Annotated in this window: 49 protein-coding genes and 1 tRNA gene (2 of these 50 cut by a window edge); 30 read left to right on the forward strand and 20 right to left on the reverse strand. The window is 72.4% G+C overall.

Annotated features, from left to right (window positions below):
• Positions 1–1,365, forward strand: partial view of an MFS transporter gene (locus ACH4E8_RS08460; protein WP_398445627.1) — the 3' portion only. 282 nt of this gene lie to the left of the window's left edge; the window shows 1,365 of its 1,647 coding nt (coding positions 283–1,647); the start codon falls outside the window, past its left edge; the stop codon is at positions 1,363–1,365.
• Between the two features lie 121 nt (positions 1,366–1,486).
• Here the strand turns inward: ACH4E8_RS08460 and ACH4E8_RS08465 are convergent, their stop codons facing one another.
• The 3 genes from ACH4E8_RS08465 to ACH4E8_RS08475 all read right to left on the reverse strand — a co-directional run bounded on the left by ACH4E8_RS08465 (position 1,487) and on the right by ACH4E8_RS08475 (position 5,009).
• Positions 1,487–2,488: a DUF6227 family protein gene (locus ACH4E8_RS08465; RefSeq protein WP_398445629.1), complete on the reverse strand. Its 1,002-nt coding sequence runs from the start codon at positions 2,486–2,488 to the stop codon at positions 1,487–1,489.
• A gap of 143 nt (positions 2,489–2,631) precedes the next feature.
• Entirely contained in the window at positions 2,632–3,771 is a 1,140-nt protein-coding gene (locus tag ACH4E8_RS08470) for a P1 family peptidase (protein ID WP_398445631.1), read from the reverse strand.
• Positions 3,768–5,009 (reverse strand): low temperature requirement protein A, encoded by a 1,242-nt coding sequence (locus ACH4E8_RS08475; protein WP_398445633.1) that lies wholly within the window; start codon positions 5,007–5,009, stop codon positions 3,768–3,770. Before ACH4E8_RS08475 ends, ACH4E8_RS08470 begins: the two co-directional genes overlap by 4 nt.
• 338 nt (positions 5,010–5,347) lie before the next feature.
• On the opposite strand from ACH4E8_RS08475, the gene ACH4E8_RS08480 reads away from it, so the two are divergent.
• The 6 genes from ACH4E8_RS08480 (at position 5,348) to ACH4E8_RS08505 (ending at position 10,919) form a co-directional block, all read left to right on the forward strand.
• Positions 5,348–6,403 (forward strand): MFS transporter, encoded by a 1,056-nt coding sequence (locus ACH4E8_RS08480; protein ID WP_398445635.1) that lies wholly within the window; start codon positions 5,348–5,350, stop codon positions 6,401–6,403.
• Between the two features lie 56 nt (positions 6,404–6,459).
• Positions 6,460–8,751, forward strand: coding sequence for a molybdopterin oxidoreductase family protein (locus tag ACH4E8_RS08485; RefSeq protein WP_398445637.1), 2,292 nt, complete (start codon positions 6,460–6,462; stop codon positions 8,749–8,751).
• A 9-nt stretch (positions 8,752–8,760) separates the two neighbouring features.
• Positions 8,761–9,429: a 4Fe-4S dicluster domain-containing protein gene (locus ACH4E8_RS08490; RefSeq protein ID WP_398445639.1), complete on the forward strand. Its 669-nt coding sequence runs from the start codon at positions 8,761–8,763 to the stop codon at positions 9,427–9,429.
• Positions 9,426–10,163, forward strand: a complete 738-nt coding sequence (locus tag ACH4E8_RS08495; RefSeq protein ID WP_398445641.1) for a ubiquinol-cytochrome c reductase iron-sulfur subunit — start codon at positions 9,426–9,428, stop codon at positions 10,161–10,163. The genes ACH4E8_RS08490 and ACH4E8_RS08495 overlap by 4 nt, the downstream gene beginning before the upstream one ends.
• Positions 10,160–10,606 carry a hypothetical protein gene (locus ACH4E8_RS08500; RefSeq protein WP_398445643.1) on the forward strand — a complete coding sequence of 149 codons (447 nt, stop codon included), beginning with the start codon at positions 10,160–10,162 and terminating at the stop codon, positions 10,604–10,606. The genes ACH4E8_RS08495 and ACH4E8_RS08500 overlap by 4 nt, the downstream gene beginning before the upstream one ends.
• 106 nt (positions 10,607–10,712) lie before the next feature.
• Positions 10,713–10,919, forward strand: coding sequence for a hypothetical protein (locus tag ACH4E8_RS08505; protein WP_398445645.1), 207 nt, complete (start codon positions 10,713–10,715; stop codon positions 10,917–10,919).
• Between the two features lie 40 nt (positions 10,920–10,959).
• Here the strand turns inward: ACH4E8_RS08505 and mscL are convergent, their stop codons facing one another.
• The 6 genes from mscL to ACH4E8_RS08535 form a co-directional block, all read right to left on the reverse strand.
• Positions 10,960–11,460, reverse strand: coding sequence for a large conductance mechanosensitive channel protein MscL (gene mscL, locus ACH4E8_RS08510; protein WP_398445647.1), 501 nt, complete (start codon positions 11,458–11,460; stop codon positions 10,960–10,962).
• A 141-nt stretch (positions 11,461–11,601) separates the two neighbouring features.
• Positions 11,602–12,273 (reverse strand): RcpC/CpaB family pilus assembly protein, encoded by a 672-nt coding sequence (locus ACH4E8_RS08515; protein ID WP_398445649.1) that lies wholly within the window; start codon positions 12,271–12,273, stop codon positions 11,602–11,604.
• A 368-nt stretch (positions 12,274–12,641) separates the two neighbouring features.
• Positions 12,642–13,481 carry an S-methyl-5'-thioadenosine phosphorylase gene (locus ACH4E8_RS08520; protein WP_398445651.1) on the reverse strand — a complete coding sequence of 280 codons (840 nt, stop codon included), beginning with the start codon at positions 13,479–13,481 and terminating at the stop codon, positions 12,642–12,644.
• A 260-nt stretch (positions 13,482–13,741) separates the two neighbouring features.
• Entirely contained in the window at positions 13,742–14,131 is a 390-nt protein-coding gene (locus ACH4E8_RS08525) for an FmdB family zinc ribbon protein (RefSeq protein WP_398445653.1), read from the reverse strand.
• A 68-nt stretch (positions 14,132–14,199) separates the two neighbouring features.
• The gene (locus ACH4E8_RS08530) at positions 14,200–15,480 is read right to left on the reverse strand and encodes an MFS transporter (RefSeq protein ID WP_398446096.1); all 1,281 of its coding nucleotides are present in this window, start codon (positions 15,478–15,480) and stop codon (positions 14,200–14,202) included.
• A gap of 422 nt (positions 15,481–15,902) precedes the next feature.
• Entirely contained in the window at positions 15,903–17,345 is a 1,443-nt protein-coding gene (locus ACH4E8_RS08535) for a potassium/proton antiporter (protein ID WP_398445655.1), read from the reverse strand.
• Positions 17,346–17,645: 300 nt separating this feature from the next.
• On the opposite strand from ACH4E8_RS08535, the gene ACH4E8_RS08540 reads away from it, so the two are divergent.
• Positions 17,646–20,546: a penicillin acylase family protein gene (locus ACH4E8_RS08540; protein ID WP_398445656.1), complete on the forward strand. Its 2,901-nt coding sequence runs from the start codon at positions 17,646–17,648 to the stop codon at positions 20,544–20,546.
• 48 nt (positions 20,547–20,594) lie between these two features.
• Here the strand turns inward: ACH4E8_RS08540 and ACH4E8_RS08545 are convergent, their stop codons facing one another.
• On the reverse strand, positions 20,595–21,353 hold the full coding sequence (locus tag ACH4E8_RS08545; protein ID WP_398445658.1) for a 5-formyltetrahydrofolate cyclo-ligase: 759 nt from the start codon (positions 21,351–21,353) through the stop codon (positions 20,595–20,597).
• A gap of 128 nt (positions 21,354–21,481) precedes the next feature.
• On the opposite strand from ACH4E8_RS08545, the gene galU reads away from it, so the two are divergent.
• The 7 genes from galU to ACH4E8_RS08580 all read left to right on the forward strand — a co-directional run bounded on the left by galU (position 21,482) and on the right by ACH4E8_RS08580 (position 27,134).
• A complete protein-coding gene (gene galU / locus ACH4E8_RS08550) occupies positions 21,482–22,390 on the forward strand; it encodes a UTP--glucose-1-phosphate uridylyltransferase GalU (protein ID WP_398445660.1) in 909 nt (302 codons plus the stop codon).
• Positions 22,387–23,706 (forward strand): gephyrin-like molybdotransferase Glp, encoded by a 1,320-nt coding sequence (gene glp, locus ACH4E8_RS08555; protein ID WP_398445662.1) that lies wholly within the window; start codon positions 22,387–22,389, stop codon positions 23,704–23,706. Before galU ends, glp begins: the two co-directional genes overlap by 4 nt.
• Positions 23,707–23,977: 271 nt before the next feature.
• The gene (gene moaC, locus ACH4E8_RS08560; RefSeq protein ID WP_398445664.1) at positions 23,978–24,463 is read left to right on the forward strand and encodes a cyclic pyranopterin monophosphate synthase MoaC; all 486 of its coding nucleotides are present in this window, start codon (positions 23,978–23,980) and stop codon (positions 24,461–24,463) included.
• Between the two features lie 92 nt (positions 24,464–24,555).
• Positions 24,556–25,074, forward strand: coding sequence for a molybdenum cofactor biosynthesis protein B (locus ACH4E8_RS08565; RefSeq protein WP_398446098.1), 519 nt, complete (start codon positions 24,556–24,558; stop codon positions 25,072–25,074).
• The gene (locus tag ACH4E8_RS08570; RefSeq protein WP_398446100.1) at positions 25,071–25,709 is read left to right on the forward strand and encodes a GNAT family N-acetyltransferase; all 639 of its coding nucleotides are present in this window, start codon (positions 25,071–25,073) and stop codon (positions 25,707–25,709) included. Before ACH4E8_RS08565 ends, ACH4E8_RS08570 begins: the two co-directional genes overlap by 4 nt.
• A 144-nt stretch (positions 25,710–25,853) precedes the next feature.
• A complete protein-coding gene (glpR, locus tag ACH4E8_RS08575) occupies positions 25,854–26,960 on the forward strand; it encodes a gephyrin-like molybdotransferase receptor GlpR (RefSeq protein WP_398445666.1) in 1,107 nt (368 codons plus the stop codon).
• Between the two features lie 100 nt (positions 26,961–27,060).
• A tRNA-Ala gene (locus ACH4E8_RS08580) sits at positions 27,061–27,134 on the forward strand.
• 250 nt (positions 27,135–27,384) lie between these two features.
• Here the strand turns inward: ACH4E8_RS08580 and ACH4E8_RS08585 are convergent.
• Positions 27,385–27,864 (reverse strand): hypothetical protein, encoded by a 480-nt coding sequence (locus tag ACH4E8_RS08585; protein WP_398445668.1) that lies wholly within the window; start codon positions 27,862–27,864, stop codon positions 27,385–27,387.
• A 9-nt stretch (positions 27,865–27,873) separates the two neighbouring features.
• Here ACH4E8_RS08585 and ACH4E8_RS08590 point away from each other — a divergent pair, with 9 nt between their 5' ends.
• Entirely contained in the window at positions 27,874–28,548 is a 675-nt protein-coding gene (locus tag ACH4E8_RS08590) for a hypothetical protein (protein WP_398445670.1), read from the forward strand.
• Between the two features lie 239 nt (positions 28,549–28,787).
• Positions 28,788–29,132 (forward strand): hypothetical protein, encoded by a 345-nt coding sequence (locus tag ACH4E8_RS08595; RefSeq protein WP_398445671.1) that lies wholly within the window; start codon positions 28,788–28,790, stop codon positions 29,130–29,132.
• Between the two features lie 537 nt (positions 29,133–29,669).
• On the opposite strand, the gene ACH4E8_RS08600 is transcribed toward ACH4E8_RS08595, so the two are convergent.
• Positions 29,670–30,137: an Lrp/AsnC family transcriptional regulator gene (locus ACH4E8_RS08600; protein ID WP_398445673.1), complete on the reverse strand. Its 468-nt coding sequence runs from the start codon at positions 30,135–30,137 to the stop codon at positions 29,670–29,672.
• A 111-nt stretch (positions 30,138–30,248) separates the two neighbouring features.
• On the opposite strand from ACH4E8_RS08600, the gene ACH4E8_RS08605 reads away from it, so the two are divergent.
• From ACH4E8_RS08605 to ACH4E8_RS08625, 5 genes are all read left to right on the forward strand, one after another.
• Positions 30,249–31,613, forward strand: coding sequence for an APC family permease (locus ACH4E8_RS08605; protein WP_398445675.1), 1,365 nt, complete (start codon positions 30,249–30,251; stop codon positions 31,611–31,613).
• A gap of 12 nt (positions 31,614–31,625) precedes the next feature.
• Positions 31,626–32,432 (forward strand): phytanoyl-CoA dioxygenase family protein, encoded by an 807-nt coding sequence (locus ACH4E8_RS08610; RefSeq protein WP_398445677.1) that lies wholly within the window; start codon positions 31,626–31,628, stop codon positions 32,430–32,432.
• Positions 32,433–32,607: 175 nt separating this feature from the next.
• Positions 32,608–34,851 (forward strand): MMPL family transporter, encoded by a 2,244-nt coding sequence (locus tag ACH4E8_RS08615; protein WP_398445679.1) that lies wholly within the window; start codon positions 32,608–32,610, stop codon positions 34,849–34,851.
• Between the two features lie 6 nt (positions 34,852–34,857).
• Positions 34,858–36,192: a sensor histidine kinase gene (locus ACH4E8_RS08620; RefSeq protein ID WP_398445681.1), complete on the forward strand. Its 1,335-nt coding sequence runs from the start codon at positions 34,858–34,860 to the stop codon at positions 36,190–36,192.
• On the forward strand, positions 36,189–36,884 hold the full coding sequence (locus tag ACH4E8_RS08625; RefSeq protein ID WP_398445683.1) for a response regulator: 696 nt from the start codon (positions 36,189–36,191) through the stop codon (positions 36,882–36,884). The genes ACH4E8_RS08620 and ACH4E8_RS08625 overlap by 4 nt, the downstream gene beginning before the upstream one ends.
• Positions 36,885–36,919: 35 nt before the next feature.
• On the opposite strand, the gene ACH4E8_RS08630 is transcribed toward ACH4E8_RS08625, so the two are convergent.
• From ACH4E8_RS08630 to ACH4E8_RS08640, 3 genes are all read right to left on the reverse strand, one after another.
• The gene (locus ACH4E8_RS08630; protein ID WP_398445685.1) at positions 36,920–38,119 is read right to left on the reverse strand and encodes an FAD-dependent monooxygenase; all 1,200 of its coding nucleotides are present in this window, start codon (positions 38,117–38,119) and stop codon (positions 36,920–36,922) included.
• Positions 38,116–39,510, reverse strand: coding sequence for an MFS transporter (locus ACH4E8_RS08635; protein ID WP_398445687.1), 1,395 nt, complete (start codon positions 39,508–39,510; stop codon positions 38,116–38,118). Before ACH4E8_RS08635 ends, ACH4E8_RS08630 begins: the two co-directional genes overlap by 4 nt.
• Positions 39,511–39,824: 314 nt before the next feature.
• Entirely contained in the window at positions 39,825–40,436 is a 612-nt protein-coding gene (locus ACH4E8_RS08640; protein ID WP_398445689.1) for a nucleotidyltransferase family protein, read from the reverse strand.
• Positions 40,437–40,452: 16 nt separating this feature from the next.
• Between ACH4E8_RS08640 and ACH4E8_RS08645 the strand changes: the two genes are divergently transcribed.
• Positions 40,453–40,650 (forward strand): hypothetical protein, encoded by a 198-nt coding sequence (locus ACH4E8_RS08645; RefSeq protein ID WP_398445691.1) that lies wholly within the window; start codon positions 40,453–40,455, stop codon positions 40,648–40,650.
• Between the two features lie 217 nt (positions 40,651–40,867).
• Here ACH4E8_RS08645 and ACH4E8_RS08650 read toward each other — a convergent pair whose 3' ends face one another.
• Positions 40,868–41,692, reverse strand: coding sequence for an aminotransferase class IV family protein (locus ACH4E8_RS08650; protein WP_398445693.1), 825 nt, complete (start codon positions 41,690–41,692; stop codon positions 40,868–40,870).
• 68 nt (positions 41,693–41,760) lie between these two features.
• Here ACH4E8_RS08650 and ACH4E8_RS08655 point away from each other — a divergent pair, with 68 nt between their 5' ends.
• Positions 41,761–42,099, forward strand: a complete 339-nt coding sequence (locus ACH4E8_RS08655; RefSeq protein WP_398445695.1) for a MerR family transcriptional regulator — start codon at positions 41,761–41,763, stop codon at positions 42,097–42,099.
• 264 nt (positions 42,100–42,363) lie between these two features.
• Positions 42,364–42,819: a phospholipase gene (locus ACH4E8_RS08660; RefSeq protein ID WP_398445696.1), complete on the forward strand. Its 456-nt coding sequence runs from the start codon at positions 42,364–42,366 to the stop codon at positions 42,817–42,819.
• Between the two features lie 213 nt (positions 42,820–43,032).
• Here the strand turns inward: ACH4E8_RS08660 and ACH4E8_RS08665 are convergent, their stop codons facing one another.
• Positions 43,033–43,542 carry a GNAT family N-acetyltransferase gene (locus ACH4E8_RS08665; RefSeq protein WP_398445698.1) on the reverse strand — a complete coding sequence of 170 codons (510 nt, stop codon included), beginning with the start codon at positions 43,540–43,542 and terminating at the stop codon, positions 43,033–43,035.
• 75 nt (positions 43,543–43,617) lie between these two features.
• Here ACH4E8_RS08665 and ACH4E8_RS08670 point away from each other — a divergent pair, with 75 nt between their 5' ends.
• Positions 43,618–44,415 carry an exodeoxyribonuclease III gene (locus ACH4E8_RS08670; protein ID WP_398445700.1) on the forward strand — a complete coding sequence of 266 codons (798 nt, stop codon included), beginning with the start codon at positions 43,618–43,620 and terminating at the stop codon, positions 44,413–44,415.
• Positions 44,416–44,461: 46 nt separating this feature from the next.
• On the opposite strand, the gene ACH4E8_RS08675 is transcribed toward ACH4E8_RS08670, so the two are convergent.
• Positions 44,462–45,097, reverse strand: a complete 636-nt coding sequence (locus tag ACH4E8_RS08675) for a MerR family transcriptional regulator (protein WP_398446102.1) — start codon at positions 45,095–45,097, stop codon at positions 44,462–44,464.
• 285 nt (positions 45,098–45,382) lie between these two features.
• Between ACH4E8_RS08675 and ACH4E8_RS08680 the strand changes: the two genes are divergently transcribed.
• From ACH4E8_RS08680 to ACH4E8_RS08695, 4 genes are all read left to right on the forward strand, one after another.
• Positions 45,383–47,065 carry a flavin-containing monooxygenase gene (locus ACH4E8_RS08680; protein WP_398445702.1) on the forward strand — a complete coding sequence of 561 codons (1,683 nt, stop codon included), beginning with the start codon at positions 45,383–45,385 and terminating at the stop codon, positions 47,063–47,065.
• A complete protein-coding gene (locus tag ACH4E8_RS08685) occupies positions 47,062–48,009 on the forward strand; it encodes an alpha/beta fold hydrolase (protein WP_398445704.1) in 948 nt (315 codons plus the stop codon). Before ACH4E8_RS08680 ends, ACH4E8_RS08685 begins: the two co-directional genes overlap by 4 nt.
• Positions 48,006–48,908: an SDR family oxidoreductase gene (locus ACH4E8_RS08690; RefSeq protein ID WP_398445705.1), complete on the forward strand. Its 903-nt coding sequence runs from the start codon at positions 48,006–48,008 to the stop codon at positions 48,906–48,908. The genes ACH4E8_RS08685 and ACH4E8_RS08690 overlap by 4 nt, the downstream gene beginning before the upstream one ends.
• Before the next feature lie 870 nt (positions 48,909–49,778).
• Complete coding sequence (locus tag ACH4E8_RS08695) at positions 49,779–53,504, forward strand: hypothetical protein (protein WP_398445707.1); 3,726 nt, start codon at positions 49,779–49,781, stop codon at positions 53,502–53,504.
• Here the strand turns inward: ACH4E8_RS08695 and ACH4E8_RS08700 are convergent.
• Positions 53,490–54,374, reverse strand: a complete 885-nt coding sequence (locus tag ACH4E8_RS08700) for an LLM class F420-dependent oxidoreductase (protein WP_398445709.1) — start codon at positions 54,372–54,374, stop codon at positions 53,490–53,492. The two genes, ACH4E8_RS08695 and ACH4E8_RS08700, sit on opposite strands and share 15 nt — an antisense overlap.
• A gap of 28 nt (positions 54,375–54,402) precedes the next feature.
• Positions 54,403–57,671: the 3' portion of a S41 family peptidase gene (locus tag ACH4E8_RS08705; protein WP_398445711.1), read on the reverse strand. It continues 127 nt past the right edge of the window; 3,269 of the gene's 3,396 nt are visible here — the last part of the coding sequence; the start codon falls outside the window, past its right edge; its stop codon occupies positions 54,403–54,405.

Here is a 57,671-nt window from a genome sequence, read left to right on the forward strand (position 1 = left end):
CTGATCACCGGCGGCAGGCTCGGTGACATCTACGGCCGCAAGCGACTCTTCCTCGTCGGCATCGCCGGCTTCACGGTCGCCTCCGCGCTGTGCGGCTTCGCCGCAGGTCCGGAGATGCTGGTCGCCTCGCGCCTGCTCCAGGGCGCCACGGCCGCGCTGATGGTGCCCCAGGTGCTGTCGATCGTGCACACCACCTTCCCGGCGCACGAACGCGGCAAGGTCTTCGGCCTCTTCGGCGCCGTCGTCGGACTCGGCGCGGTCTCCGGGCCCCTGGTGGGGGCGCTGCTGACGGAGTGGAACCTCTTCGGGCTCGAATGGCGGCCGATCTTCCTGATCAACCTGCCGGTGGGCATCGCGGCGCTGGTGCTGGGCCGCAAGTACATCACCGAGTCCCGCGCCCCCAAGGCGCTCCGGCTCGACCTGGTCGGCGTCGTCCTCGTCACCGGCGCGATGCTGATGCTGGTCTATCCGCTGACGCGCGGCCGGGAACTGGGCTGGCCGGTGTGGGGCTACGCATGCATGGCCGGCAGCGTCGTCGTGTTCGGCGCGCTCGTCGCGTACGAGCGGTACAAGTCCCGCAAGGACGGCTCCCCGCTGATCGAGCTGTCCCTGTTCTCGGTGAAGTCCTTCGCGGCGGGCATCGCGGTCCAGTTGGTCTTCGGGATCGTGCTGGGCGTCTTCTTCCTGGTCTGGACGCTCTACATGCAGATGGGCCTCGGTTGGGGCCCGCTGCGGGCCGGGCTGACGGGAGTGCCGTTCTCGATCGCCGTCTCGTTCGCGGCCGCCGTCTCCGTGCAGAAGCTGGTGCCGCGGTTCGGCCGCAAGGTGCTCCAGGCCGGTGCGCTGGGCATGATCGCCGGGCTGCTGCTCTACATCTGGGCGGCGGGGCACTACGGCACGGGGATCGAACCCTGGCAGATGGCGGCGCCGCTGGTCGTGATGGGCGTGGGCATGGGGCTGATCGTGGCGCCGCTGACGGACGCGGTGCTCTCCGGCGTGCCGCGCGAGCACGCGGGGTCGGCGTCCGGACTGATCACCACGGTGCAGCAGATGGGCACGGCGCTGGGCCTGGCGCTGGTGTCCGTGGTCTTCTTCGGCACGATGGACGAGGAACGGCTCGCTCCGAGCGAGGCCGGCCCGGCCTTCGCCGACGCCTTCCGCAACTCCCTCTGGTACGCCGTCGCGGTCCTCGCCGTCATCTTCTTGCTGATGTTCGCCCTGCCGGCCCGGTCGCAGCAGCACCTGGAGGGCGCGCCGGAGGGCGACGCCCCCGGGTCCGGCACCGCGCAGACAGTGGAACAGGCGCAGGAAGCGGAGCGCGAGGGCGAGAGCGAGCGGTCGCGGGAAGTCACGTTGGCGCGCTGAGGCTCGTGCCAGGGCCCGTCTGACGTCGCTGTGCGGTGCTGCGTGGGTCCCGGGGGCAACCCCGGGACCCACGCACGTGCATCAGCTACCTCACAGGCCGGCCCGCGGTACGGAGCGGCCGTTAGAGGCCGGCCCGCGGTACCGAACCGCCCCGGCTGCGCGCCTCCATCGCCTCCCGGGCGGCGCTCTCCGACTCGTACACCTCGCACATGTGGCGGCCGTCGGGCGTCGCGGTGTGCTCGACCTCCCACAGGGAGGTCTCCGCCCCGTCGAGCAGCAGGAACGCGTGCTCGTAGAGGGTGAAGCCGGCTTCGCGCTCGCCGACGCGGCAGTGGCGGCCGAAGACCTGGGTGATGTGGTGGGCGAAGGCGGTGCGCAGCAGATCGGCGGTGCGGGGGCCGGGGCGGTCGCCGTTCTCCGCGCGGCGCAGGACGCGGCGGGCGTGGTCCGCGGAATTGTCCGGGACGTACATCCGGGGGAGCGGGGCCGGCGGCGCGGCGATCAACCGGGCCAACAACTCGGCGTCCGCCTCCATCTGGGAGGCGGGGGACGCGGGGTAATCCGACGGGGCCGCCGGCGCGGCGGGGGAGCGTGCTCCCACGTCGGGGCCGAGGGTGCCCCGGTCCGCCGGGTCCGTACGGCCGTCGGTGCCGCCGGCGCCGTCCCCTGCACCTTCGGTCCGGGGGCGGCCCGGTGTCGTGTCGGTCGGGGACGTGGGGCGCTGCCGACCCCACGGGCCGTCCGCCGTGGGGTGGCCGCTCGCGTCGCCGAAGCCGGGGAAGCCCGCGGGCAGTCGGGACGCGGCCAGCCGGACCTCGGACTCGTCCGCGTACACCTCGTGCTGCTCGGCGCCGCCAGGGCCGTCTGGGGCGTCGGCGCCGTCGGGGCCGGAGTTGTGGACGAGCTCCCACAGGACGACGGAGCTGCCGTCGCTCAGCAGATACGCATGGCGGTACGTGGCGCGGTCGAGCTGCGCACTGTGGTGCGAGGAGTGCAGCGAACTCGCGTGCGCCAACGCCGAGTCCAGTCTCTCGACGGTGGCGTCGGGCAGGTCGAAGGAGTTGAGCGCCCGACCCAAGAGTCGCGAGAGATGTGTCTCGGTGGTCTCATACGGATCGTTCAAGATGGGTCTCCTGGCCGTCGCCACAAGTGACTCGTTGATTGCTAAAAGTAGCCCCTGGGTCCGACACCGTGTCCGGCGTTAAGAAAAACGCAAGAAGTCTTTGCGGAGTTCCCCACCGATTCCCAAGCCGGGCGCCCGATGCATCACTTGATGTCGTACAGCTCTCGGTACGCCGGGTAATCCCCGCCTGGGCCGGATACGGACGCCGCTGCGAGCACCGCCTTGACGATGGCGCGCGACACCACGTCCGCGCCGGCGGCCAGCACGTCGTTCAGGGCGAAGGGCTGCGCGGCGGGCAGCGGCACCGCGCCGGTGGCGAGGGTGAAGACGGTGTCGCCGTCGTTGAGCAGGTGGACGGGGCGGACGGCGCGCGCGATGCCGTCGTGTGCCGTGCCCGCGAGCTTCTGCGCCTGCGCCTTGGTGAGTTCGGCGTCGGTCGCCACCACGGCCAGGGTGGTGTTCAACGGGGGCGGGCCGCTCGCCTCGCGCGCCCGCTCCAGCCGCTGCTGCGCCCGCGCGTGCACGGCCGGGTCGGGGTGGCGGACCCGGCCGGGAACGCCGGAGTGCGCCGGCCGGCCTTCGTCGGGGTGGAACAGATGCCCGTACAGCACGCCGGTCGTCGGATCGAGCACCGAACCCGCGGCGTTGGCGACGACGAGCGCGGCGACGGTGACGTCCCCGCCGTCCGCGCCGATCCCCTCCAGGACGGTGCTCGCCGTGCCGACGCCGCCCTTCAGTGCGCCCACCACCGCGCCCGCGCCGGCGCCAACGTCACCCTGCGGGACCGGGGCGCCGTATGCCGAAGCGGCGGCGTCGACCACCGCGGCCCGGCCCGTGGCGGCGTCCGGCCGCGCGCCCCAGTCGCCGCCGCGGCCGAGGTCGAACACGCAGGCCGCGGGGACCACGGGCACCACTCGGCCCGGTGCCACGGGCACCCCGCGGCCCTGCTCCTCCAGCCAGGCCATCACGCCGCCGGCCGCGTCCAGCCCGTACGCGCTGCCGCCGGTCAACACGATCGCCTCGACGCGCTGCACCAGGTTCCGCGGGTCGAGCGCATCGGTCTCCCGGGTGCCGGGCCCGCCGCCCCGCACGTCCACCGCGGCCACCGCACCGCCCTCGGGGGCGAGCACCACGGTCGTTCCGCTCAGCGCCCGCTCGCCCGGCACGCGCGCGTGCCCCACCCGTAGCCCCGCCACGTCCGTCAGGGCGTCGTTCCCGCCCCTGGTCGCCTCCGTCCGCGCACTCGTCGAGTTCGCCGTGTCTGCTGTGCCCTCGTGCGTCATGGCTCCTGAGTACCACGCGGCCCCCCGGCCGCCGCCCGGGCGGCGCGGCGGGCCTCCCGCTCCGCGAGCACCACCCCGGTCGCGACCGTCGCCGCCGAGACCAGCCCGCTGGCCAGCACCGCCCAACCCGCGGCGAACGTGCAGCCGATGACGGCCGCCCCCGCCACCGGCAGGGTCAGTTGCTGTGCCAGGCCCCGCTTGAAGTGGCGGGAGTGCAGGAACCACACGGTCAGCAGGAAGACGGCCGTGGGCACGGTGACCGCGGCGGACGCCGCGAGCGTCGAGATGTGCGCCACGCCCACCGCGTGCTCGACCGCGACCTCCATGCCCGCGCCGATGGCCGCCGCCGAACCGAAGACCAGGACGTGCCCGTAACCCCACGGCAGGGCACGCCGGTTGGACGTCAGCCGTTCGTGCGCGGGGACGGCGAAGTAGATCCACCACGCCGAGAAGATGATCAGCAGCCCGCCGGCGGCGATGGGCAGCAGCTCGCTGACGGCCTCGTGCTCGTCGAGGGCGGACTGGACGGCGATGGTGCTGGCCGACATCGTCTCGCCGAGCACGATCAGTGTGAACAGGCCGTACCGCTCCACGATGTGGTGTGGGTGCCACGCCGTCTGGTGGCGCCGCTCGGCGATCGGCGGGACGGCCAACTCGGCGGCGATGACCACCAGGAACAGCCACCGCTTGTCCTCCTGCGGCGCGAACAGCAGCGCCACCCAGGCCAACTGGCAGAGCACGATCCCCACCGTGTACGTCAGCGCCGTGCGCCGCCCCTCGCCCGTCTCCGACGCGGCGGCCCGCAACCACTGGGTGGTCAGCGCCAGCCGCATGATCAGGTACCCGGCGACGGCGATGCCCCAGTCGTTCGCCTCGAACGCCCGCGGCACCCCCGCCGCGTACACCAGCACCCCCGCGATCTGCACCAGCGTCGCAATCCGGTACGGAACGTCATCACAGTCATATGCAGAGGCGAACCAGGTGAAATTCATCCAAGCCCACCACACCCCGAAGAAGACAAATGCGTAGCCCGTCACCCCCTCTCCCGGGTGCCCCTCGGCAACCGCGTGGACGAGTTGCACCCCGGCCTGGGCGACCGCGACGACGAAGCACAGGTCGAAGAAGAGCTCCAGCGGGGTGGCCGCCCGGTGCTCCTCGTCGGCGCGGCGCGGCAGCATGCGGCGCACCGGCCGGGAGCCGCCGCCGGTGGTGGCTGAGGTCGTCATACGGCTCGTCATACGCCGGCCCGTCGCCCTGCGACCCGTCCCGACGGCGTGCCGCGGGCCGACTGGGCTAAGCCGTCACCCCACCGCCTGACGCCCCGCCGCCACGAAAGGCGCACGTGGCACGGCCTGCCTACGGTGGCCGCGTGACCGAGCCACCGCCGCGCCCGGACGGGCCGCCACCACCCGAGCCGACCCGGGACGGGCCCGCCGCTCCCGGTCCTCCGCCTCCTGCGGCGAGCGGGACCACGGCGTACGGAACGGGCGCGACGACCGTCCCACCGGTCCCGACCGTCCCACCGGGGCCACCGGGGCCACCGGGGCCACCGGGCGGGGCGGGCGCGGTGCCGCTCGTGCCGGAACCGAAGGGCGGGGCGCGCTCCCCGGGCTCGGTGCAGGCCCGCGCCTCACTGGTCGCCACCGCGGTCTCCGCGCTGCTGGTGCTGGCGATCGTGTTCGGCAGCCGGATGCTGCGCGACTTCGACTCCGCCCTCCTCCCCTACGCGGTCGCCACCGTCTTCCTCGCCTTCGGCGTCGCCTACCGCTACACCGTCTGGGTCTCCTCGCCGGGCGCCCGCAGGCTGCTGCGGAAGGGCTGGCGCAGCTTCTTCTCGCTCCGCAACGCCCGCCGCGCCCCCACCGCGCTGCCGCGGATGGCCGCCACCTACCTGGGCTTCCAGAAGTTCCTCGGCGCCCGCTCCCGGGCCCGCTGGGCGGCACACCAACTGATCTTCTGGGGGTGCGTACTGGCGGCGCTGATCACCTTCCCGCTGACCTGGGGTTGGTTCACCTTCACCGCCGGCACCGGCTCGGGCCCCGGCTACGAGATGCGGATCTGGGGGATCAAGGTCCTCGGCTTCGACGCCCTGGACGCCGTCGGCTGGGTGATGTTCCACGGCCTCGACCTCGCCGCGGTGCTGGTCATCCCGGGCGCCTCGTACTTCCTGTGGCGCCGGCTCAAGGACCGCGCCGCCACAACCGGCCAGCGCTTCGCCTACGACCTGATCCCGCTGATCGCCCTGATCGTGATCTCCGTGACGGGCCTCCTGCTCACCTTCTCGTCGCTGTTCCTGCACGGCGGGGGCTACGAGTTCCTGGCGGTCCTGCACATGGTGGCCGTGGTCTTCACGCTCATCTACCTCCCCTTCGGCAAGTTCTTCCACATCGTCCAGCGGCCCGCCGCCGTGGGCACCCAACTCTTCACCTACACCGCGCGCCAGGACGGGCCGGTCCTCGACTGCCGCCGCTGCGGCGAGACCATCGGCACCGCCCCGTACGTCGACAACCTCCGGGGCACCATGCGGGACCTGGACCTCGGCTTCGACGAGTGGGCGGAGTACTGCCCGCGGTGCAAGCGGGCCCTGCGGGGCGCCGCGTACCTCTCCCACGTCAAGAAGGGCTTCCAGTGACGACCGCGCCGCGCCAGCCCGGCCCCGGAGGCGAACCCGGACCGGGACCCGGCCCCGTGCCCGTGCCGTTCGACAACGCGATCGCCCCGCCCGGCACCCGCAGCTTCCGGGATGCCGGCGGCATCCCCGCCGACCGGTGGCACGCCGACCAGCACGGCGAGACGCTCGTCCCCACCCACTGCTGCTTCTGCGGGGTCCAGTGCGGCATGTACCTCCGGGTCGACCGCGCCGGCAAGGTCTTCGGCGTCGAGCCCCGCAACCACGACATCAACCGGATGAGGCTCTGCCCCAAGGGCATCAACGCGTATCAGCAGGTCAACCACCCGGACCGGTTGACCGCCCCGCTGCTGCGGCACTCGCGCGACGCCCCCTTCAGGGAAGCCACCTGGGACGAGGCACTGGACTTCACCGCCGCCGAGATCCGCCGCATCCAGGGTGCCCACGGCAAGGACGCCTTCGGCCTCCTCGGCGGCGCGAGCCTGTTCACCGAGAAGACGTACCTGGTGGGGAAGTTCGCCAGGGTGGCCCTCGGCACCCGGCACGTCGACTACAACGGCCGCCTGTGCATGGTCTCCGCCGCGGGGGCGAACAAGCTCGCCTTCGGCATCGACCGCGCCGGCAACCCCTTCTCCGACATCCTCCGCACCGACTGCCTGCTGCTGGCCGGCGCCAACGTGGGGGAGTGCTTCCCCGTGCTCACCCAGTACGTGTGGGGGGCCAGGGACCGGGGCGCGAGCCTCATCGTCGTCGACCCGCGCGAGACGGCCGTGGCCCGCACCGCCGACATCCACGTCGCCCTCAAGCCCGGCACGGACGCCGCCTTCTTCAACGCCGTCCTCAACGTCATCGTCGACGAAGGGCTCACCGACGAGGCGTACCTCGCCGCGCACACCACCGGCTGGCCCGAAGTCAGGGCACAGGCCGCCGAGTTCCCGCCCGGGCGGGCCGCCGAGATCTGCGGTGTGCCCGTCGAACAGATCGTGCAGGTCGCCAGGGTCTTCGGCACCGCGGACAACGCCATGGCCTGGCACGCCCGCGGCATCGAGCACCACTCCCAGGGCGTGGAGAACTGCCTCTCCGTCATCAACCTCTGCGTCGCCACCGGCAACCTCGGCCGCCCCGGCGCCGGCTACGGCACCCTCACCGGCCAGGGCAACGGCCAGGGCGGCCGGGAGCACGGTCAGAAGTCCGACCTGCTGCCCGGCGGCCGCTCCATCAACGACGAGGAGCACCGCCGTCAGGTCTGCGAGATCTGGGGCATCGACCCCGCCGAACTGCCGCGCGCCGGGACTTCCATGATGGAGATGGTCTGGCAGATGCAGCGCGCCGAGATCCGCGGGCTGATCGGCGTCTGCAACAACCCCTTCGTCTCCCTCCCCAACTACGAGGTCGTCAAGGACGGCTACGACGCCCTCGAATTCCACGCCCAGTTCGACTTCTTCCTCTCCGAGACCGCGGCCAACGCCCACGTCGTCTTCCCCGTCACCACCTGGGCCGAGGACGAGGGCGTGATGGCCAATGCCGAAGCCCGCGTCGTCAAGCACAACAAGGCCCAGGAGCCACCTGAAGGCGTGCGCACCGACACCTGGGTCCTGTGCCGACTCGCCGAACGCCTCGGCGCGGGTGACAAGTTCCCCTACCGGGGATCGCGCGACGTCTTCGAGGAACTGCGCATCGCCTCCGCCGGGACCGTCAACGACTACTACGGCATCACCTACGAACGGCTGGAGGAGACGGGCGGCATCGTCTGGCCCTGCCCGTCGACCGACCACCCGGGCACCCCACGGCTCTTCGAGGACGGGCGCACCCACCACGCGGACGGGCTGATCCACCTCCAGGCCGTCGGCTGGCACCCGCCCGCCGACCCGTACGACGACGACCACCCGCTGTCGCTGACCACCGGCCGGACCGTCGCCCACTTCCTCTCCGGCAATCAGACCCGCAGACTCGGCGCGCTGGTCGAGCAGACCCCGCGGCCCTGGGTGGAGGTCCACCCCGCGCACGGCTTCCGCTCCGGCGACCCCGTGCGGGTGGTCACCCGGCGCGGCAGCGAGGTCTTCCCCGCCCTGGTCACCGAGGCGATCCGCCCCGACACCGTCTTCATCCCCTACCACTGGCCGGTGCCCACGGCCGCCAACGCGCTCACCATCGACGCCCTCGACCCCCGCTCCAAGATCCCCGAGTACAAGGTCTGCGCCTGCCGCATCGAACGGGCCGAGCACGTCGACGACGTCCCCGAACCACCCACGGCCCCCGGCCACCGCGCGTACCCGGAAGTCCAGGCCGCCCTGGCCGACCCCCTGCCGCCCTCGGCACCCCAGGGGCGGGGCACCGGCGAGAGGAGCTGAAGCCCGACCATGATGGGCAGAACGATCTTCATCGACCCCGGCCGCTGCATCGGCTGCCAGGCGTGCGTCTCCGCCTGCCGCGAGTGCGACTCCCACCGCGGCCAGTCCATGATCCATCTCGACTACCCCGACGAGGGCCATTCCGTCGCCTCCCTTCCCACTGTCTGCATGCACTGCGAGGACCCCGTCGCGCCCTGCGCCGAGGTGTGCCCGGCCGACGCGATCCTGGTGACCGCCGACGGCGTGGTGCAACAGGCCGACACCACCCGCTGCATCGGCTGCGCCAACTGCGTCAACGCCTGCCCCTTCGGCGTACCGAAGATCGACCTCGCGGCGAAGCTCCAGATGAAGTGCAACCTCTGTTACGACCGCACCTCGGCCGGCCTCGCCCCGATGTGTGCGACGGTCTGCCCCACCGGGGCCCTCTTCTACGGCACCGTCGACGAACTGCGGGCCGAGCGCCCCGGAGTGCAGGTCGCCGACTCCTTCACCTTCGGCCGGACCACGGTCAGGACCGGCGTCGCGATGGTCGTCCCGGCGGACAAGGTGCAGTGGCCCGTCCCCGGCGGGCTGCCCGTCATCTCCGTCAACGGCGTGGACGTCGCCGGCGCCGGACGGGACGCGGCACGTCCCGACGCCACCGGGCCGCAGGCGACGGGGGAGGCGGATCCACGGTGAGCCTCACCGCACCCCCGCCGGCCGACCCCTCGGACCCGCACGACCCCGCGAACCCGCCCGGCTCCGAGGGCCCGTCCGGGCCGTCCGGGCCGACTGACCCACCAGGCCCGTCCGGAGCTGCGCAGCCGCCGTCGGGCGACGGTTCGCGAGAGGCCCTGAACGACCGGATCTCCGCGGACTCCCTCACCACCCGGCGCGACTACCTGCGCATCGTCACCACCGTCTCCGGCGGCCTCGCCATCGGCGGCCTCGGCGTCGCCGCCGGCATCCTGCACCGCCACAACGACTCCGAGGGGGTGCCCGAGCCCAAGAAGATCGCCGACCAACTGGGCCCCGGTGAGTCGATCGCCTTCCGCTACCCCGGCGACGAGGACCGCGCCCTGGCCGTACGGCTCGTGGACGGCAGCCTCGTCGGCTACTCCGCGGTCTGCACCCACCTCGCCTGCGCCGTGCTCTACCGCGCCGACCGAGGGCAGCTCGGCGAACTGCTCTGCCCCTGCCACGAAGGCGTCTTCGACGTCCGCACCGGCGAAGTCACCGCCGGACCGCCACCGCGCCCCCTGCCGCGGGTGATCGTCACCGAGGACCTCGACGGCAGCATCTGGGCCCTGGCGACCACTCGCTCCGGGGAGAGCGACAAGGACGCCTGGTGTCGACAGTTCGCCGACGTCGCGCCAGAGCAGGCCATCGAACTCGGCTGTCCCGGCGCGGAGCTTCCGAAAGGCCAGGCATGACCGACTCACCGCAGCCGCAGCCGCAGCCGCCGTCCTCGAACCCTGGGCCCGGACGCATCGGGCCCCCGGACACGAGCCATCCGCCGCCCTATCCGCCCCCGCCGTCCTATCGGCCGGGAAGCGCCGACCCCAGGCTGAACCGGCCCGTCCGCGAACGCTATCCCCAGATCAGGCCGACCAGCGGCTGGGGAGATCCGCGGATCAGCCGCACCGGCCCGGGGCCGGGCGCCGGGGGCGAGCAGCAGCCGGAGCGGTCGGCCGCCCTCACGGCCCGGCTGGTGCTGGCCATGACCGTGGTCGTCGGCCAGCTCTGGGGACTGACCGTGATCGTCAACGCTTGGATGCAGGGCAACACCGGCACGGCCTGGTGGGGTGCGGGCTTCCTCTGCCTGTCGTTCCTCGTCGTCCTCGTGCTCTGGCTGCTCGATCCCAAGGACCGCTGACCCCCGCGGCGGTTCGACTGCGGCGGGTACGGCTGGCGGGACAAGCGGTGGAACGGGCAGCGGGACGGGCGGCGTCGCCGGCTCCGATGCGCCGTACCCTGGTGGTATGAGCACCGCCCCCGCCCCCGGACCGCGCGATGCGAAGCGACCCCGGCAGCAGCGCCCCAAGCCGGGCCTGGTCTTCGACGATCCGCTGGACCAGCAGTCCTCGGACGATACGGACCGCGGGTGGGGTGAGCGGACTCCTGCGAGCACGAGCAGCGCGGACGATCTCGCGCGCTTCCTCGACGAGAAGCCGCCCCACCACCTCTGAGCATCGACCGCCGTCAGACGGACACTGCTCGGGACACCACCTAGGGTCGGTCCGAGGGCTGGCCGCCCGCGGTACCGCCCGGCGCCCCGCCGCTGCGCGACTGGGCCACCAGGGCGTCCCGGATCTCCTTGAGGACCTCCAGCTCCGACAGCTCGACGACCTCCTTCGTCCCTTCCTTCGCCGCATCCCGCTCCGCCTTGCGGGCCAGGTACTTCGCCATGGGCAGCACCATCAGGAAGTAGACGACGGCGGCGGTGATGATGAAGCTCAGCGTCGCCCCGAGGACGGAGCCCCAGAGGATCTTGATGCCCTGGACCTCTCCGTTCACCACCTTGCAGGTGCCCTTGATGCAGGTGCTGTAGGCGTCGAGGTCCTGGGTGCCGAACGCGCCGACGACCGGGTTGATGATGCCCTTCACGACGGAGTTCACGACTTGGGTGAACGCCGCGCCGATGACGACGGCCACCGCCAGGTCGATCACGTTCCCGCGCATCAGGAACGCCTTGAAGCCCTCCAGAAGGCTGACTTTCTTCTCGGTCACCGCTGAGCCCTTCTTCGTAAACGTGGAATGCGGAGTCAAACGCTCCGCAACCTACGGCACGCGGTGGAGGCGCTGTCCAATCAAGGGCGGGGACGAGGCGCAACGGCGGCACGCCAGTACGAGTGAGGGCGGGGCGGGAGCTCAGCACACCGCCACCACCAAACGGGAACCGGCCGCGGCCCCGGCCAACTCGACAGCCGTGTCCCGGGGCACGGACAGCACCACCAGCGCCCCGCCGGCCGAACCGTCGCCGGCCGGATCGCCCGCGGCCGCTTCGACCCCAGCATCCGCACCGTCCGGCGCCGGCCCACCGGGAATCCGCCCGCCCCGCTCCGGCACGGACTCCACCCGCACCCCGGCCGCCACCACCCGGGCCTCCGGAACGGCATCCGCGGATGCACCCGTACCCGCGGGCTCGGGCGCGGCGATCACATCGACCCGATCGCCCGGCCGCAACAACCGCACCGTCGCCGCGTCCGCGATCCGCACCGGAGCGGACACCAGGCGCATCGAGGGTCGGGGCTCCTCCACGGCCCTGGACGCACCCCGCGCCGCCGCCGTCGTCGAAGCGTCGTCCGCAGCCGTCGACCCACGGGCTCCGGAAGCGGCGACGGCTGCCGCCACCACCGCGAGCCCGGCCGCCAGCGCGCGCCGTCGCCTCCTCAGCGCCCTTCGCAGCCGGTGCGCACCGCCCCGTACCCGTAGCGGCGGAAAAGGAGGAACGCTGCGGGGCTCGGGCACGGGAGAGGGCGGCAGCCCCGGAGCAGTGGAGAAGGGTGGGCTCGCACCAGCAGGGCCCGCGCCCGCACCCAAGCAAGCGCCAGGAACCGCTTTCGCGCCCGGTGAATCCGTCCGCAGCGAAGCCGCAGCGCCAGAGCGGCCGGAGCCGGCGGGGTGGCCAGAGCCGGCGAGGCGGCCGGAGCCGCCCGGGTGGCCCGAGTCGGAGGCACCCGCAGAAGGAGGGAAGGTCGTCATCGTCATGCACCGCCTGCCGTGTGGATCGTGAGAGCCATTGCGTCGCGGCCGTCTTCGACCGCGTGCCTTCACGATCCACCCGTCGTCGGAATCCCGCTGACGGCTGTGGACAACTACTCAGCTGTGGATAACTTCCTCACCCACACGAGCACCCACGCCCGTTCCGACCCCTCACTCACACGGGCCCGAACCCTCCCCGGTCAAGCTCAGGGAAGCTCGATCCCCAGGTTCCACCCCTCGTGCGCCTGCGTGCACAGGCAGTCCCGCTCCCCGATCGCCGGCAACGCGCCCACCGCGTCGAAGAGGACCGTCCGCAGCCGGTCCACGTTCTCGCCGAAGACCCGCATCACCTCGGTGTGCGAGACGCCGTCACCCGTCTCCGCACCCGCGTCCAAGTCCGTGACCAGAGCCAACGCCGTGTAGCACAGCTCCAGTTCACGGGCGAGCACCGCCTCCGGGTGCCCGGTCATCCCCACGATCGCCCCGCCCGCCGCCGCGTACCACCGCGACTCCGCCCGGGTGGAGAACCGCGGTCCCGCTATGACGACCAGCGTCCCCCCGTCGACCGGCTCCCACTCCCGCCCCCGCGCCGCCTTTACCGCCACGGCGCGCCCCGCGGGGCAGTAGGGGTCGGCGAAGCCGGTGTGGACGACGTTCGGAACGGCTCCGTCCGCACGGGCCACCCCGTCGAAGTAGGTCTCGGCCCGCCCCTTCGTGCGGTCCACGAGTTGGTCCGGCACGACCAGCGTCCCCGGCCCGTAGTCCGGCCGGAGGCCGCCCACCGCGCACGGCGCCAGCACCTGTCGCACGCCCACCGAGCGCAGCGCCCACAGGTTGGCGCGGTAGTTGATCCCGTGCGGGGGAATGCGGTGGTTGCGTCCGTGCCGAGGGAGGAAGGCGACCTTCCGGCCCGAGACCTCACCGAGGAAGAGGGAGTCACTGGGGCTGCCGTAGGGCGTGTCCACCTGCACCTCGGTGACGTCCTCAAGGAAGGAGTACAGACCCGAGCCGCCGATCACGCCGATCTCTGCGTTCGCATTCGCCATGGCGGTCACACTATCGAGGGCCGCCGGACCGGAGGAGACCCCCGGAAGGGACCCCGGAGGACCCACCTGCCACGACTCGACTGACCGACCCCCGGGCACGACCCGAGCGACCGCCCCCGCTGCCACCCGGACGCCCGACCCCGGACCCGCCAACGGCCCCGCCGTACGAGACGGACGGGGACGTGTGGACGAGACCGTTGAAGAGTCGAAGGAGTCGGGCCGAACGTCGTAGCGCCCGCTACGGCCGACGAGCAGGTCGCTCAGGCAGCGGAGCTGCTGGCGCTCGACGTCGACGAGGACGTCCCCGCCGAAGCCTTGTCGGAACCGGAACCGGAACCGGAACCGGAACCGGAACCAGACGCGGATCCCGACCCCGACCCCGAACCGGAGTCGGAAGACGAGCCCGAAGCGGCCTTGTCGGAGCCCTTCGCACCGGAAGCGGAAGACGAAGCCGGCGAGCTGCTGGACGACGAGCCGCGGCTGTCGTTCCGGTAGAAGCCCGAGCCCTTGAAGACGATGCCGACCGCGGAGAACACCTTCTTCAGGCGTCCGTCGCAGCTGGGGCACACGGTCAGGGCGTCGTCCGTGAACTTCTGCACCGCCTCAAGGCCCTCGCCGCATTCGGTGCACTGGTACTGGTAGGTCGGCACGTGTCTTCCTCCTGGCACTCTCACTCGATGAGTGCTAACGACGGTCTATAGTGACCTATTCCAACGGATCAGTCCACCGGCACCTGTGGGCGGTGATTCTTCCCACCCGCACCACGCGCTTCCTGCACACCACGCGCCGCTATCCGCCCCTCGGCCGACGGCACCAGCCGCGACCGCAACGAGACCAGCGTGACCAGCGCCAACGCGGTCCCCACCAGCGGCACCAGGAATCCGGCGCTCGCCCCGCGCGCATCCGCGAGCTGCCCGGCCGCGGTCACCGCGAGCGCCTGCCCCAGTGCGACGGCGCCCGTCAGCCAGGTGAACGCCTCCGTCCGCGCCGACGCCGGCACCAGCGCCTCCACCAGGGTGTAGCCGCCGATCAGCGCGGGCGCGATGCACAGTCCGACCAGCAGACCGAGCGCGCCGAGCAGCACCACGGAGTGCGCGGTCCACAACAGCGAAGCCGTCAGGGTCAGCCCGACGTACCCGACGACCACCCGCCGCAGCGGCCCGTTCTTCCAGGCGATGGCGCCGCACGCGATGCCGGCCAGCATGTTGCCGGCTGCGAAGGTCCCGTACAGCACTCCGTTGACGCCCGGATTGCCGATCTCCTCGCTGAACGCCGTCACGGAGACCTGCATGCCGCCGAAGACGGAGCCGATGCCCAAGAAGGCCACCGCGAGCACCCGCACACCCGGTACGGAGAGCGCGGACGCACGCTTGTGACCTGCGGCGGAGCCGTTGCCGTAACCCATTGTTCCGGCGCCGCTCCTGAGAACCGGCGGCTGGGTGCGATACTGCGCGGCGAAGAGCAGGCCGCCGACGAGCGTCAGCGCGCCCTCGGCGATCAGACCGGCCGCCGGGTGCAGGCCCGTGCTCAGCGCGGTCGCGAGCACCGGGCCCACCACGAACGTGAACTCGTCCGTCACGGACTCGAAGGCCGCGGCCGTCGACATCAGGGGCGAGCCGTCCAGCTTCGCCGCCCACCGGGCCCGCACCATCGGACCTATCTGCGGTACGGACGCACCCGTCGGCACGGCCGCGGCGAACAGCGCCCACAGCGGCGCCCCGCCCAGCGCGAGCGCGGTCAGACCGGCCACCGACGCCGTGTGCACCACGACGCCCGGCAGCAGCACCGCGCGCTGCCCGAAACGGTCGGCGAGCTTGCCGCTCTGCGGCGCGAAGAGCGCCATCGAGACGCCGGTGACGGCCGCGACGGCGCCCGCGCTGCCGTACGAACCGGTGGTGTGCTCGACCAGCAGCACGATGCCGATGGTCAGCATCGCGAACGGCTGCCGGGCGGCGAAGCCGGGGAGCAGGAAGTTCCACGCGCCGGGGGTGCGTAGCAGTTGCCCGTATCCCGGGCGGGCCGGCTGCGCCGACTTCTCTGGTCCCTCGGGTCGCTCGGGACGTCCCTGCGGGGCCTTGGGGGCACCGTCGGGGTTCGGGGTGACCGCGGAGTCCACGGTCCGTGCCTTTCTGCCGCCTGGTAGCGGGTCCCTCGTGCGGGACCCGGCCGAGAGCTGTCCACTCGCGCGGAACTGCGGTAGATACCGGGGCCCACTGCGAGGACTCCTCGGCCGCCATGCGGTCGCGCCAGCTCTGCGTCAGGCAGAGGTGGTCGATCAGGTGTGGCCATGGTAACCGGCCAAACCAGGACGCACAGGCCGGCGGACCAGCCGCGCCGCGCGCCGACCTGCCCGTACGCCGACCAGCGCGCCCCCGACCCGCACCCCGTACCCCCGCACCCCGTACCCCCGGGACCCCGGCCTCAGCTCGCCGTGCCCAGCCACCCCGCCAGCTTGCCGCCCTGCGCCACGGCCCTCAGTCGGCGCTCGGTCGTGTCCCGCACCGGATCGGTCGCCACGACCAGTAGTTCGTCCCCGCGCCTCAGCACCGTCGACGGCAGCGGTACGAAGCTCTTCCCGTCCCGTACGACCAGCGTCACCGCCGCCCCGGCCGGCAGCCGCAGCTCCGCGACCTCCACCCCGTGCATCTTGGACTCCTCCGGGATGGAGACGGAGAGCAGATGGCCGCGCAGCCGCTCCAGCGGAGCCGACTCGATGCCGAGGTCGGACGGTGCGCCCGGCCCCAGCTTCAGGGCCCTGGCCAGCCACGGCAGCGTCGGCCCCTGCACCAGGGTGTAGACCACGACCAGCACGAAGACGATGTTGAAGATCCGGGTGCTGTCGGCCACCCCCGACACCATGGGGATGGTGGCCAGGATGATGGGCACCGCGCCGCGCAGCCCCGCCCACGACAGCAGGGTCTGTTCCCTCAGCGAGACCGAGAACGGCATCAGGCTCACCAGCACCGAGAGCGGACGCGCGACCACGGTCAGCACCAGTCCGATGAGCAGCGCCGGCACCAGGTCGTCGCCCAGTTCGTGCGGGGTCACCAGCAGTCCGAGCAGGACGAACATCCCGATCTGGGCGAGCCAGCCCAGCCCCTCGGCGAATCCGCGGCTGGCGGGGGCGTGCGGCAGCTTCGAGTTCCCGAGCACGACCGCGGCCAGGTAGACGGCGAGGAAGCCGCTGCCGTGGGCCATGGCGCCCGCCGCGTACGCGATCACCGCGATCGCCATCACGGCGATCGGGTACAGCCCGGAGGCCGGCAGCGCCACGTGCCGCAGCCCGAAGGCGCCCAGGAAGCCGATGGCCAGGCCGATGCCGGCGCCGATCGCCAGCTCCAGCGCTATCTTCCCGACCAGCACGTACCAGTCGTCGACCGGGCCGGCCGTCGAGAAGGCGACGACGAGGATGACGACGGGGGCGTCGTTGAAGCCGGACTCGGCCTCCAGGACGCCGGTGACCCGGGACGGCAGCGGGACCCTGCGCAGTACGGAGAAGACCGCCGCCGCGTCCGTCGACGAGACCACGGCGCCGATGATCAGCGCCTGCCGCCACTCCAGCCCGACCAAGTAGTGCGCGGCCGCGGCCGTGACGCCCACGCTGATCCCGACGCCGATCGTGGACAGCACGACCGCTATGGGCAACGCGGGTTTGATCTCCTGCCATTTGGTGCCAAGGCCACCTTCGGCCAGAATCACCACAAGAGCGGCATAACCTATCACTTGCGTCAGTTCGGCGTTGTTGAACGTGACGTTGAAGATGCCGTCCTGGCCTATGGCGACGCCGATGCCCAAGTACAGCAGCAGGCTGGGGAGCCCGCTGCGGGACGAGATGCGTACCGCGGCGACGGCGATCAACAGCACGAGCGCGCTGCTGAACAGGAGCTCATTGAGGTCGTGGACAGTCAGTGGCCGATCCTTCCCCTCGCGCCTCTACGTGCCGGACGATGATTCCGGGCGGCGACACTTCGTTACCTTACCTAATCTTTAACGTTTCCTTGACGTCGGGGCCGAACTTCGAGGTGCGAGCGCTCAACTGGCGTTAATGGGGCGCAAGGTGACGCTCTGGAGAGGGGCTTGTGGATACCGCGTCCGGGTGAGGCCGCGGCTGCGCCTATGGTTGCTCCAGCACTCCAGGACCAGCTTGCGCCTCGAAGGACAGCGATGCCCTCCAACACAACGGCCTCTTCCCCCAAGAAGAAGAAGGGGCGACGCGGTCGTCTGATCGTGATCCTCCTGGTGCTGGCTCTCCTCGGGGGCGTCGGCTACGGCGGCTACTGGGGCGTCGACGCGGTCCGCGCCTCCTTTCCGCAGACGACCGGCGAGATAAAGATCGACGGGCTCAAGGGCAAGGTCGAGGTCAAGCGGGACGACTACGGCATCCCGCAGCTGTACGCCGACAGCGACGAGGACCTCTTCCGCGCCCAGGGCTTCGTCCACGCGCAGGACCGCTTCTGGGAGATGGACGTACGCCGGCACATGACCGCGGGCCGCCTCTCCGAGATGTTCGGCAAGGACCAGGTCGAGACGGACGCCTTCCTCCGCACGCTGGGCTGGCGCAAGATCGCGCAGCAGGAGTACGACCAGAAGCTGTCGGCCGAGACGAAGAAGTACCTGGACGCGTACGCGGCGGGCGTCAACGCGTACCTCAAGGACAGGTCGGGCAAGGAGCTCTCGGTCGAGTACGCGGCCCTCGGGTTCGTGAACGGCGACTACGCGCCGGAGCCGTGGACGCCGGTGGACTCGGTGGCCTGGCTCAAGGCGATGGCGTGGGACCTGCGCGGCAACATGCAGGACGAGATCGACCGTTCGCTGATGACCAGCCGACTGTCCCAGGACCAGATCGCACAGCTGTACCCGAAGTACCCGTACGACCGGAACCGGCCGATCGTCGACCGGGGCGCGGTCGACGAGTCGGACAACCGCTTCGACCTCAAGGCCGAGCCGTCCCGTGACAACGGCAGCAACGACAATGGCAACGGCGGCAGCAATGGCAGCGGTTCCAACGGCAACGGCAACAGAAACGGTTCCAACGGAAACGGTTCCAACGGCAGCGGCAACGGGAACAACGGCAACGGGAACAACGGCGACGGCATCTCGTCCAACAGCGGCTCGAACAACGAAGGCTTCACCGGCGGCACCAACTCCTCCGACGCCATCGAGGGCCTGAACGCCCAGCTCTCCTCCCTCTCCGACAACCTGGACACGCTCCCCGCCCTGCTCGGCCCGAACGGCAGCGGCATCGGCTCCAACTCCTGGGTCGTCTCCGGCAAGCACACCACCACCGAGAAGCCCCTGCTGGCCAACGACCCGCACCTCGCGCCGCAGCTCCCCTCGCTCTGGTACCAGATGGGCCTGCACTGCCGCGAGAAGTCCGAGTCCTGCTCGTTCGACACCGCGGGATACACCTTCTCCGGCATGCCCGGCGTGATCATCGGACACAACCAGGACATCGCCTGGGGCATGACCAACATGGGCGCGGACGTCACCGACCTCTACCTGGAGAAGATCTCCGGCGACAGCTACACCTACGACGGCAAGCAGAAGCCGCTGACGGTGACCGAAGAGGTCATCAAGGTCGCCGGCGGCAAGAACAAGACGATCACGGTGCGCGCCACGGACCGGGGTCCCCTCGTCTCCGACCGCAGCACCGAGCTGGAGAAGGTCGGCCAGCAGGCCCATGTCCCGAACTCCGCCCCGGACCGCGCCACCGGTTACGGCGTCTCCCTCCAGTGGACCGCGCTGCTGCCGGGCAACAGCATGGACGCCGTCTTCGAGCTGAACCGCGCCGACGACTTCGACTCCTTCCGCAAGGCGGCCAGCAAGTTCGAGGTGCCGTCGCAGAACCTGATCTACGCGGACGCCGAGGGCAAGATCGGCTACCAGGCCCCCGGCAAGATCCCGGTCCGCGCGGAGGGCAAGGGCGACAAGCCCGCGCCCGGCTGGGACCCGGCGTACAAGTGGGACGGCTACATCCCCTTCGACGAGATGCCGTACGAGGAGGACCCCGAGCGCGGCTACATCGTCACCGCCAACCAGGCCGTGATCGACGACTCGTACAAGCACGACCTCACCGTGGACTGGGGCTACGGCGCCCGCAGCCAGCGCATCAACGACATGATCGAGCAGAAGATCAAGGACGGGGGGAAGATCTCCACCGAGGACATGCGCACGATGCAGACGGACAACAAGAGCGAGATCGCCAAGCTGCTGACGCCGACCCTCATGAAGATCAACATCTCCGACCCGAACGTCCGCGAGGCCCAGAAGCTGCTGGAGGGCTGGGACTACAGCCAGGAGCCGGACTCCGCGGCCGCCGCGTACTTCAACGCCGTGTGGCGCAACATCCTCAAGCTCGGCTTCGGCAACAAGCTCCCCAAGGAACTGCGCGTCAAGGGCGACTGCCTCTTCGTCCGCCCGGCCGGCAGCAACGCCCCGGCCGACCAGATCGAGCCGGTCGAGGAGTGCGGCACGCGCGACGCCGACTCGGCGCAGCCGGACGGCGGCGACCGCTGGTTCGAGGTGGTCCGCTCGATCGTGGACGACGAGGACAACCCCTGGTGGCAGTCGCCGCGCAGCCGCACGGACAAGGCGACCGACACCCGCGACGAGCTCTTCGCCCGCGCCATGGAGGACGCCCGCTGGGAGCTCACGGCCGAGATGGGCAAGGACATCGACAGTTGGAGCTGGGGCCGGCTGCACCAGCTCCAGCTCAAGAACCAGACCCTGGGCACCGAGGGCCCCGGAGTCGTCAAGTACCTGCTCAACCGCGGCCCGTGGAACCTCGCCGGCGGCGAGGCCACGGTGAACGCCACCGGCTGGAACGCCGCGGCGGGCTACGACGTGGTGTGGGTTCCGTCGATGCGGATGGTGGTGAACGTCGGAGACTGGGACCGGTCGCGCTGGATCAACCTCACCGGCGCCTCCGGGCACGCCTACAGCGCGCACTACACCGATCAGACGGACAAGTGGGCCAAGGGCGAGCTGCTCGACTGGTCCTTCACCCCGGAAGCGGTTCAGAAGAACACCGTCGACACGCTCACCCTCACCCCGGCGACGGGCTGAGCGCGGCCGTCAGACGCGCCCCGTGCGGGTCTGACGGCCGGCAGCCGATCAGAAGCGCCGGACGCCGTCCGGTGTGACCACCGCGTGCACGGGGTGGTCGTGCGCCTCCTCCGGGAGGTGCGCGACCACCTCGTTCGCGTACAACAGCACGACCAGCGGCGGCACCGTCGCGTACGCCCCAGGCGGCCTAGGCTTCCCGGTCGCCCCGGTCGCCCCGGTCGCCCCGGTCACCCCGGTCACCCCGGTCACCCCGGTCGTCGCGAGCCGGGCGAGCACCCGGTCGTACGAGCCGCCGCCGCGCCCCAGGCGCATCCCGCGCGCGTCCACGGCCAGCCCCGGCAGCAGTACGGCGTCCGCCTCCCGTACGGCACCGGGCCCGAGCCGCGGCCCCGCCGGCTCCAGCAGGCCGCGCCCGGCGCGCGCCAACTGTTCGGAGCCCTCGTACACCGCCCAGTCCAGGTCGTTGTCGGCCATCAAGACCGGAAGCAGTACGCGTACGCCCCGGGCGCGTAGCGCGTCGAGGAGCGCACGCGTACCGGGCTCGCGCCCCACGGAGACGTACGCGGCGAGGGTCCGGGCGCCGGTGAGTTCCGGGAGCGAGAGGGCGTGCCGGGTGATGGCTTCGGCGGCCTGCCGGACGTCGTCGGGGGACCGTCGAGCGCGGGCGTCCAGCAGGTCACGCCGGAGGGACCGCTTCGCGGCGGCCAGTCCTTCCGGATGCCGCTCGCCGTCGTCGGCCCCGTCTGACGTGCCGCCCGGGTCCTTCGCCGCGCCGTGGGAGCGTTCGTCGTCCGCCGCCACCGTCATCGCCGCCCCACCCGGGAAATCCCGAGGGAATGCACAACTTCTCCCGACTTTCTCCCCATCTTTCCCTTGCTTTCGTCCTGACTTCGCACCATCTCTCCTCCGCATATCCACCGGATATTGTGCCGAGCATGACTCAGTCGAACCTCAGGATCAGCAAGGCGGTCATCCCCGCCGCCGGCCTCGGTACGCGCTTCCTGCCTGCCACCAAAGCCACTCCCAAGGAGATGCTGCCTGTCGTCGACAAACCGGCGATCCAGTACGTCGTCGAAGAGGCGGTCGCCGCCGGCCTCTCCGACGTACTCATGATCACCGGGCGCAACAAGCGCCCCCTTGAGGACCACTTCGACCGCAACTACGAGCTGGAGGAGGCGCTGTCCCGCAAGGGCGACGAGCCGCGGCTGAAGAAGGTCCAGGAGTCCAGCGACCTCGCCACCATGCACTACGTGCGCCAGGGCGACCCCCGCGGCCTCGGCCACGCCGTCCTGTGCGCCGCCCCGCACGTCGGCGACCAGCCCTTCGCGGTCCTCCTCGGCGACGACCTGATCGACCCGCGCGACCCGCTGCTGTCGCGCATGGTCGAGATCCAGGAGCGCGAGGGCGGCAGCGTCGTCGCCCTCATGGAGGTCGAGCCCGCGCAGATCCACCAGTACGGCTGCGCCGCCGTCGTGCCGACCGGCGAGGACGACGTCGTACGGGTCGGCGAACTCGTCGAGAAGCCCGAGCCGGACGAGGCGCCGAGCAACCTCGCCGTCATCGGCCGGTACGTCCTGGACCCCGCGGTCTTCGCGATACTCCGCGAGACCGCGCCCGGCCGCGGCGGCGAGATCCAACTGACCGACGCGATCGCCAAGCTCGCCGCCGACGAGTCGATCGGCGGCCCCGTCCACGGCGTCGTGTTCCAGGGCCGGCGGTACGACACCGGCGACCGCGGGGACTATCTGCGGGCCATTGTCAGACTCGCGTGCGAACGTGAAGACCTGGGGCCGGAGTTCCGCGACTGGCTCCGCCACTACGTCACCGAGGAGATGCAGCAGTGAGCAGCAGGATCTGGTCGGTCGACGACCACCTGGAGGACGTCCTCACGGCCGTGCGACCGCTCGATCCGATCGAGCTGCAACTGCCCGACGCCCAAGGCTGCGTCCTGGTCGAGGACGTCACCGTCCCCGTCGCCCTGCCGCCCTTCGACAACAGCTCGATGGACGGGTACGCGGTGCGCACGGCGGACGTGGCCGGCGCCAGCGAGGAGTTCCCCGCCGTCCTCACCGTCGTCGGGGACGTGGCGGCCGGCGGCGCCGCGCCCCCCGCCGTCGGCCCCGGTCAGGCCGCGCGGATCATGACCGGCGCCCCGCTGCCGCCGGGCGCCGAGGCCGTCGTCCCCGTCGAGTGGACGGACGGGGGTACGGGCGGCGGCGCGGTGACGACGATGCTGCCGGCGGGGGAGGCGCCCGAGGGGGCCAGCGGCGAGGTCCGGGTGCACCGCGCGGTCGAGCCGGGGGCGCACGTGCGCCCCCGCGGCAGCGACGTCCAAGCGGGTGACCTGGCGCTCGCCCGCGGCACGGTGCTCGGCCCGCCGCAGATCGGGCTCCTCGCGGCCATCGGCCGGGGCGCGGTCCGAGTCCGCCCGCGCCCGCGCGTCGTCGTGCTGTCCACGGGCAGCGAGCTGGTCCAGCCCGGCGAAGCCCTCGGCGAGGGCCAGATCTACGACTCGAACAGCTTCGCGCTGGCCGCCGCCGCGCGGGACGCCGGAGCCCTGGCGTACCGGGTCGGCGCGGTCACCGACGACGCGGACGTGCTGCGCGCCACCATCGAGGACCAGCTCATCCGCGCCGACCTGGTGGTCACCACGGGCGGCGTCAGTGTCGGGGCGTACGACGTGGTCAAGGAGGCCCTGGCGGCGGTCGGCGAGGCGGACGCGGGGGAGGACGAGGTCACGCCCGGCAGCGGTGTGGACTTCCGCACGCTCGCCATGCAGCCCGGCAAGCCGCAGGGCTTCGGCACCGTCGGCCCCGACCACACCCCGCTGCTGGCCCTGCCCGGCAATCCCGTCTCGTCGTACGTCTCCTTCGAGCTGTTCGTACGCCCCGCGATCCGGACGCTCATGGGGATGACGGACGTCGACCGGCCCAGGGTGCGCGCCGTGCTCAAGGCCGACGCACCGCTGCGCTCGCCGGCGGACCGCCGCCAGTTCCTGCGCGGGACCCACGACGGCGACGCGGGCACGGTCACCCCGGTGGGCGGCGCCGGCTCCCACCTGATCGCGGCCCTCGCGCACGCCGACTGCCTGATCGTGGTGCCCGAAGCCGACACCGCGGTCGAGCCGGGCACGGAGCTGGAGGTGATCCTCCTCGGTTGACGCCCTTCGCCCGGCCTGGGCGCCCCTGCCCGGCGGTACGCGTCTTCGCCGGACCGTACCGGTCTCCGCCCGGCGGTACGCGTCCCCGCCCGGCGGCCGGAGTCCTCCCTGACAGTCGGAGCCCTGCCCGGCAGCCGTGGTTCTGCCTGGCAGTTGGGGTCTCCGCTTGCCGGCACGGACTCCGCTTGGCGGTACGGTGTCAGCGCACGCAGGCCCGTGGCCCGTAGGGACCTGCCAGGCCCGGGAGCGGCGACGACCGAATGAGCATCCAATGAGCACTGACGGCGGCAGCCGGCTGACGCACATCGACGCGGCCGGTGCGGCCCGCATGGTCGACGTCTCCGCGAAGGACGTCACGGCGCGCACCGCCCGCGCCACCGGCCGGGTCCTGGTCGCGCCGCGCGTCGTCGAGCTGCTGCGCGGCGACGGCGTACCGAAGGGCGACGCCATCGCGACCGCCCGGATCGCCGGGATCATGGGGGCCAAGCGCACCCCCGAGCTGATCCCGCTCTGCCACCCGCTGGCCCTTTCGGGGGTGACGGTGGACCTGACGGTCGCCGACGACGCCGTGGAACTCGCGGCCACGGTCAGGACGACCGATCGCACCGGCGTCGAGATGGAGGCGCTCACCGCCGTGACCGTGGCCGCGCTCACCGTCGTGGACATGGTGAAGGCGGTCGACAAGGCCGCGGTGATCACCGACGTGCGCGTGGAGGAGAAGACGGGCGGCAAGTCCGGCGACTGGAGCCGGTCGTGAGCCGCGGCGGCGAGGTCCACAGCCACGCCCACCCGCAGGCCAGGGCCGCCGAGGCCGCCGAGGGCCAGGGGCACCCCCGGGAGGTCCGCGCGCTGGTGATCACCGCGTCCAACCGGGCGTCCGCCGGGGTGTACGAGGACCGCGGCGGCCCCCTGCTCGTCACCGGCCTCACCGCGCTGGGCTGCACCGTCGACGGCCCGGTGGTGGTGCCGGACGGCGCCCCGGTCGGCCGCGCCCTGCGCGAGGGCGTGGCGGCCGCGTACGACGTCGTCGTCACCACCGGGGGCACCGGCCTCTCGCCCACGGACCGCACCCCCGAGGAGACCCGCGCCGTCCTGGACCACGAGGTCCCGGGCATCCCCGAGGCGATCCGCGCCTTCGGCGCCGGGAAGGTCCCGACGGCGGCGCTCTCCCGGGGACTCGCGGGCGTCGCCGGTCGTACGCTGGTCGTGAACCTGCCCGGTTCCCCCGGCGGAGTACGGGACGGTCTGGCCGTGCTGGAGCGGCTGCTGTCGCACGCGGTCGACCAGATCAGGGGCGGTGACCACCCCGCGCCCCCGCCCGGCCCCGACGACCGTCGGGAGACCAGACCTTCTGGGAGTCCGAACTGAACGCGCCCTGGCCGGTCGTACTGGTGGACGGCGACGTGGTCCTCCGCCCGATAAGGCTGCGCGACCAACGCACCTGGCGCGAGGTGAACCGGCGCAACCGCGACTGGCTGCGCCCCTGGGAGGCCACGGTCCCGCCGCCCGCGCCGGGGGCGCCGCCCGCGCAGCGTCCGACGTACCGCCAGATGGTCCGCCACCTGCGGGCCGAGGCGAACGCGGGCCGCATGCTCCCCTTCGTCATCGAGTACCAGGGGCGGCTGGTCGGCCAGTTGACGGTGGCCGGGATCACCTGGGGCTCCATGTGCTCGGGGCACGTGGGGTACTGGGTGGACCGCGGCGTCGCGGGCCGCGGAGTGATGCCGACGGCCGTCGCGCTGGTCACGGACCACTGCTTCCGCACCGTCGGACTGCACCGGATGGAAGTCTGCATTCGCCCCGAGAACGGACCGAGCCGTCGGGTGGTGGAGAAACTGGGATTCCGGGAAGAGGGGATTCGTCCACGTTATCTCCACATCGACGGCGCCTGGCGGGACCACCTCGTGTTCGCACTGACGGCCGAGGAAGTCCCCGAAGGGCTACTCCGCCGCTGGCACCGGGCCCGACCGCAGGCACCACAGGGCCCCCAAGGAACCCGGTAAATAAAATATGTGTTCGAAATCGACCGCCAATGACGATGTGATGATCCAAACAATCGCAAGAAAAGCCCGTCATATCAGCGGGATCGTGCGACACACCGGGCCAATTGGCGGATGCCCTTGCAAGAATCCCTCTACGGTGTGACCGTGAGCAGCAGCGGCCTCATCTACGCAGTCATCGTCGGGGCCTGGGCCGCCTACTTGGTGCCGATGTGGCTCCGCAGGCAGGACGAGCTAAACGAGGCTCGACCGACGGAACGCTTCTCCACCGCCATCCGGTTGCTGTCCGGACGCGGGGCGATGGAGCGCCGATACGCCAAGGAGCTGCGGGACCGCACCCCGGAGCAGCCCGATTCCGACGTCCACCCGGATGCCGCCACGGAGCCCTTGAGCACCGTGGATGTCCGGGCCTTCGCCGCGCCCCGCACCGAGGTCCGGACCACGCCTCCGGACCCGGCGCAGGCGCCGGCGCAAGAGCCCGAGCCTCCCAGGCAGCCCCGCCAGCCCCGCCGTCCCCGGCAGCGCCCCAACCGCGCGGCGGCCGAGCGCGCCCGGCGCAGCAAGGTGCTGGCCCGGCGCCGGCGGACGACGGTGCTCCTCTTCGTGGGGTTCACGGCGGGCGCGGTCGTCGCCGCGGTCGGCGGCACCGGCTTCCTCTGGGCGCCGGCCGCTCCCGCGGTGCTCCTCAGCCTGTACATCGGCTATCTGCGCACCCAGGAGCGGCGGCGCTTCGCCGTCGTCATGGACCGGCGCCGCGCGGAGGCGGCGGCGCAGCGCCTGCGTGAGACCCGGCACGCCCGGCCCGGCCGCCGCCAGCCCGCCCCGCCGGCCCCGGCGCCCGCCGCCGAGCAGGGCGAGACCCCGGAGCCCCACCCCGAGCCCGAGTCGGCACCGCTGTCGCCGCAGGAGGCGGGCCGCCGCGCCCTCGTCGAGCAGACGGACCACGCGGAGTGGGTCGACCAGCAGCGCGACCGCGGCCCGGCGACTGGCGACAGCTGGGACCCGGTCCCCGTCCCCCTGCCGACGTACGTGACGGCTCCGGTCGCCCCGCGCGCCACGAGCGGCATCGACATGAACGACCCGGAGACCTGGAGCTCGGCCCGCTCCTCCGCCGCGGACCCGCCCCGCAACGAGGCACCGCCGCCGCGCCGGCAGCCGCAGCCCCAACCCCGCCGCACGACCCGCGACCGCGGCCGCACCCCCCTCTTCGACCAGTACGCCGACGAGGACCGCCCCCGCGCCGCCAACGAGTGATCGACTCCGCTCCGCCCCACGGGGCGGAGCCGCCCCCGACCAGCACGGGAGCGGATTTCCGAGCACCCCGATCGGGATGCTAGAGTTTCACTCGTTGCAAGGGCCTGTGGCGCAGTCTGGTAGCGCACCTCGTTCGCATCGAGGGGGTCTGGGGTTCAAATCCCCACAGGTCCACAACAGCTCAGAGCCTCCGCCGGAGAAATCCGACGGAGGCTCTGTGGCGTTGTACAGCAGTGAAGTACAGTAACTACTCCGGATCTTGCGCGCCCAGGTGCCGGCCCAGCCGCAGGAGTGCCTTGCGGGTTTTTTTCGGACGGCACGTGCGTGTACACCTCCATCGTCACCGCGATCTTGCTGTGCCGGAGGATCTGCATCGTGATCCTGGGGTGCACGTCCAGCGCGGCGAGGAGCGAGCCGAAGGCGTTCATCTGGGCCTGGAGGTAGGGGAAGTCCTTCTCCAGTCCGGCCGAGACCAGGACGTCGCGGAGGGCGGCGGTCGCGTCGCGTGCCGCGTACCACGGTTCGCTCTCGACGGGGCCGCGTCATCCCCATGGCGAACCGCCTCCGCCTTGGCCGTCGCCCCGACCATCGCTGCGGAGACCGGGAACTCCTCGCCGTAGCGGTCGACGCGTTCGAGTAGGCCGGTGGCGGCGACGAGCATCACCGCCAGGGCGACGACGCGGAGCGGGGACGGCTCCGGCGCTCGGGTCGGGGCGGCGAGCCACTGGTAGCGGTCGCCGGAGAGGGGCATCGGGCCGGGGAGGACGACGAAGGAGCCGGTCGCCAAGTACCCGTACGTGGGCGTTCCGTGGCCCTCGGACTCCCTGATCACGGCCCGGTCGAAGCGGTCGCGCGAGCCCGGGGCGATGAGGAAGCCGACCTGCCTGTTGCCCAGGTCGGTCATGACGGGCCCGTGAGGCATGCCCCTCTGCTGGAGCTGACGTACCCCGACAGCCCGGAGGCGGGCGTCACCGCGATAGCGCCGTTATGGCGGGCCGACTTCGACGGTCACGAGCCGTTGCTCACCTCGGACGTCTCGGACGCCGTGTGGCATGAAGCGTCGCTCCGTTGGCTCGTCGCTCCAGAAGCCGTCGTCCCCACGGTCGCCGCAGGTGACGGGCCACGCGTCGGGCTCGCCGACGTCGCAATGATCAAGTCGACCGCGGACATGTTCGCCCAGCTCGACGACCGGTTCGGCGGTGACCACGCCCGGCAGAGCTTGATCCAGTACCTCAGTAGGGACGTGGCCCCGCTCCTGTCAGGCCAGTACACGCAGGCCGTCGGACGGGCCCTGTTCGCCGCCGTCGCCGAAGCGACGCTCCTCGCGGGGTGGATGTCGTACGACGCCTGCCACCACGGGCTCGCGCAACGGTACTTCGTCCACGCGCTCAGGCTCGCGCAGGACGGCGACGACCGACGACCACCGCGGGCCGTGCGCGCCTCTCCGGCCAGGAAGGGGGACCTTGCCGACTCCGCTGCCCTTAGTACGCATCGAGACGGTCTGGGGTTCACATCCCCACAGGTCCACAGCAGGGCCGTTCACGAGTTAGCTCGTAAGCGGTTCGCGAGTCCCGTCCGGTCACATTGATCGGGCGGGATTTCGTCGTTTCTGGGCTCGTCTGGAGGTCTGGGTGCGCAGGTTATGCCGGGCTGGCGTGTGCCTTGTGGCCTGTGGGCGTCGTGCGGGCATGACTGCGCACGACGCCCACGCGGGGGAGTTCGGCGCACGCGTGGCCGGCACCCTCGGGCGCAGGTACGGCTGGTCTCTCTACGTTCTGGAACAATCCGGGGCAGCTGGCCTCAAGCGCTCATCGCCGTCTCGGCGATGTGGCCTGCTACGGCCCGTACGACGACTCACCGGAAGGTACCGGGCTCGTCCTGTCCATCACCGATTACGACGGCTTCACCACCGCCTGCCCGCGAGCAGCCCAGATCGTTCTGGACATCGTCGCCGATCAGGCCCGCCATGCGGGGGTACTCCAGCGCCGCTTCTTCTGCCTCATCCTCAGCAACGACCCGGACATCCAGTTCGAACCCGTCGGCGCCATGCCCGTCCTGTGGAACGACGACGAATGGTTCGACGCCGACCGCCGACCGCCGACCGCCGACCGCCGACCGCCGACCGCCGACGCTGAAGCGGGCGGTCGCGGGCATGTCAGAGCCTACGGCTAGCATCCGGCCGTGAATCCTGAGCTGCTGTCGACCATTGCTGTTCCTCTCCCGCCTGGACGGCTGATCACGTCCGACGAAGGAGACGGAAGCTCCAAGCCCTGTGGCTGAGCAACGGCCCGATATCCGCAGAGCTGTGGGTGCGGATCCGTGACGAACACCCCCGCTCGGGGTATGGCCCCTGCTACTCGACTCGCGGCATCCCGAGGACAGCGACTTCCGGCCCTGGGGCGCCGGTGAGCTCTTCCCAGAACAGATGTCATCGCCTACGCAGCCGACACTCCGACGTGACCTCGCACCCCCACAAAGCCGCCGTGATGCCGCACCGCCCAGCAGCCGGTCCAAGCACCGCAATTGGGGAACGACCACCTGGAGCGCGGGTAATGATCTTCAACCGCTTCTGTTCCGCCTGGTCAGCAGCGCTCGTGAACACCCCACAGCATCGCTGTTCTTGAGTTCGCTCAGAGGTGGTTGGCGAGGTCCCGGTGATCGTGGTGATCACCGGGGCCTTTGGCGTTTGTGGGGCGTCGGATGGGGTGGCTACGGGGTGGGGGCGTCGAGAGGGCTGATGACGGGTGTGCTCACGTGTTGGTAGATCACGGAGCTGCGGAAGTTGACGATCTCGCGGCGCTGGCTGAAGCGGTCCATGAGGAACGTGTGGAGGTGGTCGACGTCGGCTACGGCGACGTGGACCAGGAAGTCGTCGCCGCCGGCCACGACGAAGACCGAGAGGACTTCGGGGAGGTCGGACACGTACGCCTTGAAGTTCTCGATGACGTCCCGGCTGAGGGGGCGCACTTGGATCGACAGCAGTGCTTGGACCGGGCGGCCCAGGGAGCGGAGGTCGACGGTTGCGTGGAAGCCCGTGATCACTCCGCGGTGGCGCAGGGCTCGGGTTCGTTCGAGGCAGGTGGACGGGGCGATGCCGAGGCGGCGGGCGAGTTCCCTGTTGGTGATCCGCGCATCGCGCTGCAAGTGGTCCAGTATCAGCGAATCAAGTTCGTCCATGGGCGCCATTGTGGCCGCCGAAGCGAATGGTGTTCGGGGTCTGGTCATTGTTGTCGTCGGGGTGCCTAGCGTTCGCCGTCACTGACCGAACGAGGTGACGGAGGACGCGCGATGGCGGAGCGACCCGTTGGGGTCGTCGCTCGGCGGCGACGGGGGCGGCAGCGGTCCGGGTTGGGAGCCGGGGCGGGAACGGCGCTGTGCGTCGGGGCGGTGTTGGGGCCGGGAGCTCTGACGCTGACGTCCACGGCAGCGGCGGCAGCGGGGCCGGGGTCGGTGTTGGCCTGGCTGGTGCTGGTCGGGGTGAGTCTGCCCGTGGCCCGGGTGTTCGCGGCGCTCGGTGCCCGGAATCCGGACGGGGGCGGTGTGGCCGCGTCCGTGGAGAGGGCGTTCGGGGCTCGGCTGGCCGGGCCCGTGGGGTGGTGGTTCTACTGGGCCGTCCCGTTGGGCGTGCCCGCCGCGGCGCTCATCGGTGGTGAGTACGCGGCTGCCGCTGCGGGGTGGGGGCGCTCCGCCGTTCCGGTGATCGCGCTGCTCGTCGTGGGTGCTGCGTATGGGGCCAATCTGGTGGGGCTGCGGCTGTCGGGGCGGCTGCAACTGCTCATGGTCGGTGCGCTGGCGTCGCTGTTGGCCGTCACGATCGCGGTGTCGGGCACCGGGGTGCGGGCCGCCCACTTCAGCCCCTTCCTGCCGCACGGTTGGTCCTCCGTCGGAGTCGCGGCAGGCATGTTGTTCTTCGCCGTCGCGGGCTGGGAGGCGATCAGCCACCTTTCGGCGGAGTTCACCGACCCGGCGCGGGACCTGCCCCGGGCCACCCTGCTGGCCTGGGCAATCGTCGCCGTGCTCTACGTGGGGCTCGCGCTCGTCACCGTCGGAGTGCTCGGGGTGCGGGCCGGAGCCACCACCACTCCGCTCACCCTGCTGCTGGAGCAGGGCTTGGGGACGTCCGCCCGGCCCGTGGCGGCGGCAGCGGCGCTCCTGTTGACGTTCGGCGCGGTCAACGCCTATCTCGCCGGGGCCGCCCGGTTGGGGGAGGCGCTGGGGCGGCGGGGCGCCATGCCCCGCAGGATCACGGTCGGGCCTGCCGAAGGGAGCGGCGTACCGCGCCGCAGCCTGACGGTGGTCACCCTCGCGTCGTCGGGGGTCGTCGCGGCCGCGGCCTACGGATTCATCGACCTGGAGACTTTGCTACGGGCGACATCGGCGTGTCTGGCCGCCGTCACCCTCGCCGGACTCGCTGCCGCGACGGTCCTGTTGGAGGGGCGACGCTCGTTGCGCGTCAGCGCTGCCGTCAGTTGCGGTGTGGTCGCCGTGGTGCTCGTCTTCTGCGGGCCGTTCCTGCTGGTGCCGGCCGTGCTGGCGATGGCTGCCACCGCCTTCGCCGCGGGAGCTTCGGCCAGAGCACTACACCGTGCTCGACGTCGGTGTCCTGACCACAGCCGGGCAGAAAGTGTCGGGCGGGCGGGATCGCCGCGCTGAGACGTTGGCGGCATGAACAAATCGACGAGCGAATCGGCCATCAGCGGCGAGGCGGTGTCCGACTTCGTGGAGAACGGATTCCTCCGGGTGGCGGGGGCCTTCCCGGGGGACGTCGCGGCGGAGTGCCGGGAGATCATGTGGCGGGACATCGACGAGGAGGCCGACGCTCCGGCGACGTGGCGCAGCCCCGTGGTGCGGCTCGGCGCGTACGGGCAGGAGCCGTTCCGGGCCGCGGCCGACTCGCCGCGGCTGCGGGCCGCGTTCGACGTACTCGCCGGGGCGGGGCGCTGGGCGCCCCTCGGAGGGCTCGGGACGTTCCCCGTACGGTTCCCCAGCGATCAGGAGCCGGGCGACGACGGGTGGCACGTCGACGCGAGCTTCCCGGGGGACGACCCCGGGGACTTCATGTCGTACCGGGTGAACGTCGCTTCGCGGGGGCGGTGGTTGCTGATGTTGTTCCTGATGTCCGACGTGGGGGAGGACGACGCGCCCACCCGGATCAGGGCGGGGTCCCACCTGGACGTCGCCGCGCTGCTCGAAGCGGAAGGAGACGACGGCCTGGCCTTCATGGACCTCGCCGGGCGGGCGGTGGACGCGACCGAGCACCGGCCGCTCGTGACGGCCACGGGACGGGCCGGGGACGTCTACCTCTGCCACCCCTTCCTCGTGCACGCGGCGCAACCGCACCGGGGGGTCGAACCGCGCTTCATGGCGCAGCCGCCGTTGCTGCCCAAGCCGGGGCGGGGGCCGGGCATCGAGCGGGCCGACGGTGCGTACTCCCCGGTGGAGGCGGCGATTCGGCGGGGCATCGGGCGCTGACGGGCGTCGGTGCGCGTGGTGCGTGGGCACCAGGAAGCGCGGGTGCCTGGTGCGGGTGCACCAGGTGGAGACGGCTGCGGGGGACGATGCACCGCGGGGCGCCGGAGGGGAGCGTTGGAGGCGTGCGGATCTCGCGCGCTTTCCCTTGCCTAATGGTGTCTGGAGTGATCGACAGGTGGCGACTTTTCTCTACCGGATGGGACGGTGGGCCTTCCGGCGACGCCGGCTCGTGAGCGGTCTGTGGTTGGGCGTCCTGGTGCTGGCCGGGATCGCGGCCGCCACCGCGCCGGCCGGGCAGGAAGAGGACCTGTCCATGCCCGGCACCGAGTCGCAGAAGGCGTTCGACCTGCTGGACGAGCGCTTCCCGCAGAGCAACGCGCAGGGTGCGGAAGCCCGGTTGGTGTTCCAGGCTCCGGACGGGCAGCGGGTGACGGCCAAGGAGCACAGAGCGGTCGTCGAGGAGACGCTCGACGCGCTGGACGGCGGCGACCAGGTCGCGTCGGCCACCGATCCCTACACGACCGGCGCCGTCAGCAAGGACGGCACCATCGCGTACTCCACGATCACCTACACCGCGGACGCCGTCGATCTGACCGGGCCGACGAAGGCCGCCCTTGAGGACGCCGCGAGCCAGGCCCGGGACGCCGGGCTGACGGTGGAGATCGGCGGTTCCGCCCTGGAAGCGGAGGTGGCGCCGGGCGGTGCGACGGAGGTCGTCGGCGTGCTGGTGGCCGCGGTGGTGCTGGTGCTCACCCTCGGGTCGCTGGTCGCGGCCGGGTTGTCGCTGATGACCGCCTTCTTGGGGGTGGCCATCGCCTTCGGCCTGGTCACCGCGCTGGCCGTGCCGCTGGGCCTGACGTCGACCGTGGCCATCTTGGCGCTGATGCTGGGCCTGGCGGTCGGCATCGACTACGCACTCTTCATCACCTCCCGCTACCGGGACGAACGAGCCCTGGGCAGTGAACCGGAGGACGCCGCCGGCCGGGCGGTGGGGACGGCCGGGTCCGCCGTCGTCTTCGCGGGCGCGACCGTGTTCATCGCCCTGGTCGGGCTGGGCGTCGTCGGGGTCCCCGAACTCACCAAGATGGGCCTGGGCGGTGCGGGGGCCGTGGCCCTCGCCGTACTCGTCGCACTGACTCTGGTGCCCGCGCTGTTCGGCTTCTTCGGCGAGCGGGTGCTGTCCCGTGCCGCGCGCAAGGCGGCCCGGCCGGGCAACGAGCACCTGCACCGGGCGACGGACGCGACGGCCCGGCCCGGGCTGGGCACCCGTTGGGCGCGGTTCGTGCTGCGTCGGCCGGCGGCCGTGCTGTTGGTCGCCGGGCTCGGACTCGGCGCCGTCGCGCTGCCGACGCTGAGCCTTGAACTCGGGCTGCCCGGCGACGAGTCCAAGCCGGTGGAGACCACCCAGCGCCGCGCCTACGACCTGCTGTCGGACGGCTTCGGACCCGGCTTCAACGGCCCGTTGACGGTGGTCGTGGACACGGCCAAGTCCGCGGACGGGCAGGCCACCACCGACCTGGTCGTGAAGGCGGTACGGGCAGTGGACGGAGTCGCGTCGGTCGGCGACCCGGTGCTCAGCGGGAGCAAGGACACGGCCGTGCTCACCGCCGTGCCGCAGACCGCGCCGAACAGCGGCGAGACCAAGGACCTGGTGCACGCGATCCGGGACGCGGTCTCCGGCGTGGAGGCCGACACGGGCGCCGACATCCTGGTGACCGGCACCACCGCGTTGAACATCGACATCTCGGAAGCCATGTCCGACGCCCTGCTCCCGTATCTGACCGTGGTCATCGGCCTGGCGGTGCTGCTGCTGACGGTGGTCTTCCGCTCGATCCTGGTCCCCGTCAAGGCCGCGCTCGGCTTCCTGCTGTCGGTGGGTGCCGCCTTCGGTGTCGTCGTCGCCGTCTTCCAGTGGGGCTGGGCCGCGGACCTGGTCGGCATCGAACAGACCGGGCCCGTCATGTCGCTGATGCCGATCCTCATCATCGGCATAGTCTTCGGCCTCGCCATGGACTACGAGGTCTTCCTCCTGACCCGGATGCGGGAGGCGTACGTCCACGGCGCGTCCCCCGACGAGGCGGTCGTCAACGGCTTCCGGCACAGCGGGCGCGTGGTGGCAGCGGCGGCCGTCATCATGATCAGCGTGTTCGCCGGATTCATCGGGATGAACAGCCCGACCATCCAGACGATGGGCGTCGGCCTGGCCGCCGCGGTCGCCTTCGACGCCTTCGTGGTGCGGATGGCCATCGCACCCGCGGTCCTCGCACTGCTCGGACACCGGGCCTGGTGGCTGCCGCCTATCCTGAACCGCGTGCTGCCGAACGTGGACATCGAGGGTGAGTCGCTGAGCGGGCGCGCCCGCCCCACGAGCACCGATCCGGACGCAGCGGTGTCGCGGCTGCCCGTCGGCGGGCGCTGAGCGGCCGTGGCGAACACCGGGGGCGGCGGCCCGCGACCGCGCGGCGCGTGGTGGCGGGAGGGCGCGATCACAGCGGTGGCGTTCCTGCTCTGTCTGCTCGGCGGGGTGGTGCAGGTCGACGACACGCTGGCGCCGCCGCCGGCCGCCGCCTACCTCATCGCCGCGGTGTCCTGTGCAGTGCTGCCGGTGCGGCACAGGGCGCCGCTGGCGGCGATGGCGGTCACGACCGCGGCCGGCGTGCTGGTGCCGGCCTTCGACCTGCTGCTGAGCCCGCTCAGCGTGGCACCCGCCGTGATCACCGCGTACTCGCTCACCGCGCGCACGGAACGGCACGCGGCGGGCGCGGTGTCGATCACCTCCCTGGCGCTGCTGGTCGCCTCCGCGCCCTTCTTCGGGGCCCTGTCGTGGCAGGACGCGAGCAGGGTCGCGGCGGTGGCGGCGTTCCCGCTGGTGGCAGGGGTCCTCGGGTACTCGGTGCAGAACCGACGGGCCTATCTGGCGGCCGTGGAGGAGCGGGCCCAGCGGGCCGAGGAGAGCCGGGAGAGCGAGGCCAGCCAGCGGGTCGCCGAGGAACGGGTGCGCATCGCCCGGGAGCTGCACGACCTCGTGGCCCATCAGATCACCCTCGCCAACGCACAGGCCACGGTCGCCGCCCACCTCTTCGACACCCGCCCGGAGCAGACCCGCAAGAGCCTGCACGAACTCGTCGAGACCACCAGCAACGCACTCGACGAACTGCGGGCCACCGTCGGTCTGCTGCGCCAGTCCGGAGACGCGCCGGTGCCCTCCGAACCGGCGCCCGGGCTGGCCCGGCTGCCCAAGCTCCTCGAATCCTTCAGCCGTGCGGGGCTGGAGGTGGAGGTGCGCCAGAACGGCACGGTCAGACCGCTGCCGCCCGGAGTGGACCTCACCGCCTACCGCATCCTCCAGGAGGCCCTGACCAACGTGACCAAGCACGCCAACACCCAGAGCGCCCAGGTGCGGCTCTTCTGGTCCGCCGAACGGTTGACCGTGAGCATCTTCGACGGCGGAGGGGACCCCCACCTGCCGTCGAGGGCGTCGACGACGACCGAGCAGGAGACCTGGTCCACGAAACCGCGGAGCCACGTGGACCGCAATGCGCTCGTGGAACCGCGCCGTTCGCCCGGCTACGGTCTGATCGGGATGCGGGAACGCGCCGCCGCAGCCGGGGGACGCCTCACCGCCGGCGAACGTCAGCAGGGCGGCTTCCTGGTCACCGCCCAACTGCCCATTCCCCCCGTCAAGGACGACGCACAGCAGACCGCGCAAACGCCGGGGGAAGAACGGAAGGCCGACGGAGGGGCAGGGGACGCACCATGACGCTACGGGTGTTGCTCGCCGACGACCAGGCCCTGCTGCGTGACGCCTTCCGGATACTCCTCGACAGCGCCGACGACATCACCGTGGTCGGCGAGGCCGCCGACGGGCGGGAGGCGGTGCGGCTCACCCGGGAGCTGCGCCCCGACGTGGTGGTCATGGACATCCGGATGCCGGACGTGGACGGCCTCGCCGCCACGTCGGAGATCTGCGCGAGCCCGGAGCTGCGCGACAGCCGCATCCTGATCCTCACCACGTACGAGACCGACGAGTACGTGGCTCAGGCGCTGCGCGCCGGGGCGAGCGGCTTCATCGGCAAGGGCATCGGGGCCGAGGCCCTGTTGGACGCGGTGCGGACGATCGCCGGCGGGGAGACCCTGCTGTCGCCGGCCGCGACGCGATCCTTAGTGGCCCGTTTCCTGGCCACACCGGGCGAAGTCCCGCAGTACCGCCCCGACCAGCTCGCCGTGCTCACCCCGCGCGAACGGGAGATGGTGGCCATGGTCGCGACCGGCCTGTCCAACCAGGAGATCGCCGAGCGGATGTTCCTCAGCCCGTTCACCGTACGGGCCCATGTGCAGCGTGCCATGACGAAGTTGGACGCCCGGGACCGGGCGCAGCTCGTCGTCATCGCCTACCGGACGGGCCTGGTGCAGGCCACGCCGGAGGGCGGCACCGACCGCACCCCGTCGTGAGGGCGACGAGCGGGGTGCGGCGGTGCCGCGGGAGGTCACGGCGTCGGGGCGAAGTCGGGCAGCGTCAGGGCCGAGTGGGCCGGTTGGGGTGGGGCGGCGGGCAGGGCGGTGAGGGCGCGCAGCCTGGTGTTGCGTTGCTCCAGGGCGTGCGCCGTGGTGGGGAAGAGGGTGGCCGCTCCGGTGTCGACCAGGTCCTGGTTCACGGTGACGAACTCGCGGGCGCCGCGTTCGTAGGCGGCGAAGGCCGCGGTGTGGTCCCGTTCGGTGGCCAGGGCGTTGGCGAGGACGTAGGCCCCGGCCAGTGCCAGGCTTGAGCCCTGTCCGGTGAGGAACGAGGGGGCGTGGGCGGCGTCACCGGCGAGGGCGACGCGGCCGTTGGACCAGCGGGGCATGCGGATCTGCCCGACCGTGTCGAAGAACAGGTCGTCGGCGTCGTGCACGGCGTCGACCAGGCGGGGGATCTCCCACCCGGCGCCGGCGAAGGTGGTGGCGAGCAGGTCCCGCTGGGCGTCGGGGTTGCGCAGCGCGTGGAGCGGCGGCTCGGGTTGGTGGAAGTTCAAGAAGGCGTGCAGTTCGTCGGTGTCCCCGACGGCGTAGAGGGCGGCGGCCTTCCCCGGGGTGTTCCACAGCACGACCTCGTGGGAGAGGCCGAGGGTGTTCGGCATGGTGAAGATGGCGAAGCAGTAGTCGAGGTAGCGGTGGAACCGTGCTTCGGGGCCGAACAGGGTCTCCCGGGTGGCGGAGTGCATGCCGTCGGCGCCGACGACCAGGTCGAAGGTGCGGTGTTGGCCGCGGTGGAAGGTGACGTCGACGCCGTGCGCGGACTGGGTGAGGGCGGCGACGGAGTTGCCGAAGAGGAACTCCACGTCGTCCCGTACCAGCTCGTACAGGGCCGTGGCCAGGTCGCCGCGGCGCACCTCCAGGTCCTGTCCTTCGACTCCGCCGGCGACGGCGTGCGGGTTGACCGATGCGATGGTGGCGCCGTCGGCGTCGAGGAAGGTGCAGCGGCGGGATTCGACGTGGGCGTCGCGTAGTTGCGGCAGTATCCCCATGCGGCGGACCACCTCCAGGGCGGTGCCGCGGATGTCGATGGGGTAGCCGCCGCTGCGCAGCGCGCCCGCCTTCTCCACCACGGTGACGGTGAATCCGGACCGGCGGAGCCAGTACGCCAGGGCGGGGCCGGCGATGCTGGCGCCGGAGATCAGGACTGTGCGGGAGGGACCTTTGGGGGTCATGTCTGGGCCTTCTTCTTCGTTTGGTGGACGACGAGGAGTGACAGTGCGGCGACGACGCCGGCGACGGTGAAGCCCAGGACGAAGGCCGATTCGCTCGGGAGGCCCGTCGTCGTGCTGGTGCCGGCGTCGAGGATCGCGGCGGCGATCTGGGCGCCCAGGGCGACGCCGATGACGCGGGTGACCACGAGCAGGCTGGTGATGATGCCGGTGTCCTTGGCTTCCACGGCGGTGGCGGTGTTCGCCATCAGCGCCGTGGTGCCGATGCCCGCGGCGAACGCGGTGAGCACCTTGGCGAGGACGAGTTGCCACTCCGCGGTGTGCAGCGACGCGAGGGCGAGCATCGTGCCCGCCGTGATGACGGCGCCGCCGACGATGACGGCGCGCGGGCCGAAGCGCCGTGCCGCGATGCCGCCGATCGAGTCGCTGAACGCTCCGGCTATGGCGCCGGGCAGCAGGAACAGCCCGATGTCGGTGGTGTCGGCGCCGAAGCCGTAACCGTCGGCCGGCAGGGCGAAGAGCTGTGGGAGCAGGAAGACGACCATGCCGAAGCTGGTGGTGATGACGAAGGTGAGCGCGCACGCGTGCCACATGACGGGCCGCGCCAGCACGCGCAGGTCGACCATGGGGGAGGGCGCGCGGCGCTCGACGACGACCCAACCGGTCGCGAGGGCGGCCACCGCCACCGCGAGGGCGACCGTCGCGAGGGGCGACAGGCTGCCGTCGGTCACCGTCACGAGCCCGAGCATGAACGCGAGCAGCGTGCCGCTCAGCAGCGCGGCGCCGAGCCAGTCGATCCTGCCGTCCGACGGGGCGGGCGGGTCGTGCGGCATCAGCCGGGCCACGACCAGCGTCATCGCGCCGACCGCGATCGTCGGCAGCGCGAACATCCACTGCCAGGACAGCTCGTCCGATATCGGCCCGGCGAGCAGCGTTCCCACGGTGCCGCCGCCCGTGAACAGCGCGATGACCACCCCTATCGCCACCTGTGACTCGCGCGTCGACAGGTGTTTGCGCACCAGGATGAACGAGAGCGGCAGTGCACCCACCATGACGCCCTGCAAGACCTGACCGAGCAGCAGCACCGGCAGGTTGGGTGCCAGGCTGGCCAGCAGGCCACCGGCCGAGACCACCGACATCAGCCAGATCAGTACCCGCTTCCCGCCGTAGCGGTCGCCGAGCTTGCCCGCGATGGGTGTGACGACGGCGCCGGTGATGAGGAGCGTGTTGCCGATCAACGCCCCTTCGCCGGAGCTGACTCCCAGCTCGCGCTGGAGCAGCGGCAGCGCGGGCTCCACCACCGACTGGAGGGTGCCGAGGGCGAGCGCCAGGATGCCGAGCGCGCCGATCGACGATCTCCCGATGCGGGGTGGGGTAACCACAGCTTGGGACATGGCCGTCCTGTTCGTGTTGGGGGCGAGGACGCGCACGGAGCCGGCGAACGGGCTCGCCGCGCTCTCTCGGCGCTCGCCTCCCACACTCCCTTTCGGTACGGCGCGGGGCATCGTTCCCGGTGCCCGTCTGGTCCTGGTGCACGGGGACCAGCCGCTCGGGTCGTCTGGTGCCTACGCACCACGGCCCGACGGGAAGGCCCTCGCCGGACGGCCGGCACGGCCTCGCGTGCGATGGGATGAGGGGCGCGCGAAGTTCTCGCGCTGCCGGGGCCGCCGTCCGTCACGCGGGGTCCGGGGGAGGCAGCCCCGTCGTCTCAGCCCGTTCCGGTGGTCGCCGGCCACGGCAGGACGGTCAGTTCGGGCCACGTTTCCTGCCAGCGCGCCGTCTTCGCCTCGTACACCTCGCGCGGGGCGAGCACCGGGTTCGGGCGGACCACCAGGTTGAACACGTCGGACAGTCCGTGCGGTGCGTACACGCGCCATCCGCCGTCGGGCTCCAGCCGCACGCCCAGGCAGCATGTGGTCGCGGCGAAGCAGTCGATGGCCGCCTCGGTCGACCGGTGCGGCGGGCAGGGCACCCCGAACTTCTCCTCGTACCAGAGGTGTACGCGCGCCTCGTTGCGGATCTCCACCTCGGCGGGCAGGCCCGCGAACGCCGTCCGCCCGGCCCGGATCGCCGAGTCCTCCGCCTCCCACGACAGGTCGGTGCCGTCGAAGTAGAAGAGGTCGTAGTCCTTGATGCCACTGGTGGCGGGTCTGCCGGTGGCGACGTTCCACACCGTCTGGAACAGGCAGCCCGCCGTCAGGTACCAGTCGGGCAGGCGCAGGGCGGCGGCCCTGGTCAACACGGAGGCCAGGACCTCGTTCTGGAGGAGCGCGGAGCGCAGGGCGTCGACCTGTTGGTCGAGGGGGAGCCGTCCGGGCATCCGTCATCCCTACCACGTGCCGCGCCCCGCCGGACGGGCGCGGAAGGCGGCCCGCAGGGCGCGGGTCCCCTTCGGCGCCGTCGTCGGCGGGGACGGCGCCACCGCCTCCGGCGGCCAGCGCCAACGCCTGCTGCTGGCGCGGGCGCTGCTCGCGGCGACCGACGAGGTGGTGCGCCTGGACGCCCCGGCCGGTGTGCCCGCGGTCAGGTACTGAGAGATCCGAAAGATGAGGACCTAGTGCCGTGACCGGCAATGTTTGCCCGTGAGGAGTGTCGTCCGGTGCGTGCGATCGCAAGGCGGCCGGAAGCTCTGGTAGCGGTGGGGGTACCTCCCGTGCCCGCAGGGCACAGGGGGCCTACCAGGGGTTTCGGCCAACGCGGCGAGGGTGCGTGCCGGACGGGACGACAGGGGAAAGCTTGCCGGGAGGGGCACTAGAGCGCGGTGAGCGGTTCGGCGGCGTGGGCGCGGTGCAGGGCGTCCAGGAAGCGGGGGGCTTCGGGGAGTTCGACGTCGCCGATGCGGTGGACGGGGACGCCCGGCGTCCAGGAGTTCAGCACCACCGCGCCGGCCAGCGCGGGCAGGTCGGCGGGGGTGACGTCCTCGACGCGCTGCGGGACGCCGATCCCGTCGAGCTGCCGGCCGACCACGGACATCATCGTGCCGCGCAACACGTCGGCCCGCGGCCACACCACCGCTTCGCCGTCCCAGAAGGCGAGGTTCCAGATCGTCGCCTCGCTCAGCCGGCCCTGCCGGTCGACGAACGCGGCGTCGTCGAAGCCGTCGGCGACGGCGCGCCGCAGGTGGTACGTCTTGGCGATCTCCCCGACGTGCTTGACGGCCGCGAGGGGACGCTCGTACGCGACGGTCGCCAGCGCCAGCGGGCCCCGCGGCCCGTCGGACGGCGGCGCGGTGCGGACCAGCAGGTCGAGTTCGAGGCCGGGGTCGTCGACGGTGAACTCGCCGGCGGGGGAGTGGACGGTGGCCATCAGCGAGGCGTCGGCCGGCCCCGCGTCGACGGCCGCACGCAGCCGGGAGCGCACCAGGTCGTCCGGGAGCGCCCGCCCGAACAGCTCCTGCGAAGCGGACCGCAGCCGAGCCAGGTGCAGATCGAGGCCGCGGACCCGGCGGTCGCGCACCTGGATCGCGGTGAAGTGGGCGTAGCCGGCGAACGCGAGCGGCGCGAGGTCGTCGGCGGTGGCCGGGCGGCCGTTGACGTGGGTGACGAAGGACTCGGTGGTGGTCGCTGCGGTGCTCATGCGAGAAACCTAGGATCTGACACCGGTGTGAGGTTCAAGCGCGATCGGGCGCGAGTGAGGGGGATCACATGAAGATCGGCGACCTGGCGCGGGCGACGGGCGTGAGCCCGCGACTGCTGCGCTACTACGAGGAGCAGGGCCTCCTCGTCTCGCACCGCCTCTCCAGCGGCCACCGCCGGTACGCGCCCGACGCCCCGGTCGTCGTCGGCCACATCAGGACCCTGCTGGCCGCCGGCCTGTCGACGAACGTCATCCGCACGGTCCTTCCGTGCGTCGAGGGCCCCGGCCTCGAACTGAACGAGTGCGTCGCGGACACCCTCAAGGAGCAACTGCGCGGCCTGGACGAGCGGATCACCGTCCTCCAGGACGCGCGCACGACGCTGGCGGGGCTGTTGCCCACGGGCTGAGCGGGCCGCGCGCCGCGGGCCGCCGGCGCGGAAGTCCCTCGGATGACGCGCGTAGTTTCGACCGGGTCGCCTACCGGGCAGTAAACAAGTGTCGCCGAACGAACGTCCGGGCGAGGGATGGTGACGCCCGGTCAGTGCGTGCCGCGGCGGGACGGGGTGTGAGCCGCGCGCCGTGCCCGCCGCGGTTCCCCCGGCGTTGAACGGTGCGTAGCCCCGCGCCACCCACGCGGGGTCCTCCCTCCACGTCCCCGCAGGAGCGTCCCCATGCGCCGCCGTACCCTCGCCACCGCCGTGACGACCGCCGCCGTCACCGTCTCCGCCGTCCTCGTCTCCACGGGCACCGCGTCCGCCGCCCCCGCCGACAAGCCCAAGGTCCTCAGCTCCTGGACCCAGACCAGCGCCGCCAGTTACGACGCCTTCTTCGCGGCCCGCGCCAAGCAGTCCTCCTGGGCCGCGTACGGCTTCGACTGGTCCACGGACCACTGCTCCAACTCGCCCGACAACCCCTTCGGCTTCCCCTTCAAGAACTCCTGCATCCGACACGACTTCGGCTACCGCAACTACAAGAAGGCGGGGAGCTTCACCGCCAACAAGGCCCGGCTGGACTCCGCCTTCCACGCCGACATGAAGCGGGTGTGCGCGCGGTACTCGGGCGCGACGAAGGGCACGTGCGACGGGACCGCGTGGACGTACTACCAGGCGGTGGTGCGCTTCGGCTGAGCCGCCGCGGCCGTCGGCACGCCGCCGCCGGAGGCCGGGCGGCCGTGTCGACCTCCCGGCTGACCGGGGTGATCCCCGTACGGTCCCGGTCCCGGTCCCGGTCCCCGTACCGGGCCGCCGTCTCGAAGCCCGCCTCCGTCCGGAAGGCGTCCTCGCGTCATGGCGGGCTGCGGCGTCCGCGGCGGAGGCTGCCGGCGGCGTTCCCGCTCCGGCTCACGCGCCGACGCCGAGGTCCTTCGCGAAGCAGCGGACGTCGTCGTAGTCGCGGTAGTGGCCGAAGGTGCGCGGTGCCGGGGCGTAGCCGCTGGAGGTGTAGAGCGCGATCGCCGCGCGTTGGGGGGCGCCCGTGGAGAGGACCATGCGGGTGCGGCCGGCTGCGCGGGCGTCGGATTCGAGGGCGGTGAGGATGCGGCGGGCCAGTCCCAGGCCGCGGGCCTCGGGGACCACGTACATGCGCTTCAGCTCGGCGTCGCCGTCCGCGTAGCCCTCGGGGTTGTCGTCCTGGCTGCGCCAGGCGCCGGTCGCGAGGGGGCGGTCGCGCTCGTCGTACGCGACCAGGTAGAGGCCCTGCGGGGGCACGAACATCGACGCGTCGAGGGGGGTGGCGTCACCGTCGGTGTCGCCGTCCTCGTTCGGCCCGTACAGCTCCACGTACTCCTGGAGCACCTGGTCGCTGAGCTTCACGGCGTCCGGGTGGTCGTACGGGACGGGTCGAATGTTCATACGAGTCATCGTACGGCGCCGGGCCCGGCGGCCCGCCGGGCCCGGGTCGCGCCCCGTGGCGGTTAGGCTCGCTGGATGCTCCAGGTGACTTCCGTGAACGTGAATGGGCTGCGCGCCGCAGCGAAGAAGGGCTTCGTCGAGTGGCTGGCGCAGACCGACGCCGACGTCGTCTGCCTCCAGGAGGTGCGCGCCGAGGAGGCGCAGCTCGCCGAGGGCGTGCGGGCGCCCGAGGGGTGGTTCACGGTGCACGCGCCGGCCGCGGCGAAGGGGCGGGCCGGGGTCGCGCTGTACACCCGGCGCGAGCCGGACGAGGTGCGGACCGGGTTCGGGGCGGCCGAGTTCGACGACAGCGGGCGGTACGTGGAGGCGGACCTGCCGGGCGTCACCGTCGCCAGCCTGTACCTGCCGTCCGGTGAGGCGGGCACGCCGAAGCAGGACGAGAAGTACCGGTTCATGGACGCCTTCCTGCCGTACCTGAGCGAGCTGCGGGCGCGCTCGGCGGCGGCCGGGCGGGAGGTCGTGGTCTGCGGCGACTGGAACATCGCCCACCAGGAGGCCGACCTGAAGAACTGGCGCGGCAACCGCAAGAACGCCGGCTTCCTGCCGGAGGAGCGGGCCTGGCTGACCCGGGTGTACGAGGAGGCGGAGTACGTGGACGTGGTCCGTGCCCTCCACCCGGACCAGGAGGGGCCGTACAGCTGGTGGTCGTACCGCGGGCGGGCCTTCGACAACGACACCGGCTGGCGCATCGACCTGCTGGTGGCGACGCGGGGGCTCGCCGACCGGGCCGTGAAGGCGTACGTGGAGCGGGCGGCCAGCCACGAGGAGCGGTGGAGCGACCACGCGCCCGTGACGGCGGTCTTCGACCTCTGAGACGAGGGCGGGGGCGGTCAGGTCAGGGCGGCGCGGGGCGGTCCGGTCAGGAGCGTTCCGCGTCCGTCCGCAGCGCGCGGTCCAGCGCCATCGACAGCTCCGCCGCCATCACGCTCTGCGCCAGCGAGCGCAGCCGCTCAGTCCGCTCCGCGCCGGAGGGGGCGTGCCGGCGCACCGTCTCGACGAAGAGTGCGGCGAGGGCGTCCGCGTGGGTCCGTACGCTGCGGCCGGCCGCCAGGACCTCACTCAGCGGCACCCCCTCCCGCACCAGCGCCGCCGACACCTCCAGCAGCCGGCGGCTGGTGTGCACGATCGCGTCGCCGTCCGTCGCCAGGTAGCCGAGGTCCAGCGCGTCGGCGAGGTCCTGGGGGGTGAACTCGCCGTCGAAGTAGTCGGCCAGCTCCTCGGGGGTGAGGCGGACGGCGGTCTCCTCCGACGGCTCTCCGAGGCCCAGCACCTCCCCGACGTCCCGGCCGCTCTCGAAGGCGGCGGCGAGGTCGGCGATGCCGTTGAGGGTGTGCCCGCGCTCCAGCAGCGCGGTGATGGTGCGCAGCCGCGCCAGGTGGTGGTCGTCGTACCAGGCTATGCGGCCCTCGCGGCGCGGCGGCGGCAACAGGCCGCGCTCGCGGTAGAAGCGCAGGGTGCGCACCGTGATGCCGGCCTCGTCGGCCAGCTCCTCCATGCGGTACTCGCGTCCTTCAGCCACGCCCGAAGCGTAGGGCTTGGCCGCGAGGTCCTGCGAGTGGTGTTGGGTGCGCGCCGTTTCCCCGGGCCGCGGACGCCGTCTCGCCACACGCATCACGGCGCCGTCGCGCCCGCCGCCGCGCCGGGCCCCCGGCGCGGGGTGCGTACCGCAGGTAACTTGGCGTGTCCGGGCTCTACCGCTCGGTATGTTCCTGCTCTACTCTCCCCATCACGCCAGTGATTACTGGCAGCATTCCGGGTCTTCACTGGGAGGCGGGACCGCATGGGTCGACAGGAGCAGGTGCCGAACGAACGAGCACGGAAAGCGGACGCCGACGCGGACGCAGTGGAGAGGCCCGGCACGCGGCACGTGCGCGTCGCCGTCATCGGGTCGGGGTTCGGCGGCATCGGCGCCGCCGTGCGACTGCGCCGCGAGGGCGTCACCGACTTCGTCGTGCTGGAGCGCGCGGACTCCATCGGCGGCACCTGGCGGGACAACAGCTACCCCGGCTGCGCCTGCGACGTCCCCTCCCACCTGTACTCCTTCTCCTTCGCGCGGAACCCGGACTGGCCGCGCACCTTCTCCGGCCAGGAGCACATCCGGGCGTACCTGGAGCACGTCGCGGACACCTTCCGGCTGCGGTCCCACATCCGCTTCGGCCACGAGGTCCGGTTGATGACCTGGGACACGGAGCGGCTGCACTGGCGGATCGAGACCAGCGCCGGCGACTACACCGCCGACGTGGTCGTCTCCGCGACCGGACCGCTCTCCGACCCCAAGGTCCCGGACGTGCCCGGCCTCGACGGCTTCCCCGGGCCGGTCTTCCACTCCGCCCGCTGGGACCACGACGTCGACCTGCGCGGCAAGCGCGTCGCCGTGGTCGGGACCGGCGCGTCCGCGATCCAGATCGTGCCCCGGATCCAGCCGGAGGTCGCCTCGCTGACCCTCTTCCAGCGCACCCCGCCCTGGGTGGTGCCGAAGGCGGACCGGGCCGTCACGGGTGTCGAACGCTGGCTGCACCGGCAACTGCCGTTCACCACCGCCGTGCGCCGCGGACTGCTGTGGGGCGTGCGCGAACTCCAGGTGCAGGCGTTCACCAAGCGACCGCGGGAGCTCGCCCTCGTCGAGTCCGTGGCCAAGGCCCACCTCGCGCGGGCCGTGCAGGACCCGGCGCTGCGCGCCGCGCTGACCCCCTCGTACCGCATCGGCTGCAAGCGGATCCTGCTCTCCAACGACTACTACCCGGCGATCGCCCGCCCCAATGTGGACGTGGTGACCTCCGGTCTCGCGGAGGTGCGCGGCGCCACGCTCGTCGCCACGGACGGGACGGAGGCCGAGGTGGACGCGGTCGTCTTCAGCACCGGGTTCCGCGTGACGGACATGCCGATCGCCGAACGGGTCGTGGGCGCGGGCGGCGCCACGCTCGCCGAGGCGTGGCAGGACGGGGTGCGCTCGCTGCGCGGCGCGACCGCCGCCGGGTTCCCCAACTGGATGACGATCATCGGGCCCAACACCGGCCTCGGGAACTCCTCCATGATCCTGATGATCGAGTCCCAGTTGAACTACATGGCCGACTACCTGCGCCAACTGGCCATCCTCGGCGGTCGTACGGCGCTGGACCCGCGCCCGGCGGCCGTGGACGCCTGGAACGACCGGATCCAGGAGCGGATGAAGCGAACCGTGTGGAACACCGGCTGCAAGAGCTGGTACCTCGACGACGCCGGGCGCAACACCACGCTGTGGCCGGGGACGACGTCCGAGTTCCGGCGGGCGGTGCGCGAGGTGGACCTCGGGGAGTACGAGGTCGTGCGCGCCGTACCCAAGACGGGCGCCACGCAGGTCATGGACGTCGCACCGGACACGCAGAAAGCACCGGACACGCAGAAAGCAGCGGACACGAAGAAGCCGCAGGACACGCAGGTCACGGCGGCCGCGGAGACCGGAACCCTGGGAGCCACCGCATGAGCACCGACCGCAGGAACGTGAGCACCGACCGCAAGGGCCCGCGCACCGTGCCGAAGCCCGCCGGCCCCTCGACCCTGACCAGCCGCAAGGTCCGTTCGGCCGACGGCACGCCCCTGCACGTCGAGGTGCACGGGCCGAGCGACGCGCCCACCGTCGTCCTCGCCCACGGCTGGACCTGCTCCACCCGCTTCTGGGCCGCCCAGGTCGCCGCCCTCTCCCACGAACTGCGGGTCGTCGTGTACGACCAGCGGGGCCACGGCCGCACCCCGCTCGCCCGCGTCGGCACGGACGTCCTCGCGGACGACCTCGAAGCGGTGCTGGCGGCCGTCCTCGCGCCCGGGCAGCGCGCCGTGCTCGCCGGGCACTCCATGGGCGCGATGACGATCATGGCCGCGGCCGACCGGCCCGCCGTCGTCGAGCGCACCGCGGCCGCCCTGCTGTGCAGCACCGGCGCCTCCCACCTCGCGGAGGAGTCCTTGGTGTTCCCGCTGCGGCGCGGCCGGCTGCGCTCCAAGCTCACCCACGCCGTCCTCGGCTCGCGCGCCCCGCTCGGCCCGGTCACCCCGCTGTCCAAGCGACTGCTGAAGTACGCCACGATGGGCCGCGCCGCGACCCGTGCGCAGGTCAGCGCGTGCGCCCGGATCGTGCACTCCTGTCCGCGCGCCACCCGGGTGGCGTGGGGCGGGGTCCTCGCCGAGCTGGACCTGACCGACGGCGTCCGCAAGCTCGCCGCGCCCACGGTCGTGGTCGCCGGCACGGCCGACCGGCTCAGCCCGCCCGTGCACGCCCACCGCATGGTGACGCACCTCCCGGACTGCCGGGAGCTGGTCCTACTGGCCGGCGCGGGCCACATGACCCCGGTGGAGACGCCCGACGCGATCACCGCCAAGCTGCGCGAACTGGTCGCCGCCCACCTCGCGGAGGAAGCAGGGGAAGCCGCATGAACACGGCACCAACAGCACGGGGCGTACGGGGCGTTCCACTCGAAGGGCAGGTCGCGGTCGTCACCGGCGCCGCCCGCGGCGTCGGCGCGCTGCTCGCCCGCAAGCTCTCCGCGCACGGCGTCCACGTCGCGCTCGTCGGACTGGAACCGGACGGCCTGAAGGACGTCTGCGCCCGGCTCCACACCGCGGGCGACGTCTGGGAGGCCGACGTCACCGACCACGCCGCCATGACCCGGGTCGCCGGTGAGGTCAAGGAGCGCTTCGGCAAGGTCGACGTCGTCGTCGCCAACGCGGGCGTCGCGGCCGGCGGCCCGTTCGAGACCTCCGACCCCGTCGCCTGGCGGCGGGTCATCGAGGTCAACCTGATCGGCAGCGCCGTCACCGGCCGCGCCTTCCTGCCGGTCCTCACCGAGAGCCGCGGCTACTTCCTCCAGATCGCCTCGCTCGCCGCGATCACCCCGGCGCCGATGATGACCGCGTACGCAGCGTCCAAGGCCGGCGCGGAAGCCTTCGCGCACAGCCTGCGCGCCGAGGTCCGCCACCGCGGAGTGCGCGTCGGCGTCGGCTATCTGTCCTGGACCGACACGGACATGGTCCGCGGCGCGGACCGCGACGACGTCATGCGGGAGCTGCGCGGCCGGCTGCCGTGGCCGGCGAACCGCACGTATCCGCTGGGCCCCGCCGTCGACCGCATCGTCGCCGGCATCGAACGCCGCGCCGCGCACGTGTACGGCCAGCGCTGGCTGCGCGGCATGCAGCCCGTGCGCGGTTACCTGCCGTCCCTCATCGGGGTGTTGGGCAGCAGGGAGGTGAGCCGGCTCGACGGCCGGTTGGGCACGGTCGCCACGGGCCTGGTGGGCGCGGGCGGTGCGGCGGACGAGGCGGCGCGCGGCGGATGAGCGATGTGACTGGGGTGACCGGCAGTGCCGGGGTGAGCGGCGTGACCCGAGTCGCGCGGTGCGCCGGGCAGCCGCGCCCGTAACCATCCGCAGGCGCGGACCGTGGAGTGCGCGACCGCGCGCAACGGCCGGGACCAGGGACGTCCGGCCCGGGAGTCGGCGCCGTCGACGACGGCGCCCTCCCGGACCTCCCCCCGGACGTTCCCCCGTCCTTCCCCCTGGCCGGCTGCCCGGTCGTCCCCCTGACCGGACCTCCGGACCTCCCCCCGTGCGGGGCCCCGGTCATCCCCCTGACCGGGCCCCCGCACCTCCCCCCGGGTCCCCGTGGGCGCACCCCCGTCCACCGGTGCACCCCCGCCCGCGGGGAGTCCTTCGACCGGCGGGCCGTACCTGGCCCGCTCGGCCACCGCGGCCCGCGCCCGGGTCCACGACCGCACCGCCTGCTCGTCCCGCGTGCAGGCGCGGACGAACGCCGCGAGGAGTTCCTCCCGTGGCAGGGTGCGGCGGGCGAGCGCCCCGGCCGCCGTGCTGGACGGCAGGCAGTCGCCCGCGTCCTGCGCACGCGCGGAGATCTGTCGATAGGTCAGTCCCGACCATTCCTTCAACCGGCGCATCTGCTGCACCAACTCGGCCGGAGACGTGGCGAGGTTCGGATGCACGGGGTGGCCGACGGCCATCGATCCTCCCTGGAGCACGGGGCACCGGCGTCCGCACTCGGTGCCTGCCTGCGTCGATTCCACCTGCTCGGGCATTGTCCAGAAAGCCTGTTCCGACGTTCCTGGACAATGCCCGACCGCGGTTTGATGGCCCTCTTACTCGTCGAAGGGGGTGGGGTCGATGGCGGGGCGTCGGGAGCGTCCACTCGATCCGATGGCCGGTCCGGTGGAGGCGTTCGCCTGCGACCTGCGGGAGTTACGGGCCGCGGCCGGCGGGCCGACGTACCGGGAGATGGCCCGCCGCGCGGGCTACTCGGCCAGCGCCCTCGCCGCGGCCGCGGCGGGGGACCAACTGCCGTCGCTGCCGGTGACCCTGGCGTACGCGGAGGTCTGCGCGGGCGACAGCGACGAGTGGGAGTCGCGGTGGCGCGCGGCGTCCCGGGCGGCGGAGGAGCAGACCGTCCTGGTCGCCGACGACGACGCCGCGGAAGCCCCGTACCGGGGGCTCGCCCGCTTCGAGCCCGACGACCGCGGACTCTTCTTCGGCCGGGACGAACTCGTCGCCGAACTGCTGCACCTGCTGTCCGCCCACCGCTTCGTGATGCTGACCGGAGCATCCGGCAGCGGCAAGTCCTCCCTGCTGCGGGCCGGGCTCATTCCCCGGCTGCGCACCGGCCGGGGCGCGGACGGGGTGCAGTGCGCGGGCATCAAGATCCTCACCCCCGGCGCGCAGCCCTTCGCCACCCACGCCCGCACCGTCTCGCGCCGCGCCGACGGGGACACCCTGGTCGTCGTCGACCAGTTCGAGGAGGTCTTCACCCTCTGCCGGGACCCCGCCGAGCGCGCGCGCTTCATCCACCTGCTGTCGACCGCCCGCGACCCGGCCCGCGGACTGCGGGTCGTCGTCGCCGTGCGCGCCGACTTCTACGGCCACTGCACCGAACACGCCCCGCTCGTCGAGGCGCTGCGCACGGCGCACCTGCTCGTCGGGCCGATGGCCCCCGCCGACCTGCGGCAGGCGATCGTCGGCCCCGCCCGGGCCGCCGGGCTGATCGTCGAGCGGGAGCTGACCGCCCGGATCGTGGAGCAGGCCGCGGGCGAGCCGGGCGCCCTGCCGCTGATGTCCCACGCGCTGCTGGAGGTGTGGCGCCGGCGCCGCGGCCGGACCCTGACCCTCGCCGCGTACGAAGCCATCGGCGGCGTGCACGGCGCGATCGCGGACACCGCCGAGCACACCTACAGCAGCCTCAGCGCGGACGAGAGCGTCCACGCCCGCCGGATGCTCCTGCGGCTGATCACCCCCGGCCAGGGCGCCCAGGACACCCGCCGCCCCGCACCCCGCACGGAACTGGCGGCCGTCGAGTCCCAGGAGGCCACCACCGTCCTGGAACGGCTCGCCCACGCCCGCCTCGTCACCCTCGACGGCGACACCGCGGACCTGGCGCACGAGGCCCTGATCACGGCGTGGCCGCGGCTGCGGACCTGGATAGACGAGGAACGGGTGCGGCTGGTGACCCACCGGCGCCTCACCGCCGACGCCGACGCCTGGGCGGAACTCGACCGCGACGCCAGCGCGTTGTACCGGGGCACCCGCCTCGCCACCGCCCGCGAAGCCTTCCCCGACCCGTACCAGGGCCTGACCGCCGTCGAGCGCGACTTCCTCGCCGCCAGCGTCACCGCGGAGGAGGACGAGGACGACGCCCGCGCCCGCACCACCAGCCGACTGCGCCGCTCCACGGCCGCGCTCGCCGTGCTCCTGGTGCTGGCCGTGCTCGCCGGGACGGTCGCCTTGCGGCAGAGCCACACCAGCGACGAGCAGCGCGACAAGGCCCTCACGGCGCAGCGCACCGCGCTCTCCCACCAACTCGCCGCCCGGTCCGACGAGCAGCTCATCGGCAACCCCGCACTCGCCTCACTCCTCGCCCTGCACGCCTACCGCACCTCGCCCACCCGGGAGGCGCGGGCCAGCCTCCTGCGCGCCGCGGACATCCCGCTGCGCACCACCCACCGCATCCCGGTGGGCTTGGTCCGCAGAGCCTCGTTCAGCCCGGACCTCCGCACGGTCGCGTACGTCGACGGCGAGAGAAGAGCCCTGCTCCACGACCTGAAGCTGAAGCGGAGCGTCCCCATCGGCGGGTCCGTGGAGGATGCGGTGGACGTGGCCTTCCACCCGGACGGCACGTCCGTCGCCATCTCGTACCTGGACGGTGCCGTGCGGATCCACGACGCCAGGTCGGGACGGCTGCGCGCCACGTTGGACGAGGGACAAGGCACCGTAGCGGTCCTGAGGTTCAGCCGGGACGGCCGGCAACTCGCCACCACCTCCGAAGACGCGACCATCCGAGTGTGGGACGTCGCGACCGGGCGCACCCAACACGTCTTCAACACCTACAAGAAGCGCAATCCGCCGCCGGGCGAGCAGTTCCAGGCGCTCGACTTCTCGCCCGACGGCCGCACGTTGGTCAGCGGCGGCCGGGACGTGCGGCTGTGGGACCTCACGACGGGCCGGAGCCGCGTCTACATCCCGAAACCCCAGTTCCCCTACCCGGTCCCCGAGGAGAAGTACTACGCGAGGGCCGTCTTCGGCTCCGACGGCAGCGAACTCGCCGTGGCCCAGCACGACGGCATGGTGACGCTGCGGGACTCCAGGAACAGCGGGGGGATCATCGCCTCGCTCAGCGGTCACGTCAGCCTCGTCAAGCGCCTGGTCTTCAGCCGGGACGGCGCGACGCTCGTGACCGCCGACGACGACACCCTGCGGATCTGGGACGCGCGCAGCCAAGGCCCCCGCGTCACCCTCAGCGGCTACACCCGGGGCGTCGAGGCGATCGCCTTCAGCGCCGACAACCGCTCCATGGTCACCATGACCCAGGACGGGACCGTCCGGGAGTGGGAGACGGGCGACCTCAACACCCACACATTAAAGGGGCACACCAACGCGGTCAGCGCCCTCAGCTTCAGCGCCGACGGCCGCACGCTCGTCACCGCCGGCCACGACGCGACCGTCCGGACCTGGGGCCTGCCCGAGGGCCGTCGCGCGGTCACCCTCACCGGCATCCGCCGGGTCGTCGCCCTCAGCCCCGACGGCAGGACGCTGGTCACGGCCGACCACGACGGCACCGTCCGGTTGCGGGACGCCCGCACGGGGGCCCAGCGGCGCACCCTGCCCGGCACCGCGCCCGAAGTGAACAGCCTCGTCTTCACCTCCGACGGAACGACCCTGGCCGCGCTCGGCAACAACCGGGTGCACCTGTGGGACGTCGACCAGGGGCGCCGCCACCGCGTCCTGACCGGACCGGACGGCGCCATCGAGACGATGACGCCCCATCCGAGCGGCAGCGCCCTGGTGACCAGAAGCCGGAAGGGCACGCTACGGATCTGGGACGTCCGCACCGGTGAGGTACTGCGCACCCTTCCCCTCCCCGGGTACGAGCACAGTCCCACCTTCACCCCGGACGGCAGGACCCTCGCCACCATCGACTACACCTCGACCAACCGCGAGCCCGACAGCCCGCGCGTGAACTACCTCCGCCTGCGGGACCCCGAAACCGGGGCGCTGCGCCGCACCCTGACGCTGAACACCCACGCCGTGATCGAATCGATGGCCTTCCACCCCGACGGCAAGACCCTGGCCACGGGCGGCAAAGACGGCACGGCCCGGATCTGGGACGTCGAGACGGGCGCGGTGCGCCGCACCTTCTCCGACGTCAGCTTCGTGAACCACGTCGCCTTCAGCCCTGACCGCACCACCCTCGCCACCACCAGCTTCAGCGGTGTCGTACGGCTGTGGTCCGTGGACCTCCCCGACGAGACCGATGCGGTCCAGCAGATCTGTCGGTCCGTCAACCGCGAACTCACCGCAGCGGAGCGCAGGCAGTACAACGTCGGGGAGGCGTCCGTCTGCCCGGAGGCGGGGAAGGGGACGTCAGTCGGCCAGTAGCGCGCCGGCCAGTTCGCGCCACTCCCGACGCGGCAACTCGTCGGCCGGGGCCTCCGAGACCACGTTCAGCGCGACGTGGTCGGCGCCGGCCGCGTGGAAGTCTGCGACGCGGGCGCGGATCCGGTCCAGGTCGCCCAGCGCGAACACCGCGTCCACCAGCCGGTCGCTGCCGCCGTCCGCGAAGTCCGCTTCCGTGAAGCCGAGCCGCAGGAAGCTGCGGAGGTAGTTCTCGTACCCGAGGTACGGCGCGAGGCCGGTGCGGGCGATGTCGCGGGCCCGCGGCAGGTCCGGCTCCAGGACGACCTTCAGGTCCGGGGCGAGCAGCGCGTCGGGGCCGAGCAGGGCGCGCGCCTCGGCCGTGTGCTCCGGGGTGACCAGGTACGGGTGCGCGCCCAGCGCCCGGTCGGCCGACAGCTTCAGCATCTTCGGGCCGAGCGCCGCCAGCACCCGGCGGGACGCGGGGACGGGCGTCGGCGCGGCGTCGAGCGCGTCCAGGTAGGCGACCATCGCGGCGTACGGCTTCGCGTACTGCGGGGCGCGGGCGCTGTGGCTGACGCCGAGCCCGAGCACGAACCGGCCGGGCGCGGACTCCTCGATGCGGGCCGTCTCCTCGGCGACCTGCTCGGCCGGGTGCTCCCAGATGCTGAGGATGCCGGTCGCCACCCGGATCCGGGGCGCGGCGGCCAGCACGGGCGCGGCCTCCGCCAGCGACGGGCTGCCGCCGATCCACAGCGCGCCGTACCCCAACTCGTCCAGCTCGGCGACGGCTTCGGCCGTCCCCGGCGCCAGGCCCTGCCCGGGCACCGCCCGCAGGAAGCGGTGCCACACGCCGAAGCGGCCCAACAGGTCTCGATCATTGGTGTTGGTCATGGCCGAACAACTACCGGATGCCGAGGGGCTATTCCACCTTCCGGGACTGCGGGCGCGGCGGCAGCGGGGGCCGGCTGCGGTCCGGTACGTCGTCGTACCCCGGCGGGTCGAGCGCCGGCTGCTTCGCCAGCATGTCCAGGGCGAGCCGGACCGCGTCGTCGAGACCCGCGTGCCGGCCCTCCGCCCAGTCCAGGGGGGTGCGCAGGGCCTCCAGGTCGGGTTCCACGCCGTGGTTCTCCACGGACCAGCCGTAGGTGTCGAACCAGGCCGCGTTCATCGGCACCGTGATGACGGTGCCGTCGATCAGCCGGTGGTTGCCGGTGATGCCCACGACCCCGCCCCAGGTGCGGGTGCCCACCACGGGACCGAGGTTCAGCAGCTTGAACGCGGCGGTGATCATGTCGCCGTCGGACGAGGTCTCCTCGTCGGCGAGGGCGACGACCGGGCCGCGCGGCGCGTTCGACGCGTACGAGACGGGCTGGGCGTTGCGGGTGAGGTCCCAGCCGAGGATCTTCCGGGTCAGGTTCTCCACCACGAGCTCGCTGATGTGTCCGCCCGCGTTGCCCCGTACGTCCACGATCAGCGCCGGACGGGTCACCTCCAGGCGCAGGTCGCGGTTGAACTGCGCCCAGCCGGAGCCGCCCATGTCGGGGATGTGGAGGTAGCCGCAGCGGCCGTCGCTCAACTCCCGCACCACCTCGCGGCGCTTGGCCACCCAGTCCTGGTAGCGCAGCGGGCGCTCGTCGATCAGCGGGGCGACCGCGACCCGGCGGGAGGCGCCCTCCGCGGTGCGGAACGTCAGCTCGACCGTGGTGCCGCCGGCGGCCGACAGCATGGGGTAGGGGCCGGCGACCGGGTCGACCGGGCGGCCGTCGACGTGGGTGAGGACCGCGCCCTCGCGGATGCCGGTGCCGGCCAGCGGCGAGCGGGCCTTGGAGTCCGACGACTCGCCGGGCAGGATCCGCTGCACCGCCCACCCCTCGTCCCGGTGGACCAGGTTGGCGCCCAGCAGCCCCATCGGCCGCTGGTAGTGGCGCGGCCCCTCGTCGCGCCGGGCGGGGGTGACGTACGCGTGCGAGGTGCCCAGTTCGCCCAGCACCTCCCGCAGCAGGTCGGCGAACTCGTCCGGGGACGCGACGCGTTCCACCAGCGGACGGTACTGATCCAGCACGGCCGGCCAGTCGACGCCGCTCATGCCCGGGTCCCAGAAGTACGCGCTGATCAGCCGGCCCGCCTCGGCGTACGCCTGGCGCCACTCGGACGCCGGGTCCACCTCGTGCAGGATGCGGCGCAGGTCGATGTAGACGGTGGAGTCGGCGTCGCCGGCCTCCGTCGCCGGTACGGCCCGCAACTCGCCGCCGTCCACGACCACCAGCCGGGTTCCGTCGCCGCTGACCGCGAACCAGTCCAGGTGCGCGACGAGTTCGGTGCGGCGCGCCTTGGAGATGTCGAAGTGCTCCAGCGTGGGCTGCCCCGAGGTGTCGGCCGGGTTCACGAACGTCTCGCCGAGCGCGCCCGAGATCGGCCAGCGCAGCCAGACCAGGCCGCCGCCGCTGACCGGGGAGAGCGCGGAGTACTTGGAGGCGGCCACCGGGAAGGGGGTGACCCGGCTCTCCAGGCCCTCGGTCTCGACGACGGTGCCCGCGCCGTCGCCGGCGGAGCCGGCCGCGGCCGGCGCCTCGTCCAGCGGGTCGAGCCCGCCGGCGGCGGGGCGCCCGTCGGGCAGCAGCGCGAACGGCGACGGCGTCGCGGACGACAGGGGCACCAGGTAGGGACGGCAGCCGAGGGGGAAGGACAGGTCGCCGGTGTGCACGTCGTACACCGGGTCGAAACCGCGCCAGGAGAGGAAGGCGAGGTAGCGGCCGTCGCTGGTGAAGACCGGGTTCTCGTCCTCGAAGCGGCCGTTGGTGACGTCGACGATCGTGCGGTCCTTTATCCGGACCATCCGGATCTGGCGCAGGGACCGGCCCACGCCCGGCTGGGACCAGGCGAGCCAGCAGCCGTCGGGGGAGAAGGCGAGGTCGCGGACGGGGCCGTTGAGGGAACGGACGACTTCGACGAGGGGTTCGTCCGAAGCCTCTTCCGCCGCTTCGGTTCCCGTGTCTTCTTCGGCTTCGGCCTTCGCTTCGGCTTCGGCTTCCGCTTCCGTGGGTTCGCCGGCCGCGGTGGCGTCCGCCTCCTCCGCGTCGTCCGTGTCCAGGAGCAGCAGCCGGCCGTCGTGCGTGGCGATCGCCAGCCGCTTCCCCTCCGGGTCGGACTCCATCTCCCGCACCCGCCCCAACTCGCCCGAGGCCAGCCGGCGCGCCTCCCGCTCCCCGCTCGCCCGCGGCAGGTACGCGATCTCCACCGCGTCCTCGCCGTCCGCGTCCGTCACGTACGCCACCCGGCCGCCGGAGCCCAGCGCGACCGGGATCCGGGCCCGCACCCCCGGCGTGTCCGCGATCGTGCGGGCCGGGCCGTCGCGGTGGGTGAGCCAGTACAGGCTGCCGCGCACGGAGACCGCGCTGGCCCGGCCCGTGGTGTCGACGGCGAGCGCGTCCACGTGGTCGGAGGCGGGCACCTGGTACGTGCGCCGCCCCGCGCGCTGGCCCCCCAGCCGCACCGCCAGCCGGCGCGGCGCCGCGTCCGGGTCGGTCAGGTCGTCCACGATCCACAACTCGCCCGCGCACTGGTACACCACCCGCCGGCCGTCGCTGGAGGCGTGCCGGGCGTAGAAGGCGTCGTGGTCGGTGTGGCGCTGGAGGTCGGAGCCGTCGGGCCGGCAGGAGTAGAGGTTGCCGACGCCCTCGTGGTCGGAGAGGAACGCGATCCGGTCGCGGACGAACATGGGGGAGTCCAGGTGCCCGTCGAGATCGGCCAGCAGCCGTCTGCCGTGCAGCCAGAGCCGTCCGGTGGCCCCGCCCCGGTACCGCTTCCAGGAGGCCGGCTCGTGCGGTGCCTTCCCCGTCAGCAGCAGGGTGCGCCGCTCGCCGGCCACGTCGGCGACGGCGATGTCCGAGACCGGCCCCCAGGGCAGCTTCCCGCCCGGCGCGCCGTCCAGCGGGACGCTGTAGGCCCAGGAGAAGTACGAGAAGGGCTGGCCGTGCGAGGACACGGCGAGGACGTGCCCGTCCGGACCCCAGCCGCAGACCCGGGTGTCCACCGAGCCCCAGTAGCTCAGCCGCCGCGCGGGGCCGCCCGCCAGCGGCACCAGATGGATCTCCGGATCGAGGCTGCGCCAGGTCGTGTAGGCGATGTGCCGGCCGTCGGGGGAGAAGCGGGGGTGCCCGATCCGCGTCCGGTCGACGGTCAGCCGCC

Source organism: Streptomyces sp. NPDC017979, assembly GCF_044328175.1.
GTDB lineage: Bacteria > Actinomycetota > Actinomycetes > Streptomycetales > Streptomycetaceae > Streptomyces.

Excerpts from the sequence above, each read along its gene's own strand:
- ACH4E8_RS08650 (WP_398445693.1), bottom strand. The coding sequence starts at position 41,692 with ATGAGCACCGCAGCGACCACCACCGAGTCCTTCGTCACCCACGTCAAC.
- ACH4E8_RS08700 (WP_398445709.1), bottom strand. The coding sequence starts at position 54,374 with ATGACCAACACCAATGATCGAGACCTGTTGGGCCGCTTCGGCGTGTGG.
- ACH4E8_RS08665 (WP_398445698.1), bottom strand. The coding sequence starts at position 43,542 with ATGAACATTCGACCCGTCCCGTACGACCACCCGGACGCCGTGAAGCTC.
- ACH4E8_RS08500 (WP_398445643.1), top strand. The coding sequence starts at position 10,160 with ATGACCGACTCACCGCAGCCGCAGCCGCAGCCGCCGTCCTCGAACCCT.
- ACH4E8_RS08505 (WP_398445645.1), top strand. The coding sequence starts at position 10,713 with ATGAGCACCGCCCCCGCCCCCGGACCGCGCGATGCGAAGCGACCCCGG.
- ACH4E8_RS08690 (WP_398445705.1), top strand. The coding sequence starts at position 48,006 with ATGAACACGGCACCAACAGCACGGGGCGTACGGGGCGTTCCACTCGAA.
- ACH4E8_RS08600 (WP_398445673.1), bottom strand. The coding sequence starts at position 30,137 with ATGGACGAACTTGATTCGCTGATACTGGACCACTTGCAGCGCGATGCG.
- galU (WP_398445660.1), top strand. The coding sequence starts at position 21,482 with ATGACTCAGTCGAACCTCAGGATCAGCAAGGCGGTCATCCCCGCCGCC.
- ACH4E8_RS08545 (WP_398445658.1), bottom strand. The coding sequence starts at position 21,353 with ATGACGGTGGCGGCGGACGACGAACGCTCCCACGGCGCGGCGAAGGAC.
- ACH4E8_RS08695 (WP_398445707.1), top strand. The coding sequence starts at position 49,779 with ATGGCCGGTCCGGTGGAGGCGTTCGCCTGCGACCTGCGGGAGTTACGG.
- ACH4E8_RS08610 (WP_398445677.1), top strand. The coding sequence starts at position 31,626 with ATGAACAAATCGACGAGCGAATCGGCCATCAGCGGCGAGGCGGTGTCC.
- ACH4E8_RS08470 (WP_398445631.1), bottom strand. The coding sequence starts at position 3,771 with ATGACGCACGAGGGCACAGCAGACACGGCGAACTCGACGAGTGCGCGG.
- ACH4E8_RS08585 (WP_398445668.1), bottom strand. The coding sequence starts at position 27,864 with ATGACCGACCTGGGCAACAGGCAGGTCGGCTTCCTCATCGCCCCGGGC.
- ACH4E8_RS08475 (WP_398445633.1), bottom strand. The coding sequence starts at position 5,009 with ATGACGAGCCGTATGACGACCTCAGCCACCACCGGCGGCGGCTCCCGG.
- ACH4E8_RS08670 (WP_398445700.1), top strand. The coding sequence starts at position 43,618 with ATGCTCCAGGTGACTTCCGTGAACGTGAATGGGCTGCGCGCCGCAGCG.
- ACH4E8_RS08635 (WP_398445687.1), bottom strand. The coding sequence starts at position 39,510 with ATGTCCCAAGCTGTGGTTACCCCACCCCGCATCGGGAGATCGTCGATC.
- ACH4E8_RS08640 (WP_398445689.1), bottom strand. The coding sequence starts at position 40,436 with ATGCCCGGACGGCTCCCCCTCGACCAACAGGTCGACGCCCTGCGCTCC.
- ACH4E8_RS08540 (WP_398445656.1), top strand. The coding sequence starts at position 17,646 with ATGCCCTCCAACACAACGGCCTCTTCCCCCAAGAAGAAGAAGGGGCGA.
- ACH4E8_RS08660 (WP_398445696.1), top strand. The coding sequence starts at position 42,364 with ATGCGCCGCCGTACCCTCGCCACCGCCGTGACGACCGCCGCCGTCACC.
- ACH4E8_RS08630 (WP_398445685.1), bottom strand. The coding sequence starts at position 38,119 with ATGACCCCCAAAGGTCCCTCCCGCACAGTCCTGATCTCCGGCGCCAGC.
- ACH4E8_RS08625 (WP_398445683.1), top strand. The coding sequence starts at position 36,189 with ATGACGCTACGGGTGTTGCTCGCCGACGACCAGGCCCTGCTGCGTGAC.
- ACH4E8_RS08680 (WP_398445702.1), top strand. The coding sequence starts at position 45,383 with ATGGGTCGACAGGAGCAGGTGCCGAACGAACGAGCACGGAAAGCGGAC.
- ACH4E8_RS08675 (WP_398446102.1), bottom strand. The coding sequence starts at position 45,097 with ATGGAGGAGCTGGCCGACGAGGCCGGCATCACGGTGCGCACCCTGCGC.
- ACH4E8_RS08605 (WP_398445675.1), top strand. The coding sequence starts at position 30,249 with ATGGCGGAGCGACCCGTTGGGGTCGTCGCTCGGCGGCGACGGGGGCGG.
- ACH4E8_RS08655 (WP_398445695.1), top strand. The coding sequence starts at position 41,761 with ATGAAGATCGGCGACCTGGCGCGGGCGACGGGCGTGAGCCCGCGACTG.
- moaC (WP_398445664.1), top strand. The coding sequence starts at position 23,978 with ATGAGCACTGACGGCGGCAGCCGGCTGACGCACATCGACGCGGCCGGT.
- ACH4E8_RS08685 (WP_398445704.1), top strand. The coding sequence starts at position 47,062 with ATGAGCACCGACCGCAGGAACGTGAGCACCGACCGCAAGGGCCCGCGC.
- ACH4E8_RS08520 (WP_398445651.1), bottom strand. The coding sequence starts at position 13,481 with ATGGCGAATGCGAACGCAGAGATCGGCGTGATCGGCGGCTCGGGTCTG.
- ACH4E8_RS08490 (WP_398445639.1), top strand. The coding sequence starts at position 8,761 with ATGATGGGCAGAACGATCTTCATCGACCCCGGCCGCTGCATCGGCTGC.